Raw genomic sequence first — 55,669 nt, forward strand, 5'->3', positions numbered from 1 at the left:
CAACACCGTCATCTACCGGATGCGCCGCATCGAGGCCGTCACCGGCCGCTCGGTCGCCGACCCGCGGGACCGGCTGCTGCTCACCCTGGGGGTGATGGCCGCTCGCGGTGAGCGGCAGGGCGAGTAGGCGTTCGTCAGATCGTTCTCATTCGCACACGACGGTGACCGACGCCGCGACGACGTCCGTATCGGATCGATCACGGGCCGGAGACCGGTCCGAGGCGCACACCATGGTCGTCGGCACCGTCCTGGAGTACGGGGCGGATCGATCACCGGCGTCATCGGGAGGCAGCGGTGGTGGCGATATCCTGGCCCGACCGGGGCGCCCGCGGAACCGGCCGCGCTCCGTGTTCGTTGATCCCGTGCCCGCCGACGCGACTGCCGGGCGCCCGCGCCAGAGAGGAACCGGCATCGATGATGGCCGTGGTTGCCGCGCTCGTCCCGCCCCGCCTGCGGCGCCCGTTGCGGGAGAAGGCGTTCGCGGCGCGCGCCCTCGCGACCGGCGGCCCGTCCACGCTGGCTGCCGTCGTGCAGCCGTGGCGTCCGCACCTGGCGGCGTCGGCGCTCGGCGGGGCGGCGATGCTGGCGCTGCGCCCGCGCACCCGCCGGATCGCGGCGGCCCTCGCGGCCACGGGGCTCGCGGCGGGCGCGCCGGTGCTGCGGCGCGCCCTGCGCGGGCCTGCCACGCACCCCGGGCCCGGGGACGTCACGGTCCTCACGGCCAACGTGCTCCACGGTCGCGCCGACACCGGTGCCCTGGCGGCGCTCGTCGCCCGCGAAGGGCCCGAGTTCGTGGTGCTGCCCGAGGCCGGGGCCGACTTCCGCGACAAGCTGATGCCGCTGCTCGCCGGGCTGGGCTACCGCTCGTGGGTCGCCTCGGGCGGCGGTACCCCGGACGGGTACGACGTCACCCTGCTCGTCGCTGAGCGGGCGGGGGACGTGCGGGTGCGCCCGGCCACCGGGATGCGGCTGCCCCACCTCGAGGTGACCGGCGGGATCCTCGGCGAGCGCACGTTGCACGCCGTGCACACCACGGCGCCGATGTCGCGGCGCAGCACGGCACGCTGGCACGAGGAGCTCGCGCTGATCGCGCGGTGGTGCGCCGGCCCGGTGGCGCCGCTGGTGGCGGGTGACCTCAACGCCACCTTCGACCACCCCCCGCTGCACGCCGCGCTGGGCCGGTGCCGCAGCGCCGCCGCGGGCACCGGGGACACGCTGGTCGGCACGTTCCCCGCCCGGCTGGGGCGGCTCGGCATCCAGATCGATCACGTGCTCGTTCCCGCCGGGGCCGTCACCACGCGCTTCGACGTGCTCGATCTCGCGGGCAGCGACCACCGCGCGGTACTCGCCCGCGTGCGCCTGCCCGCCGCGACACGCGATCACTGAGGCCCAACTCGCGGGAATGGGCGCCCGACTCGCGGGAAGGGGGCTTCCACACCCGCGAGTCGCGCCCGGCGTGTACGTGTGTCGGGGTCAGCCCTGGCCCAGGTGGGCGTCGGCAGGAGGCACGCACCGCGGCACCGAGCGCGTGGCGGCGGCCGAACCCGGCGTCGATCGGGCGTAGCGCGCGGTAGCGGGGGAGCCGTAGGGTCCGCGAGATCGTCCCATCGTTGCGGAGGGCCGGCGTGAAGAAGCTGATCAACGATCCTGCCGACGTGGTCGCCGAGGCGCTGAGCGGTGTCGCCGCGGCCCACCCGGACCTGAGGGTCGACCTCGCTCACAAGATCGTTTTTCGGGCGGACGCGCCCGTGCAGGGCAAGGTCGGGTTGCTCTCGGGCGGCGGGTCCGGGCACGAGCCGCTGCACGGTGGCTTCGTCGGGCCCGGGATGCTCGACGCCGCCTGCGCGGGCGAGGTGTTCACCTCACCGGTGCCCGACCAGATGCTCGAGGCCACCCGCGGTGTCGACGGCGGCGCCGGAGTGCTGCACATCGTCAAGAACTACACGGGCGACGTCATGAACTTCGACATGGCGGCCGAGCTCGCCGCGGCCGAGACCGGCGTGGAGGTCGTCTCGGTGGTCACCGACGACGACGTCGCGGTGCAGGACAGCCTCTACACCGCGGGCCGGCGCGGGGTGGGGGTGACGGTGCTGGTCGAGAAGCTCGCCGGCGCGGCCGCCGACGAGGGCCGCGACCTCGCCGGCGTGGCCGCGGTGGCCCGCCGGGTGAACGAGGCGGGCCGCAGCATGGGCGTGGCGCTCACCTCGTGCACGGTGCCCGCCGCCGGCCGGCCCACGTTCGACCTGCCCGAGGACGAGATGGAGATCGGCATCGGCATCCACGGCGAGCCGGGCAGGCGCCGGGTGCCGCTCGCCCCGGCCCGCGAGGTGGCCGAGATGCTGGTGGAACCGGTCCTCGCCGATCGGGACTTCCACGGCGAGGGCGGCGTGCTCGCGTTCGTCAACGGCATGGGCGGCACCCCGTTGCTGGAGCTGTACGTGATGTACAACGAGGTGGCGCGGATCCTCGCGAGGTCGGGGGTGCGCGTGGCCCGGTCGCTGGTGGGCCCCTACATCACGAGCCTGGAGATGGCCGGCTGCTCGCTCACCCTGCTGCAGCTGGACGACGAGCTGCTGCGCCTGTGGGACGCCCCCGTCCGCACGCCCGGCCTGCGGTGGGGTGCGTGATGGCCGACCAGCAGGTCACGGTCGACGCCGCCGCCCTCGGTCGCTGGGTCCGCGCGTTCGCCGACGCCGTCACCGCGCACGAGGAAGAGCTCACCCGGCTCGATTCCCCGATCGGGGACGCCGACCACGGCGCCAACATGGCTCGCGGGATGAAGGCCGTGGTCGCGAAGCTCGACGACGCGGCCCCCGACGCACCCGCCGCCCTGCTGAAGCAGGTCGGGATGACCCTGGTCAGCACCGTCGGCGGGGCGAGCGGCCCGCTCTACGGCACGTTCTTCCTGCGGATGGCGAGCGCGGCGGGCGACGTCGACGCGCTCGACCAGGCCGGCTTCGCCGCGGCGCTGCGGGCGGGCGCCGAGGGTGTGGTGGCGCGCGGCAAGGCCGAGGCGGGTGACAAGACGATGTACGACGCGCTCGCACCCGCGCTCGACGCGCTCGACGCGGCGCTGGGCGGCGAGGACACCACCGGGGCGCTGCACGCGGCGGCGGACGCGGCCGCTCGGGGTCGCGACGCGACCACCCCGCTGCAGGCCCGCAAGGGCCGCGCCAGCTACCTCGGCGAGCGCAGTGTCGGCCACCAGGATCCCGGCGCGACCTCGGCCGCCCTGCTGGTGCAGGCCGCGGCCGACACACTGGGGTGAGCCCGCTCGTCGGCCTCGTCGTCGTCTCGCACAGCCGTGCGCTGGCCGACGCGGCGGTGGCGCTGGCCCGGGAGATGGCGCCGGGCGAGCTGGCGATCGAGGTGGCCGCCGGGCTCGACGAGACCACATTCGGCACCGACGCCGTCGCCATCGCGGCGGCGGTCGGGGCGGCAGATTCCGGCGCCGGCGTCGTGGTGCTGATGGACCTGGGCAGCGCGGTGCTCTCCGCCGAGCTGGCGCTCGACCTGCTCGACGACCCCGACGCGCGCGAGCGGGTGCTGCTCTGCCCCGCACCGCTGGTGGAGGGCCTCGTCGTCGCGGCGGTCACCGCGGCGGGCGGCGCGGACCGTGCGGAGGTCACCGCGGAGGCCGCTGCCGCGCTCGGGGGCAAGCAGGAGCAGCTGGGTGTGGCGGCGCCGCCGCAGCCGGTGGAGCCCGCCGAGGACGCCGGGGACATCGCCGGGTTCACCGTCGCCAACCCGCACGGTCTGCACGCCCGCCCCGCCGCTCGGCTCGTCGGGCTGGTCCGCGGCCTGGACGACGCGGAGGTGCGGATCCGCAACGCCACCACGGGCTCGCCGTGGGCGCCGGCAGCGAGCCTCGCGCGCGTGGCGGCGCTGGCCGCGCTGCGGGGCCACCGCGTCGAGGTCACCGCGTCGGGGCCCGGTGCCCGCGCGGCCGTGGACGCGGTGCTCGCGCTCGCGGCCCGCAGCTTCGACGAGGGCGGCGCGCCCCCGGCCCCCGCCCGGGTGCCGTCGGACGCCGTCGGCGCCCGCGGCCCGCTGCCGGCCGCGCCCGGCATCGGCATCGGTCCGAAGCGCGGTGTGGCCCCGGCGCCGGTCGTGGTGCCGGACGAGCCCGCGGCCGCCCCCGCGGCCGAGCGCACCCGCCTCGACCGCGCTCTCACCACCGCGGCGGCCGAGATCCGGGCCGCGCGCGAGACGGCCGCCCGCGAGCTCGGGCCCGCGGAGGCGGCGATCTTCGACGCGCACCTGCTCCTGCTCGACGACCCCGACCTGCTGTCCGGTGTGCAGGACCGGATCGGCGCCGGGGCATCGGCCCCACAGGCGTGGTCGGAGGGGGTGGAGCGGGCGGCCGCGGCCCTGGAGGCCGCGGGCGACGAGTACCTGGCGGCCCGGGCGGCGGACGTCCACGCCGTCGGCGACCAGGTGCTGCGGGCGATCGTGGGTGCTCACACCGCCCCGGTCGGGGCCGTGGCCGGCCCGCCGCCTGTGCTGGTCGCCGTCGACCTCACCCCGGCGCAGGCCGCCGCCCTCGACCCGGCTCAGGTCGCCGGCGTCGTCCTGGCCGGCGGGAGCCCCACCGCCCACAGCGCAATCCTGCTGCGCGCCCGGGGCGTGCCCGCGGTCGTCGGGGCGGGTCCGGCGGTCCTGGAGGCCGCGGACGGGGTCCCGATCGCCCTCGACGGCGCCACCGGCGAGGTCGTGATCGATCCGACCGCGCAGGTGGCGGCGGCGTTCGAGAACAGGGCCGCGGCCCAGGCCGAGCGCGACCGGGAGGCGCGCGCCCGCGCCGGCGCCCCGGCGGTGACGCGCACCGGTGTCCCGGTGCTGGTCGGTGCGAACGTCGGATCCACGGCCGACGCGGTGGCCGCCGCCGCGGCCGGCGCCGACCTCGTCGGGTTGGTCCGCACCGAGTTCCTGTTCCTCGACCGCCCGGCCGCCCCCGACGTCGACGAGCAGGAAGCGGCCTACCGCGCGATCGCCGAGGCCCTCGGCGGCAAGCGCATCACCCTGCGGACGCTCGACGTCGGCGGCGACAAGCCGCTGCCCTACCTGCCGCTGCCCGCGGAGGCGAACCCGTTCCTCGGGCTGCGCGGCATCCGGCTGGCCACGGCCCACCCGCAGCTGCTGGCCGATCAGCTGCTGGCCGTGGTGCGGGTGGCCCACGACGCCCCGGTCAGCATCATGTTCCCGATGGTCAGCGTCGTGGACGAGCTGGTCTCCGCCCGCCGCGTCCTCGACGAGGCGATCGCGCGGGAGGGCCGCGGCTCGCCGCCGGGACTGCAGATCGGGATCATGGTCGAGGTGCCGGCCGCCGCGTTGAAGGCGGCGGAGTTCGTCCCGCACGTCGACTTCTTCTCGATCGGCACCAACGACCTCACCCAGTACGCGCTCGCCGCCGAGCGGGGCAACCCGGCCGTCGCGGGTCTCGCCGACCCGCTGGACCCCGGCGTGCTGCGGCTCGTCGACGCGGTGTGCCGGGCGGCGGGGGAGCGCACGCTCGTGGCGGTCTGCGGTGAGGCGGCCGCAGACCCGCGGGCGGCGGGGGAGTTCGTCGGGCTCGGCGTGCGGGAGCTGAGCGTGGCGCCCGCCGCCGTGCCTGCGGTCAAGCAGGCCGTGCGCGAGCTGGACGGTCGTCAGGAGGAGAGCGACGCCGCCCTGCCGTAGTCGGGCAGTGCGATGCTGCCTGCCTTGGCGAACTGCGCGGCGATCAGGGGTCGCAGCGGCCAGCGGGTCATCCAGCGCATCGAGGCCGTCCGCAATCCGATCTGGAACCGGGACAGCGGCGCGTACCCGCCGACACCCCCCGGCGGCAGCTTCTGGGCCTGCGCGACGTAGGGCCGCATCACCTCCTCGTACCGGCCGAACGCCGCGCGGTGGTCGCCGCCGGCGGTGGCCAGCTCGCCCGCGAGCACGTAGGCGCCGACGAGAGCGAGGCTCGTGCCGAGCCCGGTGAGCGGCGTTGGGCAGTAGCCCGCGTCGCCGAGGAGCGCGACGCGCCCCGCGGACCAGCGGTCCAGGTGCACCTGGCTCATCGGGTCGAAGGCGAAGTCGGGCGCGTCGTGCATCGCCGCGACGAGCGACGGAGCCTCCCACCCGACGCCGGCGAAGCGCTCGGCCACGATCTCGCGCTGGCGGGCCACGTCGCGGCGGTCGTAGGAGATCGGGTCGGAGCGGAAGCCGAACCCGGCCTTGATCTCGCCGGGCAGCCGGCCCGGCCGCGCCGACGCCACGAGCCCGCCGGGGGCGTTGTGCATGAGGTACCAGCCGTCGAGGTCGATGCCGGCCGGTGCGGTGAACCAGGCGATGTAGCAGCCGAGCGGGCGAACGCTGCGCGCCTGCGGGTCGAAGGCGAGCGTCCGGACCGCCGAGTGCAGCCCGTCTGCGCCGATCACCAGCCCGAAACGGCGCGGCGCGGCCTTCTCGAACGTGACCGTGACGCCCTCGTCGTCCTGGTCGATGCGGGTGATCGTGTCGTCGAACAGGTACTCGGTGCCGGGGACCGTCGCGCGGTGCAGTACCTCCGCGAGGTCGCCCCTGAGGATCTCGATCTCGGAGACGATGCCCTCACCACCGAAGGCGTCCGCTCCCATCCGGGCGCCGATCCGGCCGGCGGCGTCGACGTAGGCGATGCCGCGCTGGTCGAGGGCCACGGCACGCGCCTCGTCCATCAGCCCCATGCGTTCGACGACGGTGCGCCCCGCGCCCCGCAGGTCGACGGCCTGGCCACCCGGCCGTAGCGCGGGCGCCCGCTCCACGACCGTCGGTCGGAAGCCGTGTTCGCGTAGCCAGTACGCCAGCGCGGGTCCCGCGATCCCGGCGCCGGAGACGAGGATTTCGGTGTTCTTCACGAGCGGTAGCGTACGACGTACATACACCTGCTGCAACCTCTTCACCTGCAGAGAAGTAGGATCCGAGGTGCGCTAGTGCACTAATGCTGTGGCAACCAGGGCTATCCTCGGTCCGATCCTGAGGTGCACTAGTACGGAGGCGACGTGGAGGAGAGTCCGCCCTACGCGCGGATCGTGGCCGACATCCGGGAGCGGATCGAGTCCGGCGACCTCGCGCCCGGTGACCGGGTGCCCTCGACCCGGGAGATCACCCGGCGCTGGGGCGTCGCCATGGCCACGGCCAGCAAGGCACTGGGTGTGCTGCGCCGGGACGGGCTCGTACGTGCGGAACGGGGGTCCGGCACCGTCGTGGAGGCGCGCCCGGGCCCGCCGCCCGGCGCAGGACGCCCGCGGCGCCCGTCGCCGGACGACGGGGCGCTGGCTCCCGAGCGCATCGTCGGCGTCGCGATCGCGATCGCCGACCGGGAAGGGCTCGCCGGGCTGTCGATGCGGCGGGTGGCCGCCGATCTCGGGGCGGCCACGATGGCGCTGTACCGGCACGTGGCGGACAAGGACGACCTGGTGCTGCGGATGCTCGACGCGGCGATCGGGGAGTGGCGGCCCCCGGCGCATGCACCGGCGGGCTGGCGGGCGCGGTTGGAGGCGGCGGCCCGGCAGCTGTGGGCGCTGTTCCGCCGCCACCCCTGGGTCGCCCCGGCGATGTCCATGACGCGCCCGCAGCCGCTCGCCCAGGGGCTCGCCTACTCGGAGTGGACGCTGGCCGCGCTGGAGGACAGCGGCGCCGATCGGACCACGGCCTTCACCGCCTACCTCACGCTCTTCAACTACGTGCGCGGCACGGCGGTCAACCTCGAACCCGAGGTCGAGGCCGAGGCGGCGAGCGGGTTGGACCCCGACGCGTGGATGGACACCCAGGTGCCGACGCTGCGCGCGATCGTCGCCGACGGCGCGTTCCCGGTGTTCGAGCGGATGCTCTCGAGGCCCTACGACTTCGACCTGGACACGTTGTTCGAGTTCGGCCTCCAGCGCCTGCTCGACGGCTTCGCGGCGCTGATCGAGGCGCCGCCTCAGACCTGCGGTGGCCCGGACGTGACGCCGTAGCGACCGCGGTAGAACAGCAGGGGGAGCCGCGCCGGATCGGCGCCGAGGTCGAGCACGTGGCCGACGGCGATCGTGTGGTCGCCGCCGTCGTACTCGTTCCAGAGCGTGCAGTCGATCCAGGCGCTCACGCCGTCCAGCACCGGCGCCCCGGACGGGCCGCGTCGCCAGGACACGCCGTCGAACTTGTCCACCCCGGAACGGGCGAATCCGGCGCTGAGCTCCTGGTGGTCGGCGGCCAGCACGTTGACGCAGAACGTGCCGGCAGCGCGGATGCGCGGCCACGTGGACGAGGTGCGGGCGGGCGCGAAGCTGACCAGCGGCGGGTCGAGTGACAGCGACGCGAACGACTGGCAGGTGAACCCGCACGGCCCGTCCGGGCCGGCGGCCGTGACCACGACGATGCCCGACACGAAGTGGCCCAGCACCTCGCGCATCACCGCGGGTGAGACAGGTCCGACGGATGCCCCCATGCCCCGACCCTAACGCCGGGAACGCCACCACTCGTTGGAGTGAACTCCCCGATCTCCCGGTGCGGCGCCACCACCGCGGGCCCCGCGGTTCGGTACACACACCGCGACCGGCGCCACCCGGCTCGCGGGGAGCCCGTTCGGGTGGCGCCGGTCCGGTTCGTGCCTGCCGGAGGTCAGCTGGCGTAGGCGCGCAGCCGATCGGCGCGCTCGCCGATCCGCAGCTTCGCCATGACCTCGCGCTCGATCTGGCGCACCCGCTCGCGGGAGAGCCCGAAGCGGCGGCCGATCTGGTCCAGCGTGCGCGGCTGGCCGTCGTCGAGGCCGTAGCGCATCCGGATGACCGACTGCTCGCGCTCCTCCAGCGTGGCGAGCACGCGACGCAGGTCGTCGTGCAGCAGGTGCGAGATCACCGTGGTCTCGGCGTCGGTGGCCTCGCCGTCCTCGATAAAGTCACCCAGCGGTGCCTCCTCCTCGGACCCGACCGGCATGTCGAGGCTCACCGGGTCGCGGGCGTGGTCGAGCAGATCGGCGATCTTCTCCTCGGCGATTCCCGACTCGGTGGCGAGCTCCTCGTGGGTGGCGTCGCGACCGAGCTTCTGGTGCAGGTCCCGCTTGATCCGGGCCAGCTTGTTGACCTGCTCGACGAGGTGGACGGGCAGACGGATCGTGCGGGCCTGGTCGGCCATGCCGCGGGTGATGGCCTGGCGGATCCACCACGTGGCGTAGGTCGAGAACTTGAAGCCCTTGGAGTAGTCGAACTTCTCCACCGCGCGGATCAGGCCGAGGTTGCCCTCCTGGATCAGGTCCAGGAGCGGCATGCCGCGACCGGTGTAGCGCTTGGCCAGCGACACCACGAGCCGGAGGTTGGCCTCGAGCAGGTGGTTGCGGGCCCGCCGGCCGTCGCGGACGATCGCCCGCAGGTCGGAGGCGTACTGCTTCTCGAGTTCGTCGGGCGCGGCCTGGTCGAGCACGTGCTGTGCGAACACGCCGGCCTCGATGCGCCGGGCCAGATCGACCTCCTGCGCGGCCGTCAGGAGCGCGGTCTTCCCGATGCCGTTGAGGTACACCCGGACGAGGTCGGCCGCGGGGCTCTGGGCGTCCAGATCCTCCGAAGTCAGCTCCGGGGTCTCGATCCGGTTGCCAGCAGTGGTGTCCAGGGCATCGGAGTCGGTACGCTGGCCCGGGATGGCGGGCCGGCGGGTCTTCGCGGGCCTGTTGATCGTGGGCGCTGTCATGTGGTCCTCCCCTTGCGCGACCCGGGCGGGGCGTCTGCGTCAGCTGCCGCCGGGGCTCTCATGGGCGTCAACGCGCCCATGCCGCACATCGTTCCCAACTCGCGACTGTGTGCTCGTGCACTCTCAGCGAGCCCTCAGAACGTGTGCCCGAACGGCGCGGGGTCACACCTCCACGAGCACCGTGAACGGGCCGTCGTTCACCGATTCCACGGCCATCGCGGCGCCGAACACCCCCGTGGACACCGGCGCGCCGCGCTCGCGCAGCGCCGCCACCACCGCCTCGACCAGCGGTCGAGCCTGCTCGGGCGGCGCGGCCGCCGACCACGAGGGGCGGCGTCCCTTGCCCGTCTGGCCGTACAGCGTGAACTGGCTCACCACCAGCAGCGGTGCGCCGGTGTCGGCGCAGGAGCGCTCCCCGTCGAGGATCCGCAGCTCGTGCAGTTTGCGCGCCATCACCGGCACCGCCGCGGCCGTGTCGTCGCGGTGCACGCCGAGCAGCACCAGCAGGCCGGGGCCGTCGATCTCGCCGACGACCTCGCCGTCCACGCGTACGGCGGCGCGCGTCACCCGGGCGGTGACGGCCCTCACACCGGCACCAGGATGCCGTGCCGCAGGAACTCGCGCACGGCCGGCAGGGTCGCCGCCACGAGCTCGCCTGCGGGCCGGTCGTGGGCCACGGCGAGCAGCTTCACGAGCTCACCCAGCGCCAGCGCCCCCTGGCAGCCGGCCAGCAGTGCCGCGGCCGGGCCGTCCACCTCGTGGCGCCAGCGGGGCCCGTCCATCCGCGCGACGGCGGCACCGACCTCGGCCCAGCCCTCCGTCCCCGGCTCGGCGTAGGTCTCCAGCACCACCGAGGACGCCACCGCGAGCGGCGCGGCGAGCAGCGCCTCGTCGGAGGTGTGGGCGCGCAGCCAGTCGATCCGGTCCAGCCAACCGGCGGTCTCCGGGCCGAGCGGGTCGCTGACCTCGCCGAGGACGTCCTCGAACACCACGGTCGGCTCCGCGTCGGTGCTGGCCCCGTCGAGCCTGCGCAGCGTCAGGAACCCGAACCCGACCGCCTCGACGTGCTCGCGCTCCATCCAGTCCAGCCACTCGCCCGCCTGGGCCCGCGCCGCGGGGGAGGCGAGGTCCAGGCCCGCGTCGCGCTGCCAGGTGCCGACGTGCAGCGCCGGGTCGGACACCTCCCGCTGCACGATCCACGCGTCGACGCCCGGCGGGAGCCAGGACCGCACGCGGTCGGGCCAGTCCTCGCCCCGCACGTGCAGCCAGGAGCCGAGCAGCTGCGCCACCCCGCCCGGCTCCAGGTGGCCGGGAAGCGCCCGCAGCAGCGCGGCGAGCGCGGCGTCCCCGTCCTGGCCGGAGTCGCGGTAGACGTAGTCCACGCGCGCCGGGCCGGGCACGAACGGCGGGTTCGACACGATCTGGTCGAACCGCCGGTCCGCGACCGGCTCCAGCCAGGCACCCTCCAGCAGCTCGACGTCGAGCGCGTTGAGCGCGAACGTCGCGCGCGCCATCGCGAGCGCCCGCGGTGCCACGTCGGTGGCCGTCACGGTGCGCGCGTGCCGACCCGCGTGCAGGGCCTGCACGCCGCACCCGGTGCCCAGGTCGAGCAGCGACCCCACCGGGCGGCGCACCGTGGCGGCGGCCAGCGTCAGCGACGCGCCGCCCACCCCGGTGACGTGGTCGCGGTCCTGGCGGCGGGCGTCGAGGTCGGACAGCACCCACCACTCGCCGTCGTCATCGGCGTAGGGGCGCAGGTCCAGCGCGGCGCGCCACCCGTCGCCGTCGGGGACGAGCAGGCCGGCGTCGCGCGCGTCGGACGGGGTGAGCGGGGCGAGTGCGGCGCGCACGGCGGCGTCGGGCTCCGTCGCGCCGAGCAGCAGCAGCCGCACGAGCACGCCCAGCTCACCGGCTTCCCGGCCGGCGCGGAACGCGGGCTCGACCTCGCCGCGGCCGAGCGCCGCGTGGGCCGACGGGCCGAGCAGCTCGCGGACGCCGTCGGTGGTGAAGCGGGCGCGCAGCAGCGCGGCGCGCAGCGACTCGGCGCAGGCGGGGGAGAGGTGGGGAAGCACGCGCACAGTGTCGCCCGGACGCGCGAGCGGGAATCCGCGACCCGGGCGCGGCTCGCACACCGATCGCGTCACCGCCACACCGACTGCAGTCGGTGTGGGAGAGCAGCAGTCGGTGTGCGAGCGGCGGCGGCCGTCGAGCGCAGGCGCGACCGGGGGCGCGTTCGGCTCCGCGGCGGAAGGCTGCGGCGCTACGCTCCTGCCGTGGCCCTCTGTCTCGCCCAGGACGCCGAAGCCGACGCGCTGCTCGACCGCGACCCGCTGGCCCTGCTGATCGGCATGCTGCTGGACCAGCAGTTCCCGATGGAGCGCGCGTTCGCCGGCCCGGGCCTGATCGCGCAGCGACTGGGCGTCACCGAGCTGGACGCCCACGCGCTCGCCGCCCACGACCCGGAGGCGCTCGTCGAGGTCTTCCGCGGCCCGCCCGCCGTGCACCGCTACCCGGGATCGATGGCTGCGCGGGTGCAGGCGCTGGCCGCCGCCGTGGTCGAGCAGTACGACGGGGACGCCTCGGCGATCTGGCGCGACGTCGACGAGGGCCGTGAGCTCTTCCGCCGCCTCGCCGCGCTGCCCGGGTTCGGCACGCAGAAGGCGCAGATCTTCACCGCGCTGCTGGGCAAGCAGCGCGGCGTCACCCCGTCGGGCTGGAGGGAGGCCGCGGGCGGCTACGGCGAGGACGGCGTGCACCGCTCCGTGGCCGACGTCGTCGACGCCGGCTCGCTGGTGCGGGTCCGCGAGTACAAGCAGGCGAAGAAGGCCGCAGCGAAGGCCGCGAAGGCCGGGGGCTGAGCGCGTGCACCGAGTGCCCGCGGCCCGCCGGGACGCGCGCGTCGTCGACCCCGACCAGGTGTGCGATGCCGCCGCGGTCCTCGCCGACGCCGAGCGGGTGCGACACTCCGCCGCCGTGCTCGACGCGCTGGGTGACGCCAACCGCCTCAGCATCCTGCTGGCCCTGCACCACGCGGGCCACCTGTGCGTCTCCGACCTGGCCTTCGCCGTGGGGATGAGCGACAGCGCGGTGTCGCACGCGCTGCGGCTGCTGCGCGCGCACGGGATGGTCAGCGCCCACCGGGAGGGCAGGCTGGTGCGCTACCGCGTCACCGGCGAGCTCACCACCCGCCTGCTCGACGTGGTGTCCGACGGCGTCGTCGGCGACGTCGTGCTGCACGCCCACGAGCACCGCTGACGCACCGGCCGCACCTCGCGGGGCCGCCAGGCACGCCCTGCCCCCGAGTGGCACGATGGAGCCGCGAGGCGGGGATGCGCAGGCAGCCCCCGCCGGGACGGCGCCCACCGGCGCCAGCGAGGGAGTTCGCCGTGGCAGAACCGCAGCGCGCAGCCGATCCGGTGCTCATCACCGATGCGGCCCGCTCCTACGAGGAGGAGCTGGCGGTGCGGAAGCGACGCTACAAGATCATGATGGGGATGCGCATCCCCTGCATGGTCCTCGCCGCGGTCTTCTACCAGATCCCGTGGCTGGCGGTCTCGCTGCTGGTGATCTCGATCCCGCTGCCCTGGATGGCCGTGCTCATCGCCAACGACCGGCTCCCGCGCAAGGCCGAGGACGTCAGCCGCTACCAGGCCGAACGGCGCCAGATCGAGCGCCGCGAACACCCGGTCATCGACGGCTGATCACGGCCGTCCCGCCTGCCGCGCGGGTCCCTTGCATGATCGATGAGACGTGAGCGGGGTTCGCTGGAGATCCAACCCCGCCCACGTCTCGCTCGTCGGGGAATCCTCCTGTGGGCGCCACTGCCTCACACCCCGGGCCCCGGGCTCGTCACCGCCTGACGTCGGCGCCGGGCCGGGCGCCCAGCTGCGCAACGGCCGCGGCACCTGCCGCGCACCCGGCTCGCAAGGCCGCCGCCGGCCCCGCGCCCTCGAGCCAGGCGACCAGCAGGCCCGCGTCGAACGCGTCGCCCGCGCCGGTGGGGTCGACGACCTCCGCCGGTGGCGCCTCGGCCGTCCACGTGCCGCGCCGGTCCACCCAGCGGGCTCCGCGCGGACCGTCGGTCACGGCCACGGCTGCGGCGACGTCCAGCAGATCCTCGGCCGCACCGCCGAGGGCGTGCAGTTCGGCGGTGTTGGGCAGCAGCAGGTCGACGCCGCGCACGTCGGCCGTGAACGCCGGGCCGAGGGCGGGCGCCGCCTGCGGGTCGACCGAGGTGCTGAGCCCGGCGGCGCGGGCTGCGGCCAGTGCGGCCATGCCCGCAGGACGCGACGTCGGGTCCAGCAGCACGTAGCCCGAAACGTGCAGGTGGTCGGCGTCGTCGAGCGGCGGGAGGTCGGCCGCGGCGAGGTGCGCGGCGGCTCCGCGGTCGGAGAGCATCGTGCGCTCGCCGTCGCCCAGCAGCACGACCACCGTGCAGGTCGGGCGCCACGCGTCCACGGCCAGCGCCGTGGCGACCCCGGCCGCGCGCAGCTCCGCGCCCGCCGCAGCGCCCGCCGGATCGTCGCCGACCCGCCCGACGAGCGTGACGTCGGAGCCCAGGTGCGCGAGCCAGGCGGCGGTGTTGGCGCCGGCCCCGCCGGCGCGGGAGCGGATCCGGGCCGGCACGTCCGCGCCCGGCACGGCGGCCGCCCGGGGCTCGACGAGCACGTCGACCGCGACGTCGCCGACCACCACGACCCGGGCGCTCACCCGCCGGCTGCGACCAGTGCGGTGGCCACCTGGGCGGCCAGTTCGGCATTGGCCCGCACGAGCGCGAGGTTGGTGCGCAGGCTGGCGCCCCCGCTGCCCTCGTGGAAGTGCTCCAGCAGCACCGGCGTGACGTCCTTGCCCGTGACGCCGCGCGACGCCAGCAGTGCGAGCCCCTCGTCGAGCAGCCGGTCGTGCAGCACGGCGTCGAGCTCGGCGTCGGCCGGCACCGGCTGGGCCAGCACCACGCCCGCCCGCTGCCCGAGCGCGCGGTGCGCGCGCCACACCGCCGCCGCCTCCGTCGGCGAGTCCACCCGCCACGGGACGGGGTGGCCGGAGTCGCGCCGGTAGAAGCCGGGGAAGGAGTCGGTGCGGTAGCCGAGCACGGGCACGGACTCGGTCTCGAGCACCTCCAGCGTGGCGGGCACGTCGAGGATCGACTTCACCCCGGAGCAGACGACGAGCACGCCGGTACCGGCGAGCGCGGCCAGGTCCGCGGAGACGTCCCAGCTCTCGCGGGCCCCGCGGTGCACCCCGCCCAGCCCTCCGGTGGCGAACACCTGCACGCCCGCGGCCTGCGCCAGCGCCGCGGTGGCCGCCACGGTCGTCGCGCCGTCCCGGCCCAGCCCGACAGCGGCGCCGAGATCGCGCGCCGAGAGCTTCGCGAGCCCGCCCCCGCACACCCGGTCCAGCTCGGGCGCCGAGAGACCGACGCGGGCGACGCCGTCGAGGACGGCCACCGTGGCCGGCACGGCTCCGTGCGCGCGGACGGCGGCCTCGAGCTGGTCCGCGGCGGCCCGGTTCTGCGGGGCCGGCAGCCCGTGGGCGAGCAGGGTGCTCTCCAGCGCGACGATGGGACGTCCTGCGACGACGGCCTCGGCGACCTCGGGGGAGGGATGGAGGGGAACCGGCGGGGAGACGGGGGAGCGCACGTGGGGCATCATGGACGACATGGCCACGCAGGTGCTGCCCGACGTCGACACCCGTCCCGAGGGCACCGACACGACCGGCGACGACACGCCGAAGATGTTCCACTACGTCAAGAAGAACAAGATCGCGGAGAGCGCGGTGCTCGGCAACGTCGTGGTGGCGCTCTGCGGGGAGACGTTCCCGGTCACCCGCTCCCCGAAGCCCGGCTCGCCGGTGTGCCCGGAGTGCAAGGAGATCTACGAGTCGCTGCAGTCCGGAGGCGAGGACTGATCGGCCCCTCGTGGTGAGTGACAACCCAGCCGAAGCCGTGCCACCCGAATCCCGGATGCCCGCGCGCAGCGCCGCGCGTGCCTGGGTCTACGACCGGATCATCGCCGGCATGACCGCCGGCTGGTACCGGCAGGTGCTCGGGCGCCTGCCCGACGGCGCGCGCCTGCTGGACGTCGGCATCGGCACCGGCGCGGCGCTCGCGCGGTGCGCCGACGTGGTGCGCGCCAAGCACCTCGCCGTCGTCGGCCTCGACATCGACCGTGACTACCTCGCCCGCTGCCGCGAGGCCCTGGGCCGCGCCGGGCTCAACGGGCAGGTCTCCCCGGTCCTCGGCTCCGTGTACGACCACCGCGGGGGCCCGTACGACGCCGTCTACTTCAGCGCCAGCCTCATGCTGCTGCCCGACCCGGTCGCCGCCATCGCGCACGTCGCGTCCCTGCTCGCGCCCGGCGGGCGCCTGTTCAGCACGCAGACGTTCCACCACCGGCGCTCCCCGTTGCTCGAACGCGCCAAGCCGCTGGCCCAGCACGTCACCACGATCCACTTCGGGCGGGTCACCTACGAGCACGAGTTCCGCAAGGCCTTCGCCGACGCAGGGGTCGAGATCGAGGAGCTCGTGACGATGCGCAGCACGCGCCGCTCGTCCTACCGCCTGGCGGTCACGCGAGCCGCGTAGCCACCCACTCGCCACACTGGAGCCCTACTGCTGTTCTGCGGCCCTCAGATCAGCAGTGAGGCTCCGAGCGAGGTGCGGGTGGGGGCGGGGGGCTCAGTGCTGTTGCACGTAGGCCCCGGGTGTCGGTGCCAGCGCGTGCAGGCCGCGCCCGCCCAGCTCCGGGGGCGCGTCGTGCAGCGGGCCGCTGCGGGCGGAGAGCCAGGCGAGGTGGTCGTCCCACCAGGAGCCGGGGTGCTCGTCCGCCGCCGCGAGCTGCCGCCCGGGATCGCCGCACGCCGCCTCCACGGCCCGGAACCGCGTGCCCGCATCGCCGGGCGGGCTCACCAGCGACGCCACCTGCCCGCCCGAGGCCACCACGAACCGGCACGCGCCCCCGAGCAGGCCCGCCGTGGCCCAGACGTCGCGCCACGGGGTGACGGGGTCGTCGGCGCCGGTGACCAGGTAGCAGTCGCGGTCGACCTTCGCGAGGTCCAGCGGCGTTCCCAGGAGGCCGGCCGCACCGGGTACCGCGAGCGGCGTCCGCACCGCGACGTCCACCAGGTCGCGGTGCAGGCCGGCCGGCATCCGGGTCGTGTCTCCGAGCCAGAACAGCGCCTCGGACGTCTCCGGCTGTGCGCCGCACAGGTAGGCGTGCACGGCTCGCGGCCACAGCAGGGCGTCGGGCGCGCGCCAGGCCAGCTCCGCGAGCAGCAGGCGCCCGTCCAGATGGCCCGCCCGCTCGGACTGCGCCACGGCCGCGGCAGTGACAGGCGGAGCCGGCCGGACGCCCAGCAGCGCGCCGGCCAGCGCGACGGCCGCCACCCGGTCCTGCGCCCCGATCGTGGCCAGGTGCGCGAGCAGCATCGCGGTGATCGTGGTACCTGCGCCGAACGCCATCAGCGACGTGCGCGGGGTGCGGGCGATGTGCTCGGCCGCGTCCATGGCGTCCAGGACGGCGCGGGCGTAGGTGTCGAGGTCCCAGTGCGCGTGGTCGGCCAGCGGGTTGCGCCACGAGAGCGTGAACACCTGCACACCGCCCCGGACGAGGTGCTCGACGACGCTGCGGCCGGGCGCGAGGTCGGCCACGTAGTAGCGGTTGAGCACCGGTGGCACGACGAGCAGTGGCACGTCGTGCACCAGCTCGGTCTGCGGCAGGTACTGGACCAGCTCGGCGACGGGTGTGCGCAGCACCACCGCGCCCGGCGTGGCCGCGACGTCGGTGCCGACCTCGAACGCCCCACGGTCGGAGGCGGGCCCCGAGGACGCCGCGACGTCGGCGAGCAGCCGGCGCGCCCCGCGCACGACGCTGGCCCCGCCGGTCCCGACCGCCGTGCGCCAGACCTGCGGGTGCAGCGGCGTGTTGCTCGGGGCGAGCGCGCCGGCGAGTCCGGCGACCGCGGTGCGCACGCGGGCGTCGTCGTCGGGAGGGAGCGCAGCGTCGGTGACGAGCGCCTCCGCGGTGCTGCTCGTTGCGAGGTGGGCCTGCGCGAGGCGGCGCAGGATCGGGTTCGTCCCCCACGCCGGGTCGAGGTAGCGCGCGTCGTCAGGGGCAGGGGCCACCCGGGAGCGGCCCAGACCGATCCGCGCGAGCTCGGCCACCAGCCCGGCGCCCTGGCGCGCCACAGCCTGCGGGCGGCCGGCCAGCGCAGCCGTCGCGCGGAGCCCTGCCGTGCCGGGCAGCAGGCGCAGCGGACCGGTCCGGCCGCCGGCGAGGAGCGCGTCCAGGCCGGTGGCCGCCGCCTCTGCCGTGGCGGGCGGGAACAGGCGCTGATCGGTCATGGCGGCTCCTGTCGTGCCGGTGGATCGGCGTCGGCAGCATGGGCGGGTGGCGGGTCCGCGGGCAAGTACGGCACCCGGTCGGGCGGCTCCCGCTCCAGGATGGCCTTCGACACCCGCGGCGACACCCCGGCGGGTCCAGGCACCCCCGGCCGCGGGCCCCGGTTACCCTGATCGACGCCCCGCAGCGCCGCGAGCGCCCCGCGATGACGCGGGTGCCCGTGCCGGGCCGTTCCCCCGAGCAGTCGAGACGTCAGGGAGATGTGTGTCCGCGCCGACCCCTCAGGCCCAGCAGATCGCTCCCTCCTCGCGCCCGCTGCGCGCCTGGCAGCGCAGCGCGCTGGCCCGCTACCTCGCCGCCGCGCCCCGCGATTTCCTCGCGGTCGCCACGCCCGGCGCGGGCAAGACGGCGTTCGCGCTGCGCGTCGCCTCCGAGCTGCTGGCCGACCGCGTGATCGAGGCGATCACCGTCGTCGCGCCCACCGAGCACCTCAAGTACCAGTGGGCCGCATCCGCCGCACAGGTGGGCATCGCGCTAGACCCGGAGTTCCGCAACTCGACGGGCGCCACCTCGTCGGACTACCGGGGGATCGCCGTCACCTACGCCGGGATCGCCGCCCACCCGCTGCTGCACCGGGCGCGCACCGAGAACCGGCGGACGCTGGTGATCCTCGACGAGGTGCACCACGCAGGCGACGCGCGGTCCTGGGGCGACGGCGTGAAGGAGGCCTTCGACGGCGCCGCCCGGCGCCTCACGCTCACCGGAACGCCGTTCCGCAGCGACGACAACCCGATCCCGTTCGTCGACTACCTGCCCGACGCCGACGGCGCCCTGCGCAGCCGCGCCGACCACGCCTACGGCTACGCGGAGGCGCTCGCCGACGGCGTCGTCCGGCCGGTGGTGTTCCTCGCCTACTCGGGCATGTCGAGCTGGCGCACCAGCGCGGGCGAGGAGATCACCGCCCGGCTCGGCGAGCCGATGACCGCCGAGCAGACGGCGCGGGCGTGGCGCACCGCGCTCGACCCCGGCGGCGAGTGGATCCCCGCCGTCCTCAAAGCCGCTGACCGGCGCCTCGAGGGGCACCGCGCGGGCGGTATGCCCGACGCCGGCGGGCTCGTCATCGCATCCGACCAGACCACGGCCCGGGCCTACGCGGCGATCCTGACCGAAGTGACGGGTACCCCGCCGGTCGTCGTGCTGTCCGATGAACCGGGTTCCTCCGACCGCATCGCCCGGTTCACCGAGTCCGAGGACCGCTGGATGGTCGCGGTCCGGATGGTGTCCGAGGGCGTCGACGTGCCACGCCTGGCCGTGGGTGTCTACGCCACGAGCGCGTCCACACCGCTGTACTTCGCCCAGGCCATCGGGCGTTTCGTGCGTTCCCGGCGGCAGGGGGAGACGGCGTCGGTGTTCGTGCCGAGCGTGCCGGTGCTGCTCGGGCTGGCCAGCGAGCTGGAGGCGCAGCGCGACCACGTCCTCGGTGAGCCGCACCGGCCCAACGAGGAGTGGGACGACGAGCTGCTCGCCCAGGCCCAACGCCAGCAGGACGAGCCGGGGGAGGACGAGAAGTCGTTCACCGCGCTCGGCGCCCAGGCCGAGCTGGACCAGTTGATCTACGAGGGCACCTCGTTCTCCGCCGACGAGGAGGACTACCTCGGGTTGCCCGGCCTGCTCGAGCCCGACCAGGTGCGCACGTTGCTAAACCAGCGGCAGAAGGAGTGGATGACGCGTTCGCAGCAGCGTCAGCAGGAGGCCACCACGGCCCCGCCGCCGCCCGCCGAACGCCCTCAGCTGACCGTCCGCGAGCAGCTGAACAAGCTGCGCAAAGAGCTGAACACCCTGGTGGCCCTGCACCACCACCGCACCAACAAGCCGCACGGCGTGATCCACAACGAGCTGCGCAAGTCCTGCGGCGGCCCGCCCACGGCGATGGCGAACATGGAGCAGCTGGAGGAGCGCATCGCCACGATCCGCTCCTGGCGCTGACCCGCCCCCGCGCCGGCCACCCCACCCCGCGCGCCCCCACCCCGCGAGTCGGGGCCTGAGCGCCCCCGTGTCGCGCTCCGCGAGTCGGGGCGTAGCGGCACTCCTGTCGCGGTCTCATACCCCCGCGAGTCGGGGTTTGAGGGCGCGCGTGTCGTGCTCCGCTCGTCCGCGAGTCGCGGCGTAGCGGCTTCGTGTCGCGCCCCCCGTACCTCGCGAGGCGGGCTGCGGGTGCATGGGTGTCGCGCAAGACCCCGCGCGAGCCCGGGCTACAGGTACGCACGTGTCGCGGTCCGGCGGCCGCCCTGGCACGGGTTGGCCGTGGTCGCGCGAGCGTGCGGTGTCGATGCAGGCCGCGTGTCGCTGCGCGCACCTCAGGAACGCAACTCGCGCCGGTGAGGCCCCGACTCGCGGGGTGTGGGTGTGGGCCGCGACTCGCGGGTGTGGGGCCGCGACTCGCGGCGTGTGGGGGCGCGACTCGCGCTTGAGAGGGCGCGACTCGCGGGTGGAGACGGCGACGGGGCGGGGACCGTGTGGTCCCCGCCCCGTCATGGCGTCTGATCGGGCCGGCTGGTGCCGGCCCCGGTCAACTGCCGGACTGCACGTCGATCTCCAGCTCTCGGAGCTTGTCGGCGTGGGCCCGCGCGTGGTGACCGCAGAACAGCAGTTCGCCGCCCTTCGGCATCACGGCCCGGACCTTCGCAGCTGCTCCGCAACGGTCACAGCGGTCAGCGGCGGTCAACTCGGGCCGGGTCAGGGTTCCTGGCTGCATAGCGGTCTCCCTCCGTCTCGACTCCGGGTCAGACCCGGAATCGCTTGCTGTGACGACCGCTTGCGCGGTGCGCCCCACTCTCCCATGACGTACAGCACCCCTGCACGTGTTCCCGGGGCGCGTCGCGACGGTCGTCACGTTCGACCCCGCGGTGAGCATCCGGTGACTCCTGCAGATCCAGTTGACTACGAGTGAATGATGCGGTGCCGCGGGTGACACCGCAAGGCGACCGGTGTAAACACTGCAGATCGAGCGACTACGCTGGGCACACGTGCTGAGTGGAGTGGCGACGCGGGTCCCGGCGCCCGTCCTGTTCGTCTTCGGCGGCGTGTCGATGTACATCGGCGCGGCGCTGGCCGTCGGGTTGTTCGACCGGTTGTCGCCCACGGCCGTCGCGGTCTTGCGCCTGTTCGGCGCGGCCGCGGTGCTGATCGCCTGGCGGCGGCCGGGCCGGGAGGCCTGGCGCGGTGTGCGGCTTGCGCGGGCCGTGGCCTTCGGGCTCGCGACGGCGCTGATGAACATCGCGTTCTACGAGGCGATCGCGCGGCTCCCGCTGGGCACCACGGTCGCGATCGAGTTCTGCGGTCCGGTGGCCGTGGCGGCGGCGGCGTCGCGGCGGCCGCGGGACGTGGCAGCGGTGCTGTTCGCCGCCGTCGGTGTGCTGCTCATCGCGGATGTGCGCTGGTCAGGAAGCCCTTCGGGGGTGCTGTGGGCGTTGGGGGCGGCGAGCATGTGGGCGGCCTACATCGTGCTCGGGAAGCGTGTGGCGAGCGGTGGCAACGGCCTGGACGACATGGCCGTGGGCTTCGTCGTGGCCGCCGTCCTGCTCTCGCCGCTGCTGCTGACCGCGGGCCCGGGAGGGTTCGCCGCGCTGGCCGATCCGCTGGTGCTGGTGCTGGCTGTGGGGGTCGGTGTGCTGTCGAGCGTGGTGCCCTACGTGCTGGACCAGGTGGTGCTGCGGCGTGTCGGGCAAGCCCGGTTCGCGGTGCTGTTGGCGCTGCTCCCGGCCACCGCCACGGTGGTCGGTCTGGTGGGGCTCGCGCAGGTCCCGACGGTGCTGGAGCTCCTCGGCATCGGCGCCGTCGTGGCCGCCGTGGCCCTCCGCTCCCGCGACGGGGACGTCCCGGCAGCCGTGGGCCGAACGGGAAGTTGACCACGCAGAGTGACGCGTCCGGCTTTCACGATGCGTCACGACTTTCCGCCTGATCGAGTGAGGCTGCGGCGCCAGGGTGAAACCTCCCCTGGCCGGCGCGGCCGGTGCCCGGGGAGGTCCCCACGGACCGGTCCCGCGCCGGCCCGTTCGAGCCGTTCGGTTCGGCCCTGCCGCAACAAACCCCTCCTTGCGTGACCCAATCGTGACCGTATCGCCACAGCTTTAACGATCCAGTGTGCTTGGCGCCACCCGGATCGGGGACATACGTTGTCCGCCACAACATTTCCGTTCTACCTCTCCCGCGCTCCGGCCCGGGGGCCCCCGACGCTGTGGAAGGACGATCATGCGCATCAGGAGAACCGCGCTCGCGGCCGCAGGGCTGGGGCTCGCCCTCGTGCTCGCCGCCTGCGGTCAGAACGCCGCCGCGCCCTCTGCGCCTGCGCAGGAGAGCGCTCCGCCGACCGGAGGGGCCAAGGTCGGGGTGATCCTCCCCGAGACCGAGAGCTCGGCCCGCTGGGAGGGCTTCGACAAGCCGCTGCTGGAGGAGGCGATGCGGGCCGAGGGCCTCGACGCCGACATCCAGAACGCGCTCGGCGACGAGCAGAAGTTCTCGACGCTGGCCGACAGCATGATCGCCAGCGGCGTCCAGGTGCTGGTGATCGCGTCGATCAGCAGCGAGTCCGGCTCGGCCGTCGCGGCGAAGGCGAAGGCCCAGGGCATCCCGACGATCGACTACGACCGCCTCAACCTGGGCGGCTCCAGCGACTACTACGTCTCCTTCGACAACGAGAAGGTCGGCGAGCTGCAGGGGCAGGGCCTCGCGCAGGCGCTCGACGCGAAGGGCACGCCGAACCCGGCGATCATCGAGATCGAGGGCGCCCCGACCGACAACAACGCCACCCTGTTCTACAACGGCCAGCAGCGGGTGCTCGGTCCGAAGTACCAGTCCGGCGAGTACCGGCTCGTGCAGAGCCAGCAGATCGAGGACTGGGACAACCAGATCGGCGGCACCACGTTCGAGCAGATCCTCACCGGCAACGGCGGCCAGGTCGACGGCGTCGTGGCCGCGAACGACGGGCTCGCGGGCGCGATCATCACCGTCCTCGCGAAGTACGGCCTCAACGGCCAGGTGCCGGTGACCGGCCAGGACGCCACCCCGGCCGGCCTGCAGGCCATCCTGCGCGGCGACCAGTTCATGACCGTCTACAAGCCGATCGTCGAGGAGGCGGAGGCGGCCGCCAAGCTCGCCGCCGCGCTCGCGAACGGCGACACGGCCGCAGCCGACGCGATCGCCACCGACTCGGTGCAGGACCCGCAGGGCAACCGCGAGGTGAAGTCGGTGCTGCTCGAGCCGCAGCTGATCACCCGCGAGAACGTCAAGACCGTGGTCGACGAGGGCGCCGTCCCGGCGTCGGACATCTGTGTCGCGGATACCGCCGCGGCCTGCCAGGAGCTGGGCATCGCCACCAGCTAGCTCGTCGACCCGCGTGTGCGGAGGGCGCCGTCACGAGCGGCGTCCTCCGGCACGCGTACCGGAGGTAGATCATGAGTGAACCCATCCTGCGGCTGCGCGGGGTGAACAAGAGCTTCGGCGCCGTGCAGGTGCTGCACGAGGTGGATCTCGACGTGCGAGCCGGTGAGGTCACCGCGCTCGTCGGGGACAACGGCGCTGGCAAGTCGACGCTGGTCAAGTGCGTGGCCGGCATCTACCCGATCGACAGCGGCGAGGTGGCCTTCGACGGCGCCCCGGTGGCGATCCACGGCCCGACCGACGCCGCGCGGCTCGGGATCGAGGTCGTGTACCAGGACCTCGCGTTGGCCGACAACCTCGACATCGTGCAGAACATGTTCCTCGGCCGCGAGCGGGGCAAGCCCTGGCTGCTCGACGAGGCCGACATGGAGCAGGCGGCCCGGCGCACCCTGGCGTCGCTGTCGGTGCGCACGGTGACGTCGGTCCGGATGCCGGTGGCCGCGCTGTCGGGCGGCCAGCGCCAGACCGTCGCCATCGCCAAGGCGGTGCTGTGGGACTCCAAGGTCGTGCTGCTGGACGAGCCCACGGCCGCGCTCGGCGTCGCCCAGACCCGCCAGGTCCTCGACCTGGTGCGCCGGCTGGCCGAGCAGGGCCTCGCCGTGGTGCTGATCAGCCACAACATGGCAGACGTGTTCGAGGTGGCGGACCGGATCGCCACCCTCTACCTGGGGCGGATGGTCGCCCAGGTGCCCACCAAGGAGGTCACCCACGGCCAGGTCGTGGAGCTGATCACCGCGGGCCGCTCCGGCGACCTCGGCCTGCAGCGCCCCGAGAACGTGGTCGTCTGATGGCGCTTGAGAAGATCGGGACCGAGGAGGCCGGGATGGAGAAGGCGAGCGCCACCACGAGCACCGCGGACCCGGCGGGACCGACCAACGCGGCCGAGCGCGCCGCGCCGGCGTCGGCGCGCGCGGCCGACTTCGGCATCGACACGACCGCGCGCACCACGGGCGAAGCGGTCCGCGGTTACGTGCGCAACCTGCGCAACGGCGACCTGGGCGCGCTGCCCGCCCTGCTCGGGCTCGCGGCGCTGTTCGTGCTGTTCACCGTGCTCGACTCCGGCGGTACGTTCCCCAGCCTGCTGAACCTGGCGAACCTGCTGCAGCAGGGCGCGGGCCAGACGATCATCGCGATCGGCCTGGTGTTCGTGCTCCTGACCGGCGAGATCGATCTCGCGGCCGGTACCGCCTCCGGGCTTGCGGCCGCCGTGATGGCGCTGCACCTGGTCAGCGAGGGCAACCTGCTGGGCGGCATGGGCACCACGGTGTTCGTGATGTTCCTGGCGGTGGTGGTCGTCGCGATCGTGATCGCGGTGATGCTGCGGATCTGGTTCGGCGCCGCGTTCTCGGCGGTGGCGCTGGTGCTGATGCTGATCGGGTTCCCGCCGAACCCGTGGCTGGAGATGCTGCTCGCGGTGTGCGTCGGCGTCGTGATCGGCTGCCTCACCGGCTTCGCGGTCGCGAAGCTCGGCATGCCCTCGTTCGTGGTCACGCTCGCGCTGTTCATCGCCTGGCAGGGTGTGATCCTGCAGCTCATCGGCGACGGCGGCACGCTCGGCCTGCGCAACGACGTGATCATCGCCGTCGCCAACGGGAACCTCTCGACGCTCGGCAGCTGGGTCCTGTTCGTGGTCGGTGCGGGCGGCTACGCCGCGGTGTTGCTGTACCGGCAGGCGTCGCGGCGCCGGCTGGGGCTGGTGGCGCAGCCGACGGGGCTCGTGCTGATGAAGGTCGGCGCGGTGGTGGTACTGGCCGCGGTGGCGACGTTCCTGCTCACGCTCGACCGCTCGCCGGGCCTCACGCCGATCGCGGGCGTGCCCTACGTGGTGCCGGTCGTGCTGGTCCTGCTCGTGGCCGGTACCTACCTGCTCGACCGCACCCGCTTCGGCCGGCACGTGTACGCCGTCGGCGGCAACCGGGAGGCCGCGCGCCGAGCAGGCATCGACGTGGTCCGGGTGAAGGCCACGGTGTTCGTGATCGCCTCGGCCTGTGCGGCCATCGGCGCGATCGTCTACTCGTCGAAGGTCGGGTCGGTCTCGCCCGCCGCGGGCGGTGGCAACACGCTGCTGTTCGCCGTGGGTGCCGCGGTCATCGGCGGCACCTCGCTGTTCGGCGGGCGCGGCCGGGTCAGCAACGCCGTGATCGGTGGTGCGGTGCTCGCCACCGTGAACAACGGCCTCGGGCTGCTCGGTCAGCCCGCATCGGTGGTCTTCCTGGTGAACGGTGTCGTGCTCCTGCTCGCCGCGGGCGTCGACGTGCTCTCTCGGCGGCGATCGGCGGTCGCCGGCACGTGAGCCGCACGTGGGGCGGTGACGGTGGCGGTGGGCCGTCCGCCGCCACCGCAGGTGCCCGGCCGGACGAGGCACGCCGGCACAACCGGGCAGCCCTGCTGCGCCGCCTGCACGTGGAAGGGCCCTGCACGCGGGCCACGCTCGCAGCCGAGCTCGGGCTGAACCGCAGCACGATCAAATCGGTGGTCGACGGGCTCGCCGAGGCCGGCGTCGTCACCGAGGCCGTGCCGGCGCAGCGCAACGGGGCCGGGCGGCCGTCGCTGATGGTCCTGCCGGAGCCCGAGGCGGCGGTCGTGCTCGCCATCGACATCCGCGTGGAGCAGGTCGCGATGGCGATGGTCGGCATCGGGGGCCAGGTGCTCGGGCGGCACAGCTGGAACCTGCACCCCCGCACCCGCACTCCGGGTGAGGTGATCACCCACATCGCCGAGTCGGCCCAGCTGCTCGCCGACGAGCTGGCGGTCGCCGCCCGCGGTGCCGGGATCTCGGTGCCCGGTGTCGTGCGCCGCGAGGACGGCTTCGTGCACGAGGCGCCGAACCTCGGCTGGCGCGACGTGGCGCTGGGCACGCGGCTGGCTGCGGTCCTCAAGATCCCGGCGCAGGTGGGCAACGACGCCGAGCTGGGCGCGCTCGCCGAGCACGTGCGGGGCGAGGCCCGCGGTGTGGACGACCTCGTGTACGTCTCCGCCGACCGCGGCGTGGGCGGTGGGGTGATCGCCGGGGGACGCCCGCTGCGCGGCACGCGTGGCTACGTCGGCGAGATCGGCCACCTCGTGGTCCGCCCCGGCGGTCGGCCGTGCTACTGCGGCTCGCGGGGGTGCTGGGAGACCGAGGTCGGGGAGGCGGCCCTGTGCCGGGCGCTCGGGTTGCCCGAGGACACTCCGCGGGGTGTGGTGGTGGCCGAACTGCGCTCGCTCGCCACGGCCCCGCTGCCCGGGCCGCTCGACGAGTTCGCGGAGTGGCTCGCCACCGGCCTCGTGACGGTCGTCAACGTGGTGGCCCCGGACCTCGTGGTGCTCGGAGACCTGTTCACCGCACTCCCGGCCGCGGTCGTGGAACGGATCCGCACGCAGGTGCACGAACGCAGCCTCGTCAGCAGGGCGGTCGGCGGCACGCGGATCGCGACGAGCCCGCTCGGCCGTGACGCGAAGCTGGTCGGCGCGGCCGAGCTGGCCTTCGAGCCGGTGCTGGGCGGCGTCTAGAGCCTCGACCGGCCGTGGATGTTCACCGGGCCACGAAAATCGTGGTCGTTCGGGCGGCCGTGATCAGCGAAAGTGGTGTGAGGGCGACAGGTCTGTCGCCCTCACACCACTCCTAGCGATCATGGAGCACTAGTCCACCAGGACGCCGCCCTCACGGTTGTCGTGCACCGTGTTGGCCTCCTCGGACTCCCCGACGGGCGTGCCGCGCGACACGATGCCTGCGCGGTTGCCGACGATCGTGTTGCCGTTGACGTCGACCGTGCCGCCGCTGTCGAGGTAGACGCCGTAGCGGGTGTTGTCCACGAGAATGTTGTCGCGCACCGTGGTGGCGGTGGCCTCGCTGACGATGCGCACGCCGTCGTTGCCGTTGCCGCGGATCTGGTTGCCCTCCACGACGGTGTCCTGCGCGGTCTGGGTGACGCCGATCCCGGCCTCGCCGTTGTCGTAGACCTGGTTGCCCCGGACCGTCGTGGCGGCGGACTCGTTGATGTTGATGCCCTGCGCGACGTTGCCGAAGGTCTCGTTGCCCTCCACCAGGTTCCGGTCGGACCCCTGGTACATCACGATCCCGTGGTGGTGGTTGCGGTAGACGACGTTGTCGCGGATCACGCTGTCGCTGACGTCCTCGGCGAGGATGATCCCGTGCTTGCCGTTGTCGTGCACGGTGTTGCCCTCGATGCGCAGGGCGGTCGACCCGGTGTGCGGGTCGATGCCGTACAGGACGTTGTCGCGGAACTCGTTGCCGATCACCTGGAGGTCGCTCACCTCGTAGGTGTAGAGGCCGTAGTAGAGGTGGGACACGATGCTGTCGGTGATCCCGCCGCCGGTGCCGGCGGTGCGCCAGGACAGGCCGTAGGACTCCACGTCGCCGTGGCCGAGGTGGTGCAGCTCGGCGTGCTCGATCGTCATCTGCGCGCCGTCGCGGGCGAGCAGGAAGCTGCGCCCGTCGGCGGGCTCGGTGTCCGCTCGACCCTGCGCGGTGTCCCACGAGGTGACGCAGGTGCCGGTGATGTCGACCCGGCCGCCGAGCGCGTTGACGGACACGAACCGGCCCGCCTCGCTCTCCAGCTGCAGCCAACGGACGTCGGGCGCGGCGATCTGCAGCTCCGCGCCGCCCTGCACGACGAGGTCGGCGCCGAGGAACCACTCGCCCGGGGCGACCTCGCGCAGCGCGTCCGGCTCGCCCACGGCAGCGGCGAGGGCCGGCAGGGTGACGCCCGTGCCGGCGGCGAGCACGAGCCGGTTCGCCGCCGGGTCGTAGCTCGCGTCGAGGCCGGTCGGCGCGGGCGCCGGGGTGGCCGGGGCCGCCGCGGCCTCGCGGACGCACGGCTGGGCCGGGTCGGACGCCGCCGGCGCGGCGACCTCCCGGCGGGGGAGCGGTTCCGGCGGCGCCGCCGAGCACGCGCTCGCCACGATGACCGTGAGGAGCGCGAGCGCCGCGGCGCGGAGCCCGCGGCGCCCGCTCATGTCGCACCCATCGGCATACCCGGACGCCAGCGCTTGCGCGTGGTGGCGCCGGCGCGCCGCTGCCGCGCGGAGTGGATCTCCTCGAGCACGACGGCGAGCAGGATCAGCGGCACCCCGACCGCGCTGAGCAGGTTCAGCGGGGGCAGGCTCAGGTCGTTGACGCCCCGCGTCTCGACCTCACCGCGCACCGACTCGAGCGCGTGCACGCTGGAGTCGGCGAGCAGGAACGGGCTGCCCGGCGCGGTCTCGACGCCGAGCTGGACCGCGTCGACCGTCACCTGCTCCGCGTAGACCGGCTCCGGCGAGCGGGAGTGGATCCCCTCCTGGGTGCCGCTGATCTCGGAGTTCGTGATCGTGGTGGCCGCCGCCACGTCGATCCCGGTGCTGGCGCCGTCGACGTGCAGGCCGGTGATCCGGCCGTCCGGGCTGAACGTGCGCACGGCGTCGGACTCGACGCCGGTGACGCTCAGGCCGCTCATGACGACGCCGGTGGTGGCGGGGGCGGTGACGACCCCGTCGCGCCCACCGGTGACGGTGAGGTCGGCGAGGTGGATGTCGCTCGCACCGCGCTCGACCCGGACGCCCGAACGGGCGTCGCTCACCTGCACGTTCCGGAGCGTGACGTCCTTGCCGCCGAGGGCCGCACCGTCCACGCGCGCGCTCGCGAACGTGGAGTTGCGCGCCTCGAGCCCGGTGGTGCTCTTCTCGACGACGAGCCCGCGGCTGCCCCCGGTGGTGTGGACACCGTCGAGGACGATCCCCGTGCTGCCGACGTGGGTGAACACGCCCATGCGCTGCTCGGTGGCGTGGAAGTCGGTGACCGTGACGTCGGCCGAGCGGGACAGGCGCAGCCCGCCGCCTTCGTCGGCCTCGGTGGCGACGCCGGTGATCTGGGTGCCGGTCTGGCCGACCACGGCGACGCCGAACGCGGCGTTGCCGGTCGTGGAGATGCCGCTCACCGGCCGGTCCGTGCTGTCGCCGGTGACCAGCACCCCGTTGTCGCCGTTGCCGACCGCGCGGACGCCGCTCATGGTCGTGCCGGTGTCGCCGGAGAGCACCAGCCCGTCGTCGATGGACTCCTGGAGCGTGACCTCCTGCAGCGCCACGTCCTCGGACTTGGCCAGCTGCAGACCGACGGTGTTGCGAAGGAGGGTGGTGCGCGTGAGCGAGCCGGTGGCGCCGGTGTGGAACTCCACGCCGGCCTCGCCGCTCTCGGTGCCGTCGCGCGGGGTGCCCAGGTCGCTGAACGTGGTGTCGGTGGCTTCCAGGTGACCGCCGCTGGAAGCGACGATCAGCGGGCGACCGGCCGAGGTGCCGGGCACCGGCGCCCCGGTGGCCGGGTCGAGGGAGGTGACGGTGACGCCGGCGAAGGTGATCTCGCCGCCGCCGGTGTGCAGGGACGCCGCCTGCTGCGGCGTGGACCCACCGACCAGCTGCAGCGTTTGCAGGCTGTCGCCCGGTCCGCCGACCCGCAGTTCCGTGCCGCGCACCAGCACGACGGCGGCGTCGAGGACCGCTGTGCCGTCGGTGATGGCCAGCCAGCTGTCGGGCAGCGTCCGCTCCAGGTCGCTGACCGTCACCGGCCCCCCGCCGTGCCAGACGGTGCGCGTGAGGCGACCTTCGCTGACCACGTCGATCCGGTCCGGCCGCACGATGGTCATGTGGTGCGGGCGGCCCCGGCTCTCCCAGGACCGCCGCGCCGAAGCGGACCGGTCCGGGTCGATGATCTGCGCCGGTGCGAGCGTGGTGGACGTCGCCGCGGGGGCGGCCGGTGCATCCGAGGCGGCCAGTGCGGTGCCGGGAGCGAGCCCGACGCCGATGGCTGCGGCGGCGCTCGTCGCGACGATCCGTCCGACCCATCGCCGGCTCGTGGAGGCGGTGCTCATGCGGCGGCCCTCCGCAGCGGGATGACGTTGTCGTGGTGGTGGTGGTGGTCGTCGTGGTGGTCCCCGTGGTCGTCGTGGGTGGTGCGGACGACCTCGCCGTCCTCCACGGCGACCTGGCGGGTGAGCCAGGCCTGCGTGCGGATGGTGAGCAGCGCCTGGATCTTGATCAGCGCCATGAACCAGGAGACGACGACGTAGGGGAGGATGAAGAAGAACGACGTGGGCCGGCGCCGGATGTGGGGCAGCAGCTTCGCCGAGCGGCTGATCTGCCACCACAGGAGCAGGACCCCGGCGAACATCCAGTTGCCGGTGGCCAGGGCGATGCCCATCACGATCGGTCCGACCAGCAGCGTGAAGCTCGAGACGCCCTTGTCGATCATGGTGTACGCCAGGAACGGGTGGCGCCACACCCACGGCTTGGACAGTGCGCGCAGGTCCGAGCGCCAGGTGTTGCGCGCCCAGCGCAGCCGCTGGCGGAAGAAGATCCGCCAGCGGTCCGGGAAGGTCGACCAGACCTCGGCGGTGCGCTGCATGTAGGTGAGGTAGCCGCGTTCCAGGATCAGCGTGGTGAGTCGCTTGTCGTCACCCGAGAGCGACCGGACACCCCAGAACGTCTCGTCCATGAAGTCGTCCTCGATCTCCAGCAGCAGTTCGCGCCGGTAGACCGCGGTGCGCCCGGACAGGCACGAGACAGCCTGGCCGAGCAGGCTCTGGCTGGCGTTCTCGTCGAAGTAGCGGTGGTCGAGGAACATGTCGGTGATGCGGGCGAGGAACCCCTTCGAGCCGTAGACCGACTGCCGGGTGCCGACGCCGCCGATGCGGGGGTCGGCGAACGGCTTGCTCACCTCGGCGGCCACGGTGGGAGCCCAGATCGTGTCCGAGTCCACCAGTGCGACCAGCTCGGTGCGGGCGGCGCGCCAGCCCTTGCGCAGCGCGTCGCGCTTGCCGGGCACGTCGGTGATGACGACGGTGACCGGGTAGCGCCGAGCGATCTCCAGGCAGGTCTTGTCGGAGGAGTCGATCACGAGGATGACTTCTTCGACGTTGTTGGCCAGCCAGGACTCGATCGCCGCCGCGAAGATCTCGGGGTCTTCCTGGTAGGTGGGGACCACGATGCTCATCGGCAGCCGGTAGTTGTTGACGATCGGCTTGTAGAGCACTGCGGGGACGCGGCGGATCAGCCATGCTCCCCAGCGGATCAGGCCGAGCACACCCAATGGTGTGCCCAGCACGTAGTAGTACAGCGGCAGGTTCATGCCGACTCGTGCTCCTGCGAGCGGTCGTCGACGGCGCCGGCTCCGCCGGCGGGGACGACGACGCGGGCCTCACCGGCGGGTCCGCGCAGCTGGTCGGCCGCGGCGTGGGCCGCTGCCTCCACCTCGTGGTTGACGATGGCGGCGAGGCGGTCGTTGGTTTCGACGACCGCGGTGAGCAGGGGCATGTCGACGTCGATGGTGTCGGCGAAGCCGAGGAAGCCCTGGGTGTCCTTGGGCAGGCAGACCCCGCCGTAGGGGGCGCCGCCGCGGATGCCGTACTCGGGGTTGATGGAGCCTTCGGCGGAGCGGGCGACGGTGGCGGCGATGGGGTCGAGGTCCACGCCCATCTTCTGGGCGACGAGCCACATCTCGTTCCAGAAGCTGATCTTGGTGGCGTTGAAGATGTTGTGCGCGGCCTTGATGAACTCGGCCTGGGCCGGGTCGTCGAAGGTGCGCAGCTCGCCGCCGAAGGGGGAGAGCAGGTCGCGCAGGCGCTCGACGGTCTGGGGGTCGCGGCCGGCGATCACGGTCATCCACGGGTGCGCGAAGTCCTCGGCGGCGGAGACGGCGCGGAGGAACTCGGGGTTGGATGCGAGGCCGAAGCCTTCGTTCGCGGTCATGCCGGAGTGGCGCTCGAGGGTGTTCTTGACCAGGCCCTCGGTGGTGCCCGGGGGCACGGTGGAGCGCACGACGACGGTGTGGCGGGTGGCGGAGCCGGCGAGTGCCTTGCCCACTGCGGTGGTGCCGGCCTCGAACGCGGACAGGTCGTAGCGGTGCCCGTCGTTCGGGGTGGGCAGGGTGAGGAACAGCAGCGACTCCGGTTCACCGGACAGGTCGATCTTGCTGCGGACGTCGAACCCGCGGGCGGCGAGCTCGGCGATGCGGGCGGGGGCGACGTCGATGAACGTCACCTCGTGCCCGGCCTTCAGGAACCCCTCACCGGTTGCCGCACCGACGACACCGGAACCGATGATGAAAATCCTGGTCTTCACGAACGTTCCCCCTCTTGACGATTGATCCGATTCCCGGCAAGCTCCGACTCGGATCCCGGCAGGCACGGTGGATCGCCACCGCACCAGGTATTGCGGGTGGACGGACTCCGTCGTCCGTCAACAGGGGTCTCCTTGTCGGTGTCGACCCTGGCCGGCCGCGCAGGGCACCCACTGGGCGAGGTGCTCGTTTCGCGTTCGTGCAGGTCAGGTCGATCGTCGATGCGGCCGGAGACAGCTCCCGGGGAAGTCGTCCGGTGTAGCGCCCCCGCCGGACGGGCCCCCCGTCACCGGGAGTCGAGATCGGTCGAATCAGTACCGCGGGCCGACTGTTCGCCGGTGAAACCCCACAGCAGAAACACTATCTCAACGCTCCCTGAGATCGTCTCAGATTCCGGTCACGCTGCGTCGATCGGGGGTCACCGGTCGCCACTTCGGGCGTCTTCGCGTTGATGCCGTATTATTCCCAGGGCTGTGAAGAGCGCATATGTCGAAGGGTCCGTGCGCTGCTGTGGCCGGGGTCTCGCATTCGCCTGTGACCCGAGCCACTGATCCGTCCCAGCGGGCGCGGGAACGACCAGCGCACCCGAGGAGCCCTGCGGGAGCGCTTCCCCCGGCCCGGCAGCGGGAACGCCACCACCATGCCGCGACAGCTCGTCTCCGCCACGTTCGCCGCGATCGCGCGGCGGCGTGCCGCTCGTGCCTTCCACCCACGTGGGGAGCTCTTCGACGCGAACATCGAGCTCGCCGACCGTGCGTCCGCCGTCGCCACCGCGCTCGGCGGCACCGGGGAGCGCCGCGCGCTCGTGCGGCTGTCCAAGGGGGCGGGTACCCCCGGCAGGCTTCCGGACCTGCTCGGCGTCGCCGTCCGCGTCGAGCTGGGCGGCCACGTGCTCGACGTGCTGTTCACCAGCGGCCGTCGGCTGCTCGGCCCGTCCACCGGCTGGGGCAGGCGGCCGTACACGACGCTGCTGCCCTACGCCGCTGCCGGCAACCGGGTGGTGCTCGGGCTCGAGCCGGAGGAGCCGCAGCGGTCCGGAGGTGCCGATCCGGACGCCGTGCGGGGGGCGCTGCCGCTGGCGTTCACCCTCACCGAGCACCGGCGCGGCCGCCCACCGAGCCCGATCGGCCGGCTCGTGCTGGAGTCGGTGCACCGCGGCGACCCCGTCGCGTTCGATCCCACCCGCAACACCCACCCGGACCTGCAGCCCGCGCCGCCACTGCGGCGGCTGCGCGCCTGGGCGTACGCCGGCTCCCGACGGGGCCGCGGCGCGCAGGCGCAGGCGCTGCACCGCGCGCCGGGCCGGGACGGGTGAGCGCGCGTGCCGTGGCCCCGGCGGCGGCACGTATCCTCGGACCCGACCCACGGGAGCTCCGCGTTCCGGAGCTGAGAGGGCGGCAGGACCGGCCGCCGACCGTTCGCACCTGACCCGGTTAGTACCGGCGTAGGGAGGAACTCGGTGGCACCCGTACGCGCATCCCGGATCCTGGCCGCTCTCGGGGCGGTGGTGGCGCTCCTGCTCACCGGCTGCGGCGCAGGCCAGGGCGGCTCCGGCGGGGGCGAGACGATCCGCATCGCCCTGGACTGGACGCCCAACACGAACCACACGGGCCTCTACGTGGCCCAGCAGCAGGGCTGGTTCCGCGAAGCGGGGCTGGACGTGCAGTTCCTGCCCTACAACAACACCTCGCCGGACACCCTCGTGTCCTCCGGCGCCGCCGAGTTCGGCATCAGCTTCCAGGACTCGTTCACGTTCTCGAAGGCGGCGGGCGCCGACATCACCTCCGTGATGGCGGTGCTGCAGCACTGGGCCACGCAGATCGCGGTGCGGGCCGACCGGGCCGACATCACCTCCCCGCGCGACCTCGACGGCATGACCTACGGCGGGTTCGGCACCGCCTACGAGGAGCCGAAGATGCGCGCCGTGATCCAGGACGCGGGCGGAACGGGCACCTTCGACACGGTGGTGCTCGGCACCGCGGCCTACGAGGCGCTGTACGCGGGCGAGGTCGACTTCACCGAGCCGTTCATCGCGTGGGAGGGCATCGAGGCGGAGCTGCGCGGGCAGCCGTTGAAGACCTTCTCCTACGCCGACTACGGATTCCCGGACGCCTACAACGTCCTGCTGATCGCCAACACCCCCTGGATGCAGGCCAACCCGGAGGTCGCGAGCCGGTTCGTGCAGGCCGCCCAGCGCGGCTACCAGCTCGCCGCCGACGACCCCGCGCAGGGCGCCCAGCTGCTCATGGACGCCAACCCCGGCGCGTTCTCCGAGCCCGAGCTCGTCCACCGCAGCCAGGAGATGCTCGCCGCGGAGTACCTGCGCGACGAGCGCGGCGTCGTCGGCACGCAGACCGTGGACATGTGGTCGGGCTACTCCGGCTGGGTGTTCGACTCCGGCGTGCTGACCGGGCCGGACGGGGCGCCGCTCGCGCAGCGGCCGGACTTCTCGACGTGGTTCACCAACGACCACCTCGCCGGCGCCGGGGCGGCGTCCTGAACGCCGGGACCGACGTGGTCCGCGGCACGCGTGCTCCGAGGGCGCGCCTCGCGCCTGCCCGGACCTCGACCCGCGGGGGAGGGGGCCGCGACCCGCGGGTGTGGGGGCGGGTACTGCCGCCGCTGGTGCTCGTGACGCTCGGCCTCCTCGGCTGGCAGTGGTACGTGACGGCGGCGGGCGTGCGCCCGCAGGTGCTGCCCTCGCCGCTGCGCGTCCTGGAGCAGGGTTGGGCCTACCGCGAGCAGATCTGGGCGAACACGGTGCCGACGCTGCAGGTCACCGCGGTCGGCTTCGGTGTCTCGCTGGCACTGGGCTGGACGCTCGCGATCGCCGTGGACTTCTCGCCGTGGCTGCGCCGCGCGCTCACCCCGCTCCTCGTCGCCTCGCAGACGCTGCCGATCATCGCGATCGCCCCGCTACTGATCATCTGGTTCGGCTTCGGCCTGCTGCCGAAGGTCGTGGTGATCGCGCTGGTGACGTTCTTCCCGATCGCGGTGGGCCTGATCGAGGGCTTCGCCGCCACCGACCGCCAGGCCACCGACCTGCTGCGCAGCATGGGCGCCTCCCGCTGGGAACAGTTCCGCTACGTGCGCCTGCCGGGTGCGCTGCCGCAGTTCTTCACCGCGCTGCGCATCGGCATCACCTACGCCGTCACGGGGGCGATCTTCGCCGAGTACGTCGGCGCGACGGCCGGGCTCGGGATCTTCATGAGCCTGCAGAAGAACTCCTTCCGCACCGACCTCGTACTCGCCGCCGTGCTGGTCACCGCATTGCTGTCGGTGACGCTGTTCCTGCTGACCTACGCCGTGCAGCGGCTCGTGATCCCCTGGTACCGGGCGGAGCGCGCCGATGGGTAGGAGCGGGATGCACGAGAGCAAGCTGCAGCTCGACGACCTGCACAAGGCCTTCCCCGGCCCGCTCCCGGTGCTCGACGGCGTGGCGTTCGACGTGGCGCCGGGGGAGTTCGTCTCGGTGATCGGGCCGAGCGGGTGCGGGAAGTCCACGTTGTTCAACGTGATCGCCGGCCTGGAGCGGCCGGACGCGGGCCGGGTGGTGGTCGACGGGGAGGACGCCACCGGCCGCGTCGACCCCTTCGCCTACATGCCCCAGCGCGACCTGCTGTTCCCGTGGCGCACCGTCCTGGACAACACGACGCTCGGCCTGGAGGTGGCCGGGATGTCGCGCCGTGACGCCCGGAGCCGGGCCCGTGCGCTGTTCGCCCCGTTCGGTCTCGCCGGGTTCGAGTCGTCCCGGCCGCACGAGCTGTCGGGCGGCATGCGGCAGCGGGCCGCCCTGCTGCGCACCGTCGTGCAGGATCGGGCCGTGCTGCTGCTGGACGAGCCGTTCGGCGCCTTGGACTCGCTCACCCGCACCGACATGCAGACCTGGCTCGAGGAGGTGCGTGCCCGGTTCGGGTGGACCGTCCTGCTGATCACCCACGACATCCGCGAGGCCGTCTTCCTCTCCGACCGGGTCCTGGTGCTGGGCCCGCGCCCGACCCGGGTGCGCCGGGAGGTGGCGGTGGACCTGCCTCGTCCCCGCGGCGTCGAGCTGATCACCTCGGTGCGTTTCGCGGAACTGGAGGCCGCATTGCTCGCCGCATTGCGCGGCGAATCCGAGTCGATTTCTACGGGGTCCGTGGACGCGCCGCGAGAACGTGGTTCCGCGGATCAGGCGGAAAGCGGCTCGGCAACTGAGGAACGGGACGACCGGTAGGCATCCGCCATGTCCTCGCGCAGCGCGACGGTCTCCGGGTGCTCGTGCCCGAGCAGCGCGGCCGCATCGTCGGTGGCCCGCTGGAACGCCGCGACGGCCTCCGCCGTGCGCCCGAGGGACGCGAGGCATCCGGCCGCGTTGGCGCGCAGCGCGATGGTGTGCTCGTGCTGCGCGCCCAGTGCCCGTTCCGCGTCGTGCAGGGCCGCGCCCAGCAGGGTGAGGGCCGACTCGACATCCCCCGCCGCAGCGCGGGCGAGCGCCATCCCCATCCGCGAGACGAGGGTGTCGGGGTGCGTCGGACCGAGCACGCGGCGACGCTCGGCGGTGACCCGCCCGGACAGCGACAGGGCCTCGTCGACGTCGTCGACCAGGCGGTACGCCGTAGCCAACGCATCGGCGGCGGTGAGCGTGCGCGGGTCGTCCTCGCCGAGCACCCGCACGCGGTCCGACAGGTTGGCGATCATCAGCTCCAGCCCGCGCCGCCACTGGCCCGCGCTCACGCAGGTCGCGCCGAGGTTGCCGGCCACCGTCAACGTGGCCGGGTGGTCGGGCCCGAGCGTGCCGATGCAGCCCGCGAGCGCGTCCTCGAAGTGGCGGACGGCCTCGGCGGGACGCCCCGCGGCGCAGTGGGACGCACCGGCGGCGTTGTCCTCGGCGAGCGCGGCGACGTCCTCGCGACGCGGCGCGACCACACCGCGGGCGCGGGTCTCGCGCGACCACCACACCACCGTCATCACCTCCGTCGAAATCGCCATCGACGCTACGTGAGCCCCGTCGAGCACGTCGATCTCGATCACGGCGGCAACGGCGCTTTGTGACGCAGATCCGCGCGCATTTCCCATTCGATCCGGAAATTGTCACGGCCGGTGCGTGGACGATGACAAGCGGTGGTCCGTACGATGCGCAACGTGCGTGTGACCCGCAGCGCCCGCAAGCACGGCATCGCGGCCGAGGACATCAGCCGGGTGCTGACCGCGCCGCTGCGCACCGTGGTGCAGGGTGGCGAGCGCGGCACGGTCGAGCTGCACATCGGGCTCACGCCGGAACGCGACCTGCTCGAGGTCGTGGTCGCACCCGGCAACCCGGTGATCGTCCTGCACGCGATGCGGCTGAGCCCGTCGAACTACCGCTACCTCACCGGTTAGCGGGGGTGTTTGGGCGCAGGCGGGTCGATGCCCGCACCACCAGCTCCGGCGCGAACACCACCTGCTGGTGGTCGTGGTTCCCGGTGCCGCGGGCCTCGTCGAGCAGCAGTTCTGCCGCGGTGCGTCCGAGCAGCTGGCGGGGCTGGCTCACCGATGTCAGCGGCACGGCCGCGGCCTCGGCGAACTCGATGTCGTCGTAGCCCACGATCGCGAGGTCGTCCGGGACGCGGAGGCCGAGCCGCACCATCTGCTGCAGCAGCCCGAGGGCGAGCAGGTCGTTGGCGCAGAAGGCGGCCGTGGGGCGTCGGGCGGCCGGCATGCCGGCGATCCGCTCGCCCGCCCGCCGGCCCTCCGCGACGTTCAGCGCCGCAGTCTCGACCACCACGAGCTCGGCGCCGGGCGTGCGCGCGGCGGCCGTCTCCGCGCCGCTGATCCGGTCGGTGACCTGCCCGATCGCGCGGGGCCCGCCGACGAAGGCGATGCGACGGTGCCCCGTCTCGAGCAGGTGGGTGACGGCGAGGTCGCCGCCGAGCACGTCGTCGACGGCGACCGAGCAGTGGCCCGGACCGGCGCCGCGGTCCACGACGACGACCGGGGTGCCGCGGCGGGAGAGGGCGGCGATCCGCGGATCGCCCGCGTCGACGGGCGTGATCAGCACCCCCTCGACCCGCTGCTGCTCCAGCAGGTCGAGGAAGCCGGCCTGGCGGGTGGGGTCCTCGGCGCTGTTGCACAGGAACAGCGCGAGGCCCACGGCGTCGGCGGCCTCCTGCACCCCCTCGGCCACGTCGGTGAAGAAGGGGTTGGACGTGTCGAGCACGACGTAGGCCAGTGTGCGGCTGCCGCCGCCGCGCAGTTGCCGGGCCGACTCGTTGCGGACGAAGCCCATCGCTTCGATCGTGGCCAGCACCCGTTGCCGCGTACGTTCGCTCACCAGCTCCGGCCGGTTGAGGACGTTGGAGACCGTGCCGAGCGAGACGCCGGCCTGCAGCGCGACGTCCTTCATGCTCGGGGTGCCCCGAGGTGTGGTTCCCGCCGTCACGAGATCCTCCTCAACGGGCCGCACGACCTGCCGGAGGATATCGGCGCCGCGGATCGGGCGCTGATCACGACACGCTCTCCCCGCTCGCTGCAGCCTCGGCGCCCTCCTCGGCGGCCTTGAAACGTATCAAACCACTTTCGCGGGGTCGCCGGGCCCACCCCTTCCCGGCCGAGACCGACACCGACGACAGCGCGGCGGCGAAGGCGCGGTTCCACGCGGGGCTCGCCGGGCGCGGAGCGCGTCCTCCTGCTCGGTGCCGGTCCCACGGGGCTCGAGTTCGCCGGGCAGATCGCTGCGAGGTGGCCGGACGAGCACGTGACCGTCCTCGACCCCGCGCAGGAGCTGCTCCCGCGCTTTCCCGACGAGTTCCGGGCCGGGGTGCACCACCAGCTGGACGAGCTGGGCGTCGAGCTGCTGCTGGGAACGGGCCTGTCCGAGCCGCCGGCGACCGCCGCCGGTGAGCGGTCCCGGTTCCGAACCACCACCACGCCGTCGTCGCCGACATCTGGTTCCGCTGCTTCGGGGGGGTGCCCGCCACCGGGTACCTCGCGGGCGCTCGCCTGGCGAACGGGCACCTGGAGGTGACCCCGCAGCTGCGCGTGCGCGGGCAGGACCGCGTCTTCGCCGTCGGGGACATCGGCGCGGTCGGGGAGGCCGCGACGGCCGGCAAGCACGCGGCGGTCGTGGCCGCGAACACCCGCCCGCTCATCGCGGGCGGACCGGCGCCTGCCGTTCACGACGTGGCCCGCCGGCGATCGCCCTGCCGCTCGGCCCGAAGGCCGGCTCCCGAACTCGGTGTCCTCGAGGCCGCGGCGACGTCGGAGATCGAGGGCACCTCACTGACGGTCGAGCGGTACCGCGAGATCTCCGACCTCGGGTAGCGCAGGCACGGCCGTACGGCGTCCCGGGCCCGGAACTACCGTGGGGGCGTGGAGTCCGTGTCATCGTCCTCGTGCTGCCCGCCGTCGCGCGGCAGCGTCGGCCCGTCCGTCACCGAGCGGCCTGCGGTGCCCGGCCCCGGTGCGGGCGTCCCGGCGGACGGCTTCGTCGTCCTGCCCGGCGGCGTGTTCGCGATGGGCAGCGAGGACCGCGACGCGGTGGCGGGTGACGGCGAGGGTCCGGTGGCCCCGGTGCAGGTTTCACCGTTCGCGATCGCGACCCGTGCGGTGTCCACCGACGAGTTCGCGGCGTTCGTGGACGACACCGGCTACGTCACCGAGGCCGAGCGGTTCGGCTGGTCGTTCGTCTTCGCAGGCTTCCTGCCCGGAGCGCTGCGCGGGGCGTCGCCGCGGCCGGAGGGAACCCCCTGGTGGTGCGGCGTGCAGGGGGCCTGGTGGAAGCACCCGGAGGGGCCTGGCTCGGACCTCGACGGGCGCGGCGACCACCCGGTCGTCCACGTCTCCTGGCACGACGCCGACGCCTACGCGCGGTGGGCGGGCGGCCGCCTGCCGACCGAGGCGGAGTGGGAGTACGCCGCGCGCGGTGGCCTGTCCGGGGCGCGGTTCCCCTGGGGCGACGAGCTGACGCCCGGCGGCGAGCACCGCTGCAACATCTGGCAGGGCCGGTTCCCCACGCGCAACACCGCCGAGGACGGTTTCGCCGGCACCGCGCCGGTCGACGCGTTCGCCCCGAACGGGTACGGCCTCTACAACGTCTCGGGCAACGTCTGGGAGTGGTGCGCGGACTGGTGGACCACCGACCACGCCCGTGCTCCGGGCGGTGAGCCGGTCACGGACCCCCGTGGCCCGGACCGCGGCACGGCGAAGCTGATGCGCGGCGGCTCGTACCTGTGCCACGACTCGTACTGCAACCGCTACCGCGTGGCCGCGCGAACCAGCAACTCGCCCGACAGCTCCTCGGGCAACCAGGGCTTCCGCATCGCCCGCGACGCCTGAAGCCGCTCGCGCACCGACTTCCGCACTCAGGCACCGACTGCCGCGCTCACGCACCGACTGCAGTCGGTGCGCCGACGCAGAAGTCGGTGTGCGGCCGGGTGGTTGCGGCCCGTTGACGCTCCCGGCGCTGCCCCCTAGGGTGGATTGAAAGGTTTCATTCCCGGCCGCCACCGCTTCGCCGACGGGGGATCGACGTCCGTGCGCTACTGCTTCCTGCTCCAGGTCCGCCCCGACCGGATCGACGAGTACCGCCGTCGCCACGCCGCGGTGTGGCCGGACATGCTCGCCGCCCTGCGGGACGCCGGGTGGCGGAACTACTCGCTGCACCTTCGTGCGGACGGCCTGCTGGTGGGGTACGTCGAGAGCGACGACCTCGACGCCGCCCAGCGCGCGATGGCCGCCACCGAGGTCAACGCGCGGTGGCAGGCCGAGATGGCCCCGTTCTTCGTCGACCTCGACGGTCGGCGCCCGGATGAGGGCTTCGCGGTCCTCGAAGAGGTCTTCCACCTGGAGGACCAGCTGTCCCGATCGGAGAGCCACACGTGACTGACGTCCGGGCCGCGCTGCGGCAGCAACGGATCGAGACCCCGTCGTGGGCCTACGCCAACTCGGGCACCCGGTTCAAGGTGTTCGCGCAGGCCGGCGTGCCCCGCACCCCGGAGGAGAAGATCGCCGACGCCGCGGTGGTGCACCGGCTCACCGGGGTTGCGCCCGCGGTGGCCCTGCACATCCCGTGGGACCGGGTCGAGGACTACGGCGCGCTCGCGAAGTACGCCGCCGACCAGGGCGTCGACGTCGGCGCGATCAACTCCAACGTCTTCCAGGACGACGACTACAAGCTCGGCTCGGTGACCAACCCGGACGCGGGCGTGCGCCGCAAGGCCACCGACCACCTGCTCGAGTGCGTCGACATCATGGACGCCACCGGCTCGCGGGATCTCAAGCTGTGGTTCTCCGACGGCACCAACTACCCCGGCCAGGACTCGATCCGGGCCCGGCAGGACCGGCTGGCCGAGGCGCTGCGCGAGGTGTACGACCGGCTCGGGGACGACCAGCGGATGCTGCTCGAGTACAAGCTCTTCGAGCCGGCGTTCTACACCACCGACGTGCCCGACTGGGGCACGTCGTTCGCCCACTGCGTCGAGCTGGGCCCGAAGGCAGGAGTGTGCATCGACACCGGCCACCACGCCCCGGGCACCAACATCGAGTTCATCGTGGCGTTCCTGCTGCGGGCCGGGAAGCTCGGCGCGTTCGACTTCAACTCGCGCTTCTACGCCGACGACGACCTCATGGTCGGCGCCGCCGACCCGTTCCAGCTGTTCCGGATCATGCACGAGATCGTGTCCGCCGACGCGCTCGCGCCCGAGGCGGGCATCGCCTTCATGCTCGACCAGTGCCACAACATCGAGGCGAAGATCCCCGCGATCGTGCGTTCGGTGATGAACGTGCAGGAGGCCACGGCGAAGGCGCTGCTCATCGACACGGACGCCCTGGCTGCCGCGCAGCGGGCCGGTGACGTGCTCGACGCCAACGCGGTCCTGATGGACGCCTACAACACCGACGTCCGCCCCCTGCTGCGCGAGCTGCGCGAGGAGATGGGCCTGGACCCGGACCCGATCGCCGCGTACAAGCGCTCCGGCTACCAGGAGCGCATCGTGGCGGAGCGCGTCGGCGGCGAACAGGCCGGCTGGGGCGCGTAGGCCTGCGGCCCCGGACGTTCAGGAAAGCCACATTCCTGAACGTGCAGGGCAGGAAAGTGGCTTTCCTGAACCACACCGACCCCCGGAAGGGATCATGACCCACCCCACCGTCTCCGAGCTCATCGCCCGGAGCAACCGGCTCGGCGCCGACCCGACCACCACCAACTACGCGGGCGGCAACACGTCGGCGAAGGGCTCCGAGACCGACCCGGTCACCGGGGCGCCGGTCGAGCTGTTGTGGGTCAAGGGCTCCGGTGGCGACCTCGGCACGCTCACCGGGAAGGGCCTGGCCGTGCTGCGGCTGGACCGGATGCGGGCGCTGGTGGACGTCTACCCGGGCGTCGAGCGCGAAGACGAGATGGTCGCCGCCTTCGACTACTGCCTGCACGGCAAGGGCGGCGCGGCGCCGTCGATCGACACGGCCATGCACGGGCTGGTGGACGCCGACCACGTCGACCACCTGCACCCCGACGCCGGCATCGCGATCGCCACGGCGGCCGACGGCGAGGCGCTCACCAAGGAGGTCTTCGGCGACCGCGTGGTGTGGGTGCCCTGGCGGCGCCCCGGCTTCCAGCTCGGGCTGGACATCGCGGCGGTGAAGGCGGCCAACCCGCAGGCCGTCGGCGTGATCCTCGGCGGGCACGGCATCACCGCGTGGGGTGCCACCAGCGAGGAGTGCGAGCGGAACTCGATGGAGATCATCCGCGCCGCACAGGCCTACCTCGACTCCCGGGGCGCGGCGGAGCCGTTCGGCCCGCTGCGCCCCGGCTACGAACCCCTGCCCGAGGACGAGCGCCGGGCCCGCGCCGCCGCGCTCGCCCCCGTCGTCCGGGGGCTCGCCTCCACCGACCGCCGCCAGGTCGGGCACTTCACCGACGCGGACGTCGTGCTGGACTTCCTGGCCCGCGAGAAGCTGGAGCCGCTCGCCGCGCTCGGCACGAGCTGCCCGGACCACTTCCTGCGCACCAAGGTCGCACCCCTCGTGCTCGACCTGCCGGCCACGGCCCCGCTGGAGGACGTCGTCGCGCGGCTGCGCGAGCTGCACGCCGCCTACCGCGAGGACTACCGCGCCTACTACGAGCGCCACGCCATGCCGGACTCCCCGGCGATGCGCGGCGCCGACCCGGCGATCGTGCTCGTGCCCGGCGTCGGCATGTTCAGCTTCGGCGCGAACAAGCAGACGGCGCGCGTGGCCGGCGAGTTCTACGTCAACGCGATCAACGTGATGCGCGGTGCCGAGGCCGTGTCGACCTACGCGCCGATCCCGGAGTCGGAGAAGTTCCGCATCGAGTACTGGGCCCTCGAGGAGGCCAAGCTCGCGCGGATGCCGAAGCCCAAGCCGCTGGCCGGGCGGATCGCGCTCGTCACCGGCGGCGGGTCGGGCATCGGCAAGGCCATCGCGCAGCGCCTCGCGGCCGAGGGCGCGTGCGTCGCCGTGGCCGACCGGGACGCCGACGCCGCGGCCGCCGTCGCCGCCGAGCTCGGGTCGACCGACGTGGCCGTGCCGGTCACCGTGGACGTCACCGACTCCGCCGCCGTGGCCGCCGCCGTGGACGCCGCGGCGCTCGCGTTCGGCGGCGTCGACCTCGTCGTCAACAACGCGGGGCTCTCGATCTCGAAGCCGCTGCTGGAGACCACCGACGCCGACTGGGACCTCCAGCACGACGTCATGGCGAAGGGGTCGTTCCTGGTCTCTCGCGCCGCCGCGAAGGCGATGGTGGCGCAGGGCATGGGCGGCGACATCGTCTACATCGCCAGCAAGAACGGCGTGTTCGCGGGCCCCAACAATGTGGCCTACGGCGCGGCGAAGGCCGACCAGGCCCACCAGGTGCGGCTGCTGGCCGCGGAGCTGGGCGAGCACGGCATCCGCGTCAACGGCGTCAACCCGGACGGCGTGGTGCGCGGCTCCGGGATCTTCGCGGGCGGCTGGGGCGCCAAGCGGGCCGCCGTCTACGGCGTGCCGGAGGAGGAGCTGGGCGCGTTCTACGCCCAGCGCACCCTGCTCAAGCGGGAGGTGCTGCCCGAGCACGTGGCCGCCGCGGTCTTCGCGATCACCGGCGGCGACCTCACCCACACCACCGGCCTGCACGTCCCGGTCGACGCCGGCGTGGCGGCCGCCTTCCTGCGCTGACCCACGGCCGACGAAGGAGGATCGGATGACCGCGGGTGTTCGGGTTGCGGCGGTGGACCTCGGGGCGTCCAGCGGCCGGGTGATGGCCGCCGAAATCGGCCCCGACCGGCTGGAGCTCACCGAGGCCGCGCGGTTCCCCAACGGACCGGTCCGGCTGCGCGACACCCTGCACTGGGACGTCCTCGCGCTCTACCGCGGCCTGCTGGACGGGCTGCGCGCCGCCGGTCCCGCGCTCGACGCGGTGGGCATCGACTCGTGGGGCGTCGACTTCGGTCTGCTCGACCGCACAGGCGCCCTGCTCGGCAACGTCGTGCACCACCGCGACGCCCGCACCGACGGTGTGGCGCAGCGGCTGGGCGAGACGTTCCCGCCGGCGCAGCTGTACGGGGCCACCGGCGTGCAGGTGATGCCGATCAACACGATCTACCAGCTGGTGGCGGCGGCCGGCACCCCGCAGCTGGCCGCGGCCACCGACCTGCTCCTGCTCCCCGACCTGCTCGGCTACTGGCTCACCGGCAACCGGCGGGCGGAGGTGACCAACGCATCCACCACGGGCCTGCTCGACGTCCGCGAGCGGGGCTGGGCGGTCGAGGTCATGCGCCGCGCCGGCATCGAGCCGGGGCTGTTCGCGCCGCTCGTCGAACCGGGGGAGCGGACCGGGGAGCTCGCGGCGCACGTCCTGGCCGACACCGGGCTGTCCGGGCCCGTCCCGGTGATTGCGGTCGGGTCGCACGACACGGCGTCGGCGGTGGTCGGGGTGCCCGCGGAGGGGGAGCGGTTCGCGTTCATATCCTGCGGCACCTGGTCGCTCGTCGGCGTGGAGCTGGACGCGCCGGTGCTCACCGAGGCGAGCCGGGCGGCGAACTTCTCCAACGAGCTCGGCGTCGACGCCACGGTTCGCTACCTGCGCAACGTGATGGGCCTGTGGCTGCTGCAGGAGTGCCTGCGCGCCTGGTCCGGCGCCGACCTGCTCCCGCTGCTCGACGAGGCTGCGCGCTCTCCCGCGTTCGCCGCGGTGGTCGACGCGGGCGACCCGGCGTTCCTCGCGCCGGGCGACATGCCCGAGCGGATCGCGGCCGCGTGCCGCCGCACCGGCCAGGAGCCCCCGCGCGACCGCGGCGCCACGGTGCGGTGCGTGCTCGACAGCCTCGCCCTCGCCCACCGCCGCACGATCCGCGAGGCCGTCGCGTTGTCGGGCCGCGACGTCGACGTCGTCCACGTCGTCGGCGGCGGCGCGCGCAACGCCCTGCTCTGCCGGCTCACGGCCGACGCCTGCGGCCTGCCGGTCGTGGCGGGGCCGGTGGAGGCCACGGCGCTGGGCAACGTCCTGGTGCAGGCCCGCGCCCTCGGCGCGGTCGACGGCGGCCTGCCCGAGATGCGCGCCCTGCTGCGCGCCACCCAGTCACTGACGCGCTACGAGCCGCGGGGTGACGACCGCGCCTGGGCGGCGGCGGAGCAGCGGCTGGGGCAGCCGGCCCCCGCCTGAGCGCGCTCGCACACCGACTTCGTGCCTCACGCACCGACTGCAGTCGGTGTGGGAGCGCAGATGTCGGTGTGCGACCGCCGTGATCGATGCGAGGCGCACGGAGGCGTCGGCGGACCGGCCGCGGTGTGCTGCTCGGACCGATCTCGCTCGCACACCGACTTTGTGCCTCACGCACCGACTGCAGTCGGTGTGCGAGCACTGAAATCGGTGTGTCAGCTGCTGGGGAAGTGCGGCCATACGGTCGGGGGCGTGCCGTTCGCCAGGTGGATCAGAGCTCGAGCGGCGGGCCCGCGCGCCAGTGGTCGATCGCCGGCGTCACGCCGTCCCGCAGCCCGGGCAGCTCACGGGCCATCGGCAGGCAGGCGATCAGCTGGAGCATCCGCGCCGTCTCCATGACCTGCAGCAACCGCTCGTCCAGGGGGCGCAGGCCCCGCTCCGTGGCCGCCGCGTCGTAGACCGCCCGGGCCGCGTCGTCGGCGTAGACCATGTCCCACTCGACGGGGCCGCGCGTGACGTGCTCGAAGTCGGAGGCGAGCGGCCCGTCCGGCGTGACGATGAGGTTGTAGGTCGGGGCGTCACCGTGCACGGGCTGCACGGAGCGGCCGGGGAAGGTCGCGGCGAAGACGCCGGGATCGGTCAGCGGCTCGATCAGCGTCCACTCGGCCCGTGCCCGGTCCAGGTCGGCGGGGGCGAGCAGGTCCGGCCGGGACTCCAGCTGGGCGAGGCCGTCGGGCACCGAGGCGTCCAGCGGCATGAGGAAGCGCAGCTCGCCGGGGTGGTCGCGCAGCGCCGCGTGCAGCTGCGCGGCGAGCCGGAGGCGCTCCGGTTCGTCCAGACCGGTGGTGGACTCGCCCGGGACCTGCTCCACGTACTGCCAGAACGTCATCGAGTACCCGTCGTGGCGCACCGGCTCCGCGGGCACCAGCGGGCTCGGCGGGACGACCGGGTGCCCCTGTGCGGCCAGCCAGCCCGCGGCGGCGAGCTCACGGCGTTGCTGGTCGGCCTGCGTGACGGGGTCGGCGGCCACCGTGCGGGGCAGCACGGTCGGCACGCGCACCACGACCGGGGCCGGGCGCAGGTGCACGACCACCGAGAACACGTCGTACAGGGCGTGCGGCTCGGTCACGGTGAGCCCGAGGGCGCGGCCGGCCTCCGCGGCGGCGGTGACGGCGCGCTCCTTGCGGGCCCGCACGTCGTCGGCCCCGATCTCGTCGCAGATCGGCATCGCCGGATCGTCCCATGTGTCCGCCTGTGCACCGAGACCGGTGACCGGCACCGCGCGATCGGTTACGGTCAGCGTTGACCGCCAGTGGAGTGCCGGCACGGAGGTGTCATGGACGACGACCGCGCCAGGGTCGAGGAGGCCGCCCGGAAGGTCGTGGAGTCCCACGACCCCCGTTCGCTGCCCACGAGCGAGTTCCTGGGCGCATGCTTCGATGCCGGCCTGTCCTGGGTGCACTTCCCGGAGGGCCTCGGCGGCCTCGGGGTGTCGCGGGGGCTGCAGGCCGGCGCCGACGCGATCCTGCAGGAGGCGGGCGGGCCGAACCCGTTCTCGCTCAACCCGATCGGTCACGGGATGGCCGCGGCCACCGTGCTCGAGCACGGCTCCCCGGAGCTGGCACGCGACCTGCTCCGGCCGCTCGCGACCACCGAGCACATCTGGTGCCAGCTGTTCTCCGAACCCGGGGCCGGGTCCGACCTCGCCGGGCTCGCGACCTCCGCGGTCCGGGACGGCGACGAGTGGGTCGTCAACGGGCAGAAGGTGTGGACGAGCCTCGCGCACCGCGCCCGCTACGCCCTGCTGCTCGCGCGCAGCGACCCCGACCAGCCCAAGCACAAGGGGCTCACCTACTTCGTGCTCGACATGCAGGCCCCGGGCGTCGAGACCCGGCCGCTGCGGCAGATGACCGGGCAGGCCGAGTTCAACGAGGTCTACCTCTCCGACGCCCGCATCCCCGACTCCCACCGCCTCGGCGAGGTCGGCAACGGGTGGCGGGTCGCGATGACCACCCTGATGAACGAGCGCTCCGCGATCGGCGGGTCGTCGTCCGTGCGCGGCGCGGGCACGATCGCCGAGGCGGTGGAGCTGTGGGCCCGCTACCCGCAGCGGCACACCCCGGTGCTGCGCGACCGCCTCGCCGTGCTGTGGACGCGCGCGGAGGCGCAGCGGCTCACCGACGAGCGCGCGCGGCGCTCGGCCACCACGGGTTCGCCGGGTCCGGAGGGCTCCATCGCGAAGCTCGTCAACGCCGAGCTCAACCAGCAGGTCTACGAGTTCTGCATGGAGCTGATCGGGCCCGAGGCCACGCTCTACGGCGACTACACCCAGCGCGAGATCACGCGGATGGAGGACTACCGCGGGCCGGTGCAGCAGCGGTTCCTGCGCGCCCGCGCCAACACGATCGAAGGGGGCACCTCGGAGGTGCTGCGCAACATCCTCGGCGAACGGATCCTCGGCCTGCCCGGCGACCTGCGTGCCGACGCCGGCAAGCCGTGGAAGGAGATCCCCCGTGGCTGAGTACCTGTTCTCGGAGGAGCAGCACGACCTGCGAAACGCCGTCCGGCAGTTCTGCGCCGACCGGTTCGACGAGGCCTCCGTGCGGCGGCTGATGGACAGCGACACGGGGCACGACCCCGCGCTGTGGGCGCGGCTGGGCGGCGAGCTGGGCGTGCTCGGGCTGGCGGTGCCCGAGGACCGCGGCGGCGCGGGCGGCGGGATCGTCGACCAGGCGATCGTCGCGGAGGAGTTCGGTGCGGCGCTCGTGCCCGGCCCGGTGCTGGGCACGGTCGGCCTCGCGATCCCCGCGCTCGTCGCGGCCGGGGGCGAGGAGCTGCTCCCCGCACTCGTGGCGGGGGAGCGCACGGGGGCGCTCGCCGTGCCCGCCGACGCCCTGACCGCCGCGGATCCCACCGTCACCGCCGACGGCCACCGGCTCACCGGCGAGGTCGCCCAGGTGGTCGACGGCGGGGCCGATGTGCTGCTGGTGCCCGCGCGCACCCCGGACGGCCTCGCGCTCTACGCCACCGACGGCGGCGAGCGCACCCCGCTGTCCACCCTGGACCGCACCCGGCGCCAGGCCCGGGTCCGCTTCGACGCCACACCGGCGCGCCTGCTCGCCACCGGCGCCGATGCGGAGCGCGCCGTCACGGTCGCGCTGCACGTCGGGGGCGCGTTGCTCGCAGCCGAGCAGGTGGGCGGGGCGCAGCGGATGCTCGACCTCACCGTCGCCTACGCGGGCACCCGGCTGCAGTTCGGCCGCCCGATCGGTTCCTTCCAGGCGGTCAAGCACCGGTGTGCGGACCTGCTCGTGCTCGTCGAGCACGCCCGCTCCACCGCCCAGCACGCGGCGTGGGCGCTGCAGGACGGGAGCGACGAGGCCGAGCTCGCCGTCGCGATCGCGCAAGCCACCTGCTCGGAGGCCTACCAGCGGGTCACGTCCGACGCCGTGCAGCTGCACGGCGGTATCGGGTTCACCTGGGAGCACCCGGCGCACCTGTACTTCAAGCGCGCCGTGAGCGACGCCGCCCTGCTCGGCAGCGCTGCGGCGCACCGCGAGCGGATCGCCGCGCGGGTGCTCGACGGGGCGGTGGCAACGGGATCGCCTGTGGTGGCGAGCGGCTGAGCTTGCGGAGCGGAGGCCGTCAAGCGGTTATCAGGCCTCTGACCTGCGATCTTGCCTTCCAAAGCGGATGACACGGCCAGGGCCGGTGGCTAGCGTTTCCCCTCGTGGACGCCGGGGAGCAGCGCACGGGGCTCGAGGACGTCACCGTGACCTACGGTGGCGAGCCCGCGCTGCGCGGCGTCACGCTGCTGACCCGTCCCGGCGAGGTGCTGGCGGTCGTCGGGCCGTCGGGCAGCGGCAAGACCACCGCGCTGCGGGCCGTCGCCGGGTTGCAGGCGGTGCGGTGCGGGCGGGTGCTGGTCGCCGGGCGGGACGTCACGGGCGTCGCCGTGGCGCAGCGCGACGTCGCGATGGTCTTCCGCGAGGGCACGCTGGTGCCGTTCCTCGACGTGGCCGCGAACCTCACCCGCTCGGCCGGCGCGTTCGGGGTGGCTCCACCGCAGGCCGCCCAGCGGGTGGCCGCCCGCAGCCGGTTGCTCGGGCTGGTCCGGCTGTTGCCGCGGCTGCCCCGCACCCTGTCGGCGGGCGAGAACGGGATGGCCGGGATCGGCCGCACGCTGGTGCGCACACCGCGGGCGTTCCTGTTCGACGAGCCGCTCGCGCACCTCGACGCCGCCGAGCGCTCGCGCATCCGGCGCAGGATCGTCGACGCCGTGCGCACCACGGGCGTCGGCGCGCTCTACGTCACGCACGACCAGGCCGAGGCGATGGCCGTCGGCGACCGCCTCGCGGTGCTGCACGACGGCCGCATCCACCAGCTCGACCGGCCCCGCCAGGTGTACCGGGCTCCGGCCGACGTGTTCGTCGCCGAGTTCGTCGGCGGGCCGGGCCTGGGACTGCTGCCGGCGCGGCTGGTCGCGTCCGGCGGCACCGCGGCGTTCCAGGTGGGCGAGCGCACGATCCCGCTGTGGGGCCCGGTGCCGGCCGGGCTCGCCGGTCACGTCGGCGAGCCGGTGTTGCTCGGCCTGCGCGGCGAGGACGTGGCCGAGGCCGGCCCGGACGCCGACCCGGCCTCGGTGGCGCTGCCGGTGGTGGTGCGCCGCGTGGAGCGGCCGGGCCATGACGCCGTGGTGAGCGCCGAGGTCGCCCTGCCGGGGGAGGCAGACGGTGCCCACGTGGTCGCGCGCCGGCAGCACCCGCCTGAGGGCCGGGGCGCGGGCCGAGCTGCTGCTCGACGCTCGCCGCGCCCACGTGTTCGACCCGGTCACCGGGCGGGCGTTGCAGCACCCGGACCAGCGCGCGACGCCCTGATCATCGGGCGGGCAGGGCGTCCAGCAGCTTGTCCAGCGTGATCGGCAGATCCCGGACGCGCACTCCGGTGGCGTGGTGCACGGCGTTCGACACCGCGGCCGCGGTGCCGACGATCCCGTGGGCCTGCACGTCGCCGACATCGGCGTCGACGACCACGTGGTACTCGGCGAGGTCGTGGTTGACGACGTGCCCGAACCGGGGGTCGAGCACGCTCTCCTCCTCCAACGCCATCGACAGGCCCATCGTCATGCCGCCGAGGAACTGCGAGCGGGCGGTGCGCGGGTTGACGACGCGCCCGGCGTCGAACACGCCGAGTACCCGCGGCGCGCGGATCTCGCCGGTGTCGACGTGCACCCGCGCCTCGACGAACTGGGCGCCGAAGGCGAACATCGCCCACTGCTCGGCCTCGGGGTTCGGCCCCGAGGAGGCGTCGATCTCGTCGCCGTCGTCGGGCTCGGCGCCGAACTTCTCGCGGAACGCCCGCGCGGCCGCGACGAGGGCCGAGCCCCAGCTCGACGTCCCCGACGACCCTCCCGCCACCGAGGCCGTGGGGTGGTCGGTGTCGCCGATCAGCACGTCGACGTCCTCGCTCGGCACGCCGAGGGCGTCGGCGATGATCTGGGGCAGCACGGTCCAGGCGCCGGTGCCCAGGTCGGCGGCGCCGATCCGGGCGACGTAGCGCCCCCGCTCGAACCGGATCACCGCGCTGGAGGGCTGCCGCATCGCCGGGTAGATCGAGGACGCGACGCCGGTGCCGACGAGCCAGTCGCCCTTCCGGTGCCCGCCCGGGCGCGGGTCGCGGCCGGCCCACCCGAATCGTTCGGCGCCCTCGCGCAGGCACTCGACCAGGCGCCGCGAGGAGAACGGGTTGCCCGACTCCGGGTCGACGTCGGGCTCGTTGCGGATCCGCAGCTCGACGGGGTCGATGCCCAGCTGGCAGGCCAGCTCGTCCATCGCGACCTCGGGCGCGAACATCCCCGGGCACTCGCCCGGCGCGCGCATCCAGGACGGCACGGGCACGTCGGGTGCAGCGCACCGTCGGGCGCGAGCCCGTCGGCCGTGGTGATCTCGTGGCCGTCCCGGGCGACCGCCAGCGTGAGGCAGGACAGCACGCGCCTGCCGTCGAGCAGCACCGTGCACGCCCCGCACTGGCCGTGGTCGCAGCCCTTCTTCGGGCTGATCACCCCCAGCCGCTCGCGCAGCGCGTCGAGCAGGGTGGTGCGGGTGTCGACGGTGACCTGTCGCGGTGCGCCGTCGACGTGCAGGGTGACGTGGGCGTCCATGGGAGACCTGTTCCCGGCCTTCGGGATGCCACACGTCGGAGGGCGCGCATCTCCGGTGTGAGCCCGCGTCGCGGGCGTGATCATCGGTTTGGTGCACCGGCGGCGACATTCTGCCGGTATTGCGCCGGTCCGCTGATCATGACGTCTCAGAGGCTGTGATCCTCGCCGGCAGGTGCGGCGAGTCTGTGCGCCCGGGCTGACGCGCCTACGCTCGGCCCGTGCGGATCGCCTCCCTGCTCCCGGCGGCCACCGAGATCGTCACCGCCCTCGGCCGCGCCGACGACCTGGTGGCCGTGACCTACGAGTGCGACGCCGACGCCCGCCTGCGCGCGGCCGTGGTCGTGGACACCGCGTTGCCGGCAGGGTTGGAGCCCGCCGCGATCGATGCGGCCGTCCGTGAGCGCGTGGCGCGGGGCCTGCCGATGTACGAGTTGGACCGGGCCGCCCTCGCCGGCCTGGCGCCCGAGCTGATCCTCACCCAGGACCTGTGCCGCGTCTGCGCGCTGCCCGCGGGCAGCGTCACCGACGCGCTCGACGCGATCGGTTGCGCGGCCGACGTGCTCTCGGTGGACCCGCACACCGTGGACGAGGTGCTCGCCGCGATCGTCGCGATCGGGGAGCGGGCGGGTGCGTCGGGGGAGGCCGAGGCGCTGGTGGCGCGGCTGCGCGCCCGGCTGGCGGCGGTGGCGGGTGCGGTGGCGGGCCGCCCGCGTCCGCGTGTGCTGGTGTTGGAGTGGGTCGACCCGCCGTTCCTCGCCGGGCACTGGGTGCCAGAGCTGGTGCGCCGCGCGGGCGGGGAGCCGATCGGCGGGGTGGACGGCGGGCGCAGCACGTCGGCGGAATGGGCACAGCTGACGGCGCTGCCGGTGGACGCGGTCCTCGTGGCGCCCTGCGGATACGGCCTCGACGACGCCGTGGCGCAGGCCGCCGCCGTGCGCGAGCGCTTCCCCGGCGTCGCGGTGTTCGCCGTCGACGCCGACTCCTACGTCGTGCGCGCGGGGCCGCGGCTCGTCGACGGGATCGAGGCGATCGCGTGGGCGCTGCACCCCGGCGCGGTGCCGGCGCCCCCGCTGGGGCGGATCAGCCGGTGTGCGCCGGCGTGGGGGAGCGGGGCGAGGTGAACCAGCCCGCGTAGGTCAGCACCAGGCCGACGACGGCCAGCGCGGCGAAGAACACGCGCGCCGCGGTCGTGGCGGACGGCGAGAGCATCGTGGCGTCGACACCCGCCTGGACGGTGGTCGGGGCGGCGATCAGCAGGAACCCGCGCAGCGCGACGAACCAGCCGAAGAGCGAGACCGTGACCGCGAGCGGGCCGCGCCAGCTGCGGTGACCCCCGATGATGACGAGTCCGCCGCCGAGCATCAGGGCACCCAGCATCAGGGTCAGGGTCGGCTCGGAGAACAGGTCGGTGACCAGGCCGTTCAGCTCGGGCAGACGGATCGCGTAGACGGTGGTGAAGACGGCGACGTAGGGCCCCAGGACGCGGGCGAACGCCCTGGTGCGCAGCTGCGCGTCGACGCTAGCGGCTCGCATCTCCTCGTTCTCCTTCCGGCCGGTAACCGGCCTGGGCCAGCACGGCGCGCAGGTACTGCTCGACGTCGGCGGGTGTGCAGGTGTCGGGGCGGCTGACGAGGTGCTGCCAGACCGCGCCGGTGAGCAGGTCCAGGAGGACGCCCGCGTCGGTATCGGGGGGCAGCTCGCCGCGCTCGCGGGCGCGTTCCAGGACGTCGCGGCGAGCCCGGTCGCGGTGCTGCCCGAAGCGGTCCTGGTGGGTCCGCGCGAGCTCGGGCTCGTGGTCGACCGCGGCGTAGAGGCGACGCAGCAGGCGGCGCTGGCGCGTGTCGGACAGCGCGTGCGCCCAGCCGGCCAGCAAGTGCTCGATGTCGCGGATGTGCGGCGCGGCCGGGGGATCTCCGTACGCGGCCTCGATCGTGGCGGTCAGCAGGCGTGTCTTGTCCGGGTAGCGCCGGTAGACGGTGGCCCGGGTGACGCCGGCGCGCCGGGCCACCTGCTCGATGGTCGTGGCCTCGACGCCGCGCTCGATCAGCAGCTCCAGGCCGGCGGCCAGGATGGCGGCGTCGGCCTCCTGGCTGCGGGGGCGACCGGGGGTGGGCACGTCAATACGATACAGCACAGCTCTGTATTCAAATTACGGGAGCGGTCGGACCGGTGACACCAACGGCCGGTCGAAGATCAGGTGCGTCTGGGCGTGGCCGATCTCCGGGCGGGTGGTGAGGTGGTCGACGATCAGTCGGTGCAGGTGCGCGCTGTCGGTGACCGCGACGTGCAGGAAGAAGTCGTCCGGCCCGGAGACCGTGTAGAAGGCGAGGGTCTCCGGCAGTGCCAGCACGGCCGCGGTGAGCGACTCCACCAGTTCCCGGCGGTGGGGCCGCAGCTGGATCGCGATGAAGGCGTGCAGGCCGCGGCCGACGGCTGCGGGGTCCACCACCGCGCGGACGGCGGTGATCACGCCGAGCGCACGCAGCCGGCGCACCCTCTCGTGGCAGGAGGACGTCGGCAGCCCGACCCGGGCCGCGAGCTCCTTGTTGGTGACGGACGCGTCGTCCTGCAACTGCTGCAGGATCCGCCAGTCCGCCGGATCGAGTTGCACGTCACGAGGCATGTTCCGGACGATATCCGGAGTCGGTTGCGAGGAGGCGGACGATCCCCGAGATTCGTGGGGTGCCTCCCCGCTGCGTCCTCGTCCTCGACCCCGCCGCTCCCCGCTGGCTGATCGCCAACGCCTCCGCCGTCCTCGGCGCCTCCGCGGGCGCCGCCGGTGCCGCCGCGCTCGGACCCGACCTGACCGACGCCTCGGGCACCAGGTGGGCGGGCATCGCCGAGATCGTCGTGCCCGTGCTGGCCGCGGCGCCGGCCGAGCTCGCTGCGCTCCGGACGGCCGCTGCGGAGGCCGGCGTCACCGCGCTGGCCTTCCCGGACCTCGCGCAGGCCTCGCCAACCTACGCGGCGTTCGCCGAGGCGGTGACCCGCACGCCGACCGACGGGATCGGGCTGCACGCGGTGGCGCTGCTCGGGCCGGGCAACGCCGTCCGCAGGCTCACCCGGCACCTGTCCGCCCTGGCCGACCCGGTGCCGGTCCCGTGAGCATCGAGCGCTGGACGGCGTTCGTCGGCGTGCTGCTGGTGATCCTCTGCACGCCCGGCCCGGACTTCGCGGTCGTGCTGCGCCACTCCCTGGAGCATCCGCGGCGCGGGGCCCGTGCCGCGGCGGGGATCGTCACGGGGCTGGCCGGGCACACGGCGGCCGCGGCCCTCGGCCTCTCCGCGGTGCTGGCGGCCCGGCCCGACGTGCTCACCGCGATCCGCCTGGCGGGCGCCGCCTACCTCGCGTGGCTCGGCGTG

General features: G+C 74.0%; 53 protein-coding genes, 3 pseudogenes and 1 riboswitch (2 of these 57 only partly in view). Of the genes and pseudogenes, 35 read left to right on the forward strand and 21 right to left on the reverse strand.

Going from position 1 to position 55,669, the window contains the following annotated elements; all coding sequences use genetic code 11:
• From CFP66_RS22125 to ptsP, 5 genes are all read left to right on the forward strand, one after another.
• Positions 1–127: the 3' portion of a CdaR family transcriptional regulator gene (locus CFP66_RS22125; RefSeq protein WP_094927033.1), read on the forward strand. 1,142 nt of this gene lie to the left of the window's left edge; the window shows 127 of its 1,269 coding nt (coding positions 1,143–1,269); the start codon falls outside the window, past its left edge; its stop codon occupies positions 125–127.
• Positions 128–414: 287 nt separating this feature from the next.
• Positions 415–1,386, forward strand: a complete 972-nt coding sequence (locus CFP66_RS22130) for an endonuclease/exonuclease/phosphatase family protein (RefSeq protein WP_094927034.1) — start codon at positions 415–417, stop codon at positions 1,384–1,386.
• A 239-nt stretch (positions 1,387–1,625) separates the two neighbouring features.
• On the forward strand, positions 1,626–2,627 hold the full coding sequence (gene dhaK / locus CFP66_RS22135; RefSeq protein ID WP_094927035.1) for a dihydroxyacetone kinase subunit DhaK: 1,002 nt from the start codon (positions 1,626–1,628) through the stop codon (positions 2,625–2,627).
• A complete protein-coding gene (gene dhaL, locus CFP66_RS22140; RefSeq protein ID WP_094927126.1) occupies positions 2,627–3,268 on the forward strand; it encodes a dihydroxyacetone kinase subunit DhaL in 642 nt (213 codons plus the stop codon). Before dhaK ends, dhaL begins: the two co-directional genes overlap by 1 nt.
• Positions 3,265–5,679, forward strand: coding sequence for a phosphoenolpyruvate--protein phosphotransferase (ptsP, locus tag CFP66_RS22145; RefSeq protein WP_233159612.1), 2,415 nt, complete (start codon positions 3,265–3,267; stop codon positions 5,677–5,679). Before dhaL ends, ptsP begins: the two co-directional genes overlap by 4 nt.
• Here ptsP and CFP66_RS22150 read toward each other — a convergent pair.
• Positions 5,649–6,863, reverse strand: coding sequence for an FAD-dependent monooxygenase (locus tag CFP66_RS22150; RefSeq protein ID WP_094927036.1), 1,215 nt, complete (start codon positions 6,861–6,863; stop codon positions 5,649–5,651). The two genes, ptsP and CFP66_RS22150, sit on opposite strands and share 31 nt — an antisense overlap.
• Before the next feature lie 144 nt (positions 6,864–7,007).
• Between CFP66_RS22150 and CFP66_RS22155 the strand changes: the two genes are divergently transcribed.
• Positions 7,008–7,964, forward strand: coding sequence for a TetR/AcrR family transcriptional regulator C-terminal domain-containing protein (locus CFP66_RS22155; RefSeq protein WP_094927037.1), 957 nt, complete (start codon positions 7,008–7,010; stop codon positions 7,962–7,964).
• On the opposite strand, the gene CFP66_RS22160 is transcribed toward CFP66_RS22155, so the two are convergent.
• The 4 genes from CFP66_RS22160 to CFP66_RS22175 form a co-directional block, all read right to left on the reverse strand.
• On the reverse strand, positions 7,931–8,434 hold the full coding sequence (locus tag CFP66_RS22160) for a flavin reductase family protein (protein ID WP_198961590.1): 504 nt from the start codon (positions 8,432–8,434) through the stop codon (positions 7,931–7,933). The genes CFP66_RS22155 and CFP66_RS22160 overlap by 34 nt on opposite strands.
• A gap of 173 nt (positions 8,435–8,607) precedes the next feature.
• Entirely contained in the window at positions 8,608–9,669 is a 1,062-nt protein-coding gene (locus tag CFP66_RS22165; RefSeq protein WP_094927038.1) for a sigma-70 family RNA polymerase sigma factor, read from the reverse strand.
• 162 nt (positions 9,670–9,831) lie between these two features.
• Positions 9,832–10,257 (reverse strand): D-aminoacyl-tRNA deacylase, encoded by a 426-nt coding sequence (dtd, locus tag CFP66_RS22170; RefSeq protein WP_094927039.1) that lies wholly within the window; start codon positions 10,255–10,257, stop codon positions 9,832–9,834.
• Positions 10,254–11,741, reverse strand: coding sequence for a methyltransferase (locus CFP66_RS22175; RefSeq protein WP_094927128.1), 1,488 nt, complete (start codon positions 11,739–11,741; stop codon positions 10,254–10,256). The genes dtd and CFP66_RS22175 overlap by 4 nt, the downstream gene beginning before the upstream one ends.
• A 201-nt stretch (positions 11,742–11,942) precedes the next feature.
• Here CFP66_RS22175 and CFP66_RS22180 point away from each other — a divergent pair, with 201 nt between their 5' ends.
• The 3 genes from CFP66_RS22180 to CFP66_RS22190 all read left to right on the forward strand — a co-directional run bounded on the left by CFP66_RS22180 (position 11,943) and on the right by CFP66_RS22190 (position 13,370).
• Positions 11,943–12,527: an HhH-GPD-type base excision DNA repair protein gene (locus CFP66_RS22180; protein ID WP_094927040.1), complete on the forward strand. Its 585-nt coding sequence runs from the start codon at positions 11,943–11,945 to the stop codon at positions 12,525–12,527.
• Positions 12,528–12,531: 4 nt separating this feature from the next.
• A complete protein-coding gene (locus CFP66_RS22185; RefSeq protein ID WP_094927041.1) occupies positions 12,532–12,924 on the forward strand; it encodes a metalloregulator ArsR/SmtB family transcription factor in 393 nt (130 codons plus the stop codon).
• Between the two features lie 131 nt (positions 12,925–13,055).
• Entirely contained in the window at positions 13,056–13,370 is a 315-nt protein-coding gene (locus CFP66_RS22190) for a DUF3099 domain-containing protein (protein WP_233159613.1), read from the forward strand.
• Between the two features lie 148 nt (positions 13,371–13,518).
• On the opposite strand, the gene CFP66_RS22195 is transcribed toward CFP66_RS22190, so the two are convergent.
• Positions 13,519–14,379, reverse strand: coding sequence for a carbohydrate kinase family protein (locus CFP66_RS22195; RefSeq protein WP_198961591.1), 861 nt, complete (start codon positions 14,377–14,379; stop codon positions 13,519–13,521).
• Positions 14,376–15,317 (reverse strand): pseudouridine-5'-phosphate glycosidase, encoded by a 942-nt coding sequence (locus CFP66_RS22200; RefSeq protein ID WP_233159625.1) that lies wholly within the window; start codon positions 15,315–15,317, stop codon positions 14,376–14,378. The genes CFP66_RS22195 and CFP66_RS22200 overlap by 4 nt, the downstream gene beginning before the upstream one ends.
• Before the next feature lie 10 nt (positions 15,318–15,327).
• Here CFP66_RS22200 and CFP66_RS22205 point away from each other — a divergent pair, with 10 nt between their 5' ends.
• Positions 15,328–15,576, forward strand: coding sequence for a DUF3039 domain-containing protein (locus tag CFP66_RS22205; protein ID WP_094927130.1), 249 nt, complete (start codon positions 15,328–15,330; stop codon positions 15,574–15,576).
• Between the two features lie 55 nt (positions 15,577–15,631).
• Positions 15,632–16,252 carry a bifunctional 2-polyprenyl-6-hydroxyphenol methylase/3-demethylubiquinol 3-O-methyltransferase UbiG gene (locus CFP66_RS22210; RefSeq protein ID WP_094927044.1) on the forward strand — a complete coding sequence of 207 codons (621 nt, stop codon included), beginning with the start codon at positions 15,632–15,634 and terminating at the stop codon, positions 16,250–16,252.
• Between the two features lie 93 nt (positions 16,253–16,345).
• Here CFP66_RS22210 and CFP66_RS22215 read toward each other — a convergent pair whose 3' ends face one another.
• Complete coding sequence (locus tag CFP66_RS22215) at positions 16,346–18,010, reverse strand: alpha/beta hydrolase (RefSeq protein ID WP_094927045.1); 1,665 nt, start codon at positions 18,008–18,010, stop codon at positions 16,346–16,348.
• A gap of 262 nt (positions 18,011–18,272) precedes the next feature.
• Between CFP66_RS22215 and CFP66_RS22220 the strand changes: the two genes are divergently transcribed.
• Positions 18,273–19,994, forward strand: coding sequence for a DEAD/DEAH box helicase (locus CFP66_RS22220; protein WP_094927046.1), 1,722 nt, complete (start codon positions 18,273–18,275; stop codon positions 19,992–19,994).
• Between the two features lie 583 nt (positions 19,995–20,577).
• On the opposite strand, the gene CFP66_RS22225 is transcribed toward CFP66_RS22220, so the two are convergent.
• Positions 20,578–20,763 (reverse strand): hypothetical protein, encoded by a 186-nt coding sequence (locus CFP66_RS22225; protein ID WP_094927047.1) that lies wholly within the window; start codon positions 20,761–20,763, stop codon positions 20,578–20,580.
• 334 nt (positions 20,764–21,097) lie between these two features.
• Here CFP66_RS22225 and CFP66_RS22230 point away from each other — a divergent pair, with 334 nt between their 5' ends.
• From CFP66_RS22230 to CFP66_RS22250, 5 genes are all read left to right on the forward strand, one after another.
• Positions 21,098–21,916 (forward strand): DMT family transporter, encoded by an 819-nt coding sequence (locus tag CFP66_RS22230; RefSeq protein WP_094927131.1) that lies wholly within the window; start codon positions 21,098–21,100, stop codon positions 21,914–21,916.
• A 343-nt stretch (positions 21,917–22,259) separates the two neighbouring features.
• On the forward strand, positions 22,260–23,390 hold the full coding sequence (locus CFP66_RS22235) for a sugar ABC transporter substrate-binding protein (protein ID WP_094927048.1): 1,131 nt from the start codon (positions 22,260–22,262) through the stop codon (positions 23,388–23,390).
• 71 nt (positions 23,391–23,461) lie between these two features.
• Entirely contained in the window at positions 23,462–24,235 is a 774-nt protein-coding gene (locus CFP66_RS22240; protein WP_094927049.1) for an ATP-binding cassette domain-containing protein, read from the forward strand.
• Complete coding sequence (locus CFP66_RS22245) at positions 24,235–25,740, forward strand: sugar ABC transporter permease (RefSeq protein ID WP_369805128.1); 1,506 nt, start codon at positions 24,235–24,237, stop codon at positions 25,738–25,740. Before CFP66_RS22240 ends, CFP66_RS22245 begins: the two co-directional genes overlap by 1 nt.
• Positions 25,737–26,939 (forward strand): ROK family transcriptional regulator, encoded by a 1,203-nt coding sequence (locus tag CFP66_RS22250; RefSeq protein ID WP_094927050.1) that lies wholly within the window; start codon positions 25,737–25,739, stop codon positions 26,937–26,939. The genes CFP66_RS22245 and CFP66_RS22250 overlap by 4 nt, the downstream gene beginning before the upstream one ends.
• A gap of 129 nt (positions 26,940–27,068) precedes the next feature.
• Here CFP66_RS22250 and CFP66_RS22255 read toward each other — a convergent pair whose 3' ends face one another.
• Genes CFP66_RS22255 through CFP66_RS22270 form a run of 4 tightly spaced genes read right to left on the reverse strand, consistent with a single transcriptional unit; the run spans position 27,069 to position 32,540 of the window.
• Positions 27,069–28,406, reverse strand: a complete 1,338-nt coding sequence (locus tag CFP66_RS22255; RefSeq protein WP_094927051.1) for a right-handed parallel beta-helix repeat-containing protein — start codon at positions 28,404–28,406, stop codon at positions 27,069–27,071.
• The gene (locus CFP66_RS22260; protein ID WP_094927052.1) at positions 28,403–30,292 is read right to left on the reverse strand and encodes a right-handed parallel beta-helix repeat-containing protein; all 1,890 of its coding nucleotides are present in this window, start codon (positions 30,290–30,292) and stop codon (positions 28,403–28,405) included. The genes CFP66_RS22255 and CFP66_RS22260 overlap by 4 nt, the downstream gene beginning before the upstream one ends.
• Positions 30,289–31,548: a glycosyltransferase gene (locus CFP66_RS22265; protein ID WP_094927053.1), complete on the reverse strand. Its 1,260-nt coding sequence runs from the start codon at positions 31,546–31,548 to the stop codon at positions 30,289–30,291. Before CFP66_RS22265 ends, CFP66_RS22260 begins: the two co-directional genes overlap by 4 nt.
• The gene (locus tag CFP66_RS22270) at positions 31,545–32,540 is read right to left on the reverse strand and encodes a 2-dehydropantoate 2-reductase N-terminal domain-containing protein (protein ID WP_094927054.1); all 996 of its coding nucleotides are present in this window, start codon (positions 32,538–32,540) and stop codon (positions 31,545–31,547) included. The genes CFP66_RS22265 and CFP66_RS22270 overlap by 4 nt, the downstream gene beginning before the upstream one ends.
• A 638-nt stretch (positions 32,541–33,178) precedes the next feature.
• Here CFP66_RS22270 and CFP66_RS22275 point away from each other — a divergent pair.
• The 4 genes from CFP66_RS22275 (at position 33,179) to CFP66_RS22290 (ending at position 36,754) form a co-directional block, all read left to right on the forward strand.
• A complete protein-coding gene (locus CFP66_RS22275) occupies positions 33,179–33,853 on the forward strand; it encodes a hypothetical protein (RefSeq protein ID WP_094927055.1) in 675 nt (224 codons plus the stop codon).
• A 39-nt stretch (positions 33,854–33,892) separates the two neighbouring features.
• Positions 33,893–34,006, forward strand: a riboswitch (TPP riboswitch).
• The gene (locus CFP66_RS22280) at positions 33,998–35,038 is read left to right on the forward strand and encodes an ABC transporter substrate-binding protein (protein ID WP_094927133.1); all 1,041 of its coding nucleotides are present in this window, start codon (positions 33,998–34,000) and stop codon (positions 35,036–35,038) included. (Overlaps the previous riboswitch by 9 nt.)
• 131 nt (positions 35,039–35,169) lie before the next feature.
• Complete coding sequence (locus tag CFP66_RS22285) at positions 35,170–35,895, forward strand: ABC transporter permease (protein WP_233159614.1); 726 nt, start codon at positions 35,170–35,172, stop codon at positions 35,893–35,895.
• 7 nt (positions 35,896–35,902) lie between these two features.
• On the forward strand, positions 35,903–36,754 hold the full coding sequence (locus tag CFP66_RS22290) for an ABC transporter ATP-binding protein (RefSeq protein ID WP_094927057.1): 852 nt from the start codon (positions 35,903–35,905) through the stop codon (positions 36,752–36,754).
• Here CFP66_RS22290 and CFP66_RS22295 read toward each other — a convergent pair.
• Positions 36,709–37,509, reverse strand: a complete 801-nt coding sequence (locus tag CFP66_RS22295; protein WP_158228170.1) for a tetratricopeptide repeat protein — start codon at positions 37,507–37,509, stop codon at positions 36,709–36,711. The genes CFP66_RS22290 and CFP66_RS22295 overlap by 46 nt on opposite strands.
• 153 nt (positions 37,510–37,662) lie before the next feature.
• On the opposite strand from CFP66_RS22295, the gene CFP66_RS22300 reads away from it, so the two are divergent.
• Entirely contained in the window at positions 37,663–37,899 is a 237-nt protein-coding gene (locus tag CFP66_RS22300; protein WP_143517335.1) for a toxin, read from the forward strand.
• On the opposite strand, the gene CFP66_RS22305 is transcribed toward CFP66_RS22300, so the two are convergent.
• Entirely contained in the window at positions 37,889–38,902 is a 1,014-nt protein-coding gene (locus tag CFP66_RS22305; protein ID WP_094927060.1) for a LacI family DNA-binding transcriptional regulator, read from the reverse strand. The genes CFP66_RS22300 and CFP66_RS22305 overlap by 11 nt on opposite strands.
• A gap of 261 nt (positions 38,903–39,163) precedes the next feature.
• On the opposite strand from CFP66_RS22305, the pseudogene CFP66_RS22310 reads away from it, so the two are divergent.
• From CFP66_RS22310 to CFP66_RS22340, 7 genes and pseudogenes are all read left to right on the forward strand, one after another.
• Positions 39,164–39,523 (forward strand): annotated as a pseudogene (locus CFP66_RS22310) (FAD-dependent oxidoreductase); the annotation flags it as partial.
• Positions 39,466–39,819 (forward strand): hypothetical protein, encoded by a 354-nt coding sequence (locus CFP66_RS22315; RefSeq protein ID WP_143517336.1) that lies wholly within the window; start codon positions 39,466–39,468, stop codon positions 39,817–39,819. The pseudogene CFP66_RS22310 and the gene CFP66_RS22315, both read left to right, overlap by 58 nt.
• 48 nt (positions 39,820–39,867) lie before the next feature.
• A complete protein-coding gene (locus CFP66_RS22320) occupies positions 39,868–40,833 on the forward strand; it encodes a formylglycine-generating enzyme family protein (protein WP_094927063.1) in 966 nt (321 codons plus the stop codon).
• A 198-nt stretch (positions 40,834–41,031) separates the two neighbouring features.
• The gene (locus tag CFP66_RS22325) at positions 41,032–41,379 is read left to right on the forward strand and encodes an L-rhamnose mutarotase (RefSeq protein ID WP_094927064.1); all 348 of its coding nucleotides are present in this window, start codon (positions 41,032–41,034) and stop codon (positions 41,377–41,379) included.
• Complete coding sequence (gene rhaI, locus CFP66_RS22330) at positions 41,376–42,533, forward strand: L-rhamnose isomerase (RefSeq protein ID WP_233159615.1); 1,158 nt, start codon at positions 41,376–41,378, stop codon at positions 42,531–42,533. The genes CFP66_RS22325 and rhaI overlap by 4 nt, the downstream gene beginning before the upstream one ends.
• A gap of 94 nt (positions 42,534–42,627) precedes the next feature.
• Positions 42,628–44,664 carry a bifunctional aldolase/short-chain dehydrogenase gene (locus CFP66_RS22335; RefSeq protein WP_094927066.1) on the forward strand — a complete coding sequence of 679 codons (2,037 nt, stop codon included), beginning with the start codon at positions 42,628–42,630 and terminating at the stop codon, positions 44,662–44,664.
• 25 nt (positions 44,665–44,689) lie between these two features.
• The gene (locus tag CFP66_RS22340; protein WP_094927067.1) at positions 44,690–46,150 is read left to right on the forward strand and encodes a rhamnulokinase family protein; all 1,461 of its coding nucleotides are present in this window, start codon (positions 44,690–44,692) and stop codon (positions 46,148–46,150) included.
• A gap of 268 nt (positions 46,151–46,418) precedes the next feature.
• Here CFP66_RS22340 and CFP66_RS22345 read toward each other — a convergent pair whose 3' ends face one another.
• Positions 46,419–47,375 (reverse strand): aminoglycoside phosphotransferase, encoded by a 957-nt coding sequence (locus CFP66_RS22345; RefSeq protein ID WP_094927134.1) that lies wholly within the window; start codon positions 47,373–47,375, stop codon positions 46,419–46,421.
• Positions 47,376–47,483: 108 nt separating this feature from the next.
• On the opposite strand from CFP66_RS22345, the gene CFP66_RS22350 reads away from it, so the two are divergent.
• The 3 genes from CFP66_RS22350 to CFP66_RS22360 all read left to right on the forward strand — a co-directional run bounded on the left by CFP66_RS22350 (position 47,484) and on the right by CFP66_RS22360 (position 51,065).
• A complete protein-coding gene (locus tag CFP66_RS22350) occupies positions 47,484–48,668 on the forward strand; it encodes an acyl-CoA dehydrogenase family protein (RefSeq protein ID WP_094927068.1) in 1,185 nt (394 codons plus the stop codon).
• Positions 48,661–49,773 carry an acyl-CoA dehydrogenase family protein gene (locus CFP66_RS22355; RefSeq protein ID WP_094927069.1) on the forward strand — a complete coding sequence of 371 codons (1,113 nt, stop codon included), beginning with the start codon at positions 48,661–48,663 and terminating at the stop codon, positions 49,771–49,773. Before CFP66_RS22350 ends, CFP66_RS22355 begins: the two co-directional genes overlap by 8 nt.
• A 104-nt stretch (positions 49,774–49,877) precedes the next feature.
• Positions 49,878–51,065 carry an ABC transporter ATP-binding protein gene (locus CFP66_RS22360; RefSeq protein WP_094927070.1) on the forward strand — a complete coding sequence of 396 codons (1,188 nt, stop codon included), beginning with the start codon at positions 49,878–49,880 and terminating at the stop codon, positions 51,063–51,065.
• Here the strand turns inward: CFP66_RS22360 and CFP66_RS49295 are convergent.
• Together CFP66_RS49295 and CFP66_RS49300 are read right to left on the reverse strand one after the other, a co-directional pair.
• Positions 51,025–52,113 (reverse strand): annotated as a pseudogene (locus tag CFP66_RS49295) (molybdopterin cofactor-binding domain-containing protein); the annotation flags it as partial. The gene CFP66_RS22360 and the pseudogene CFP66_RS49295 sit on opposite strands and share 41 nt — an antisense overlap.
• A pseudogene (locus CFP66_RS49300) lies at positions 52,047–52,307 on the reverse strand ((2Fe-2S)-binding protein); the annotation flags it as partial. The pseudogenes CFP66_RS49295 and CFP66_RS49300, both read right to left, overlap by 67 nt.
• 218 nt (positions 52,308–52,525) lie before the next feature.
• On the opposite strand from CFP66_RS49300, the gene CFP66_RS22375 reads away from it, so the two are divergent.
• The gene (locus CFP66_RS22375) at positions 52,526–53,428 is read left to right on the forward strand and encodes an ABC transporter substrate-binding protein (RefSeq protein WP_094927071.1); all 903 of its coding nucleotides are present in this window, start codon (positions 52,526–52,528) and stop codon (positions 53,426–53,428) included.
• Here CFP66_RS22375 and CFP66_RS22380 read toward each other — a convergent pair.
• Genes CFP66_RS22380 through CFP66_RS22390 form a run of 3 tightly spaced genes read right to left on the reverse strand, consistent with a single transcriptional unit; the run spans position 53,388 to position 54,930 of the window.
• A complete protein-coding gene (locus CFP66_RS22380) occupies positions 53,388–53,840 on the reverse strand; it encodes a hypothetical protein (protein ID WP_094927072.1) in 453 nt (150 codons plus the stop codon). The genes CFP66_RS22375 and CFP66_RS22380 overlap by 41 nt on opposite strands.
• Positions 53,827–54,423 carry a TetR/AcrR family transcriptional regulator gene (locus CFP66_RS22385; RefSeq protein WP_158228171.1) on the reverse strand — a complete coding sequence of 199 codons (597 nt, stop codon included), beginning with the start codon at positions 54,421–54,423 and terminating at the stop codon, positions 53,827–53,829. The genes CFP66_RS22380 and CFP66_RS22385 overlap by 14 nt, the downstream gene beginning before the upstream one ends.
• Before the next feature lie 33 nt (positions 54,424–54,456).
• The gene (locus CFP66_RS22390) at positions 54,457–54,930 is read right to left on the reverse strand and encodes an Lrp/AsnC family transcriptional regulator (RefSeq protein ID WP_094927074.1); all 474 of its coding nucleotides are present in this window, start codon (positions 54,928–54,930) and stop codon (positions 54,457–54,459) included.
• Positions 54,931–54,989: 59 nt separating this feature from the next.
• Here CFP66_RS22390 and CFP66_RS22395 point away from each other — a divergent pair, with 59 nt between their 5' ends.
• The gene (locus tag CFP66_RS22395; RefSeq protein WP_158228172.1) at positions 54,990–55,412 is read left to right on the forward strand and encodes a DUF2000 family protein; all 423 of its coding nucleotides are present in this window, start codon (positions 54,990–54,992) and stop codon (positions 55,410–55,412) included.
• Positions 55,409–55,669 carry the beginning of a LysE family translocator gene (locus tag CFP66_RS22400; RefSeq protein WP_094927076.1) on the forward strand. Its footprint extends 348 nt past the window's final position, so the window shows 261 of its 609 coding nt (coding positions 1–261); its start codon is at positions 55,409–55,411; the stop codon falls past the right edge of the window. Before CFP66_RS22395 ends, CFP66_RS22400 begins: the two co-directional genes overlap by 4 nt.

Source organism: Pseudonocardia sp. MH-G8, from assembly GCF_002262885.1.
GTDB lineage: Bacteria > Actinomycetota > Actinomycetes > Mycobacteriales > Pseudonocardiaceae > Pseudonocardia.

What these genes read in the sequence shown, in the direction of transcription:
- CFP66_RS22130 (WP_094927034.1), top strand. Translation starts at nt 415, where the DNA reads ATGATGGCCGTGGTTGCCGCGCTCGTCCCGCCCCGCCTGCGGCGCCCG.
- dhaL (WP_094927126.1), top strand. Translation starts at nt 2,627, where the DNA reads ATGGCCGACCAGCAGGTCACGGTCGACGCCGCCGCCCTCGGTCGCTGG.
- CFP66_RS22160 (WP_198961590.1), bottom strand. Translation starts at nt 8,434, where the DNA reads ATGGGGGCATCCGTCGGACCTGTCTCACCCGCGGTGATGCGCGAGGTG.
- CFP66_RS22165 (WP_094927038.1), bottom strand. Translation starts at nt 9,669, where the DNA reads ATGACAGCGCCCACGATCAACAGGCCCGCGAAGACCCGCCGGCCCGCC.
- CFP66_RS22200 (WP_233159625.1), bottom strand. Translation starts at nt 15,317, where the DNA reads ATGCCCCACGTGCGCTCCCCCGTCTCCCCGCCGGTTCCCCTCCATCCC.
- CFP66_RS22205 (WP_094927130.1), top strand. Translation starts at nt 15,328, where the DNA reads ATGGCCACGCAGGTGCTGCCCGACGTCGACACCCGTCCCGAGGGCACC.
- CFP66_RS22210 (WP_094927044.1), top strand. Translation starts at nt 15,632, where the DNA reads ATGCCCGCGCGCAGCGCCGCGCGTGCCTGGGTCTACGACCGGATCATC.
- CFP66_RS22215 (WP_094927045.1), bottom strand. Translation starts at nt 18,010, where the DNA reads ATGACCGATCAGCGCCTGTTCCCGCCCGCCACGGCAGAGGCGGCGGCC.
- CFP66_RS22225 (WP_094927047.1), bottom strand. Translation starts at nt 20,763, where the DNA reads ATGCAGCCAGGAACCCTGACCCGGCCCGAGTTGACCGCCGCTGACCGC.
- CFP66_RS22230 (WP_094927131.1), top strand. Translation starts at nt 21,098, where the DNA reads ATGTACATCGGCGCGGCGCTGGCCGTCGGGTTGTTCGACCGGTTGTCG.
- CFP66_RS22235 (WP_094927048.1), top strand. Translation starts at nt 22,260, where the DNA reads ATGCGCATCAGGAGAACCGCGCTCGCGGCCGCAGGGCTGGGGCTCGCC.
- CFP66_RS22240 (WP_094927049.1), top strand. Translation starts at nt 23,462, where the DNA reads ATGAGTGAACCCATCCTGCGGCTGCGCGGGGTGAACAAGAGCTTCGGC.
- CFP66_RS22245 (WP_369805128.1), top strand. Translation starts at nt 24,235, where the DNA reads ATGGCGCTTGAGAAGATCGGGACCGAGGAGGCCGGGATGGAGAAGGCG.
- CFP66_RS22255 (WP_094927051.1), bottom strand. Translation starts at nt 28,406, where the DNA reads ATGAGCGGGCGCCGCGGGCTCCGCGCCGCGGCGCTCGCGCTCCTCACG.
- CFP66_RS22260 (WP_094927052.1), bottom strand. Translation starts at nt 30,292, where the DNA reads ATGAGCACCGCCTCCACGAGCCGGCGATGGGTCGGACGGATCGTCGCG.
- CFP66_RS22265 (WP_094927053.1), bottom strand. Translation starts at nt 31,548, where the DNA reads ATGAACCTGCCGCTGTACTACTACGTGCTGGGCACACCATTGGGTGTG.
- CFP66_RS22275 (WP_094927055.1), top strand. Translation starts at nt 33,179, where the DNA reads ATGCCGCGACAGCTCGTCTCCGCCACGTTCGCCGCGATCGCGCGGCGG.
- CFP66_RS22290 (WP_094927057.1), top strand. Translation starts at nt 35,903, where the DNA reads ATGCACGAGAGCAAGCTGCAGCTCGACGACCTGCACAAGGCCTTCCCC.
- CFP66_RS22295 (WP_158228170.1), bottom strand. Translation starts at nt 37,509, where the DNA reads ATGGCGATTTCGACGGAGGTGATGACGGTGGTGTGGTGGTCGCGCGAG.
- CFP66_RS22305 (WP_094927060.1), bottom strand. Translation starts at nt 38,902, where the DNA reads ATGAAGGACGTCGCGCTGCAGGCCGGCGTCTCGCTCGGCACGGTCTCC.
- CFP66_RS22335 (WP_094927066.1), top strand. Translation starts at nt 42,628, where the DNA reads ATGACCCACCCCACCGTCTCCGAGCTCATCGCCCGGAGCAACCGGCTC.
- CFP66_RS22340 (WP_094927067.1), top strand. Translation starts at nt 44,690, where the DNA reads ATGACCGCGGGTGTTCGGGTTGCGGCGGTGGACCTCGGGGCGTCCAGC.
- CFP66_RS22345 (WP_094927134.1), bottom strand. Translation starts at nt 47,375, where the DNA reads ATGCCGATCTGCGACGAGATCGGGGCCGACGACGTGCGGGCCCGCAAG.
- CFP66_RS22350 (WP_094927068.1), top strand. Translation starts at nt 47,484, where the DNA reads ATGGACGACGACCGCGCCAGGGTCGAGGAGGCCGCCCGGAAGGTCGTG.
- CFP66_RS22380 (WP_094927072.1), bottom strand. Translation starts at nt 53,840, where the DNA reads ATGCGAGCCGCTAGCGTCGACGCGCAGCTGCGCACCAGGGCGTTCGCC.
- CFP66_RS22390 (WP_094927074.1), bottom strand. Translation starts at nt 54,930, where the DNA reads ATGCCTCGTGACGTGCAACTCGATCCGGCGGACTGGCGGATCCTGCAG.